This is a genomic window from Nonomuraea sp. NEAU-A123 (assembly GCF_018603905.1).
Taxonomy (GTDB): Bacteria; Actinomycetota; Actinomycetes; order Streptosporangiales; family Streptosporangiaceae; genus Nonomuraea.
Genome location: NZ_JAHFZZ010000045.1, coordinates 1 through 40,941, shown reverse-complemented (window position 1 = coordinate 40,941; position 40,941 = coordinate 1). Strand labels below are relative to the sequence as shown.

The 40,941-nt window shown below is 64.8% G+C and carries 35 protein-coding genes, 1 pseudogene and 1 CRISPR repeat array; of the genes and pseudogenes, 31 read left to right on the top strand and 5 right to left on the bottom strand.

Going from position 1 to position 40,941, the window contains the following annotated elements:
* Positions 1–139 precede the first annotated feature (139 nt).
* The 16 genes from KLK06_RS58130 (at position 140) to KLK06_RS58055 (ending at position 18,182) form a co-directional block, all read left to right on the top strand.
* A complete protein-coding gene (locus tag KLK06_RS58130) occupies positions 140–952 on the top strand; it encodes a hypothetical protein (protein ID WP_214644507.1) in 813 nt (270 codons plus the stop codon).
* A complete protein-coding gene (gene cas4 / locus KLK06_RS58125) occupies positions 949–1,440 on the top strand; it encodes a CRISPR-associated protein Cas4 (RefSeq protein ID WP_308169038.1) in 492 nt (163 codons plus the stop codon). Before KLK06_RS58130 ends, cas4 begins: the two co-directional genes overlap by 4 nt.
* Positions 1,437–2,417, top strand: coding sequence for a type I-B CRISPR-associated endonuclease Cas1b (gene cas1b, locus KLK06_RS58120; protein ID WP_214644505.1), 981 nt, complete (start codon positions 1,437–1,439; stop codon positions 2,415–2,417). Before cas4 ends, cas1b begins: the two co-directional genes overlap by 4 nt.
* A gap of 2 nt (positions 2,418–2,419) precedes the next feature.
* Positions 2,420–2,683 carry a CRISPR-associated endonuclease Cas2 gene (gene cas2 / locus KLK06_RS58115; protein ID WP_214644504.1) on the top strand — a complete coding sequence of 88 codons (264 nt, stop codon included), beginning with the start codon at positions 2,420–2,422 and terminating at the stop codon, positions 2,681–2,683.
* Between the two features lie 104 nt (positions 2,684–2,787).
* Positions 2,788–4,803: direct repeats of the CRISPR family, unit length 30 nt; unit sequence GCTCCGTCATCACCCTGGAGGGATCGCAAC.
* 1,086 nt (positions 4,804–5,889) lie between these two features.
* The gene (locus tag KLK06_RS58110) at positions 5,890–6,681 is read left to right on the top strand and encodes a hypothetical protein (protein ID WP_214644503.1); all 792 of its coding nucleotides are present in this window, start codon (positions 5,890–5,892) and stop codon (positions 6,679–6,681) included.
* Positions 6,682–7,365, top strand: coding sequence for an SAF domain-containing protein (locus tag KLK06_RS58105; protein WP_214644502.1), 684 nt, complete (start codon positions 6,682–6,684; stop codon positions 7,363–7,365). It abuts the gene before it with no gap.
* 149 nt (positions 7,366–7,514) lie between these two features.
* A complete protein-coding gene (locus KLK06_RS58100; RefSeq protein WP_214644501.1) occupies positions 7,515–8,123 on the top strand; it encodes a hypothetical protein in 609 nt (202 codons plus the stop codon).
* Positions 8,120–9,493: a CpaF family protein gene (locus KLK06_RS58095; RefSeq protein WP_214644500.1), complete on the top strand. Its 1,374-nt coding sequence runs from the start codon at positions 8,120–8,122 to the stop codon at positions 9,491–9,493. Before KLK06_RS58100 ends, KLK06_RS58095 begins: the two co-directional genes overlap by 4 nt.
* Before the next feature lie 131 nt (positions 9,494–9,624).
* A complete protein-coding gene (locus KLK06_RS58090) occupies positions 9,625–10,350 on the top strand; it encodes a type II secretion system F family protein (RefSeq protein WP_214644499.1) in 726 nt (241 codons plus the stop codon).
* Entirely contained in the window at positions 10,350–11,189 is an 840-nt protein-coding gene (locus KLK06_RS58085) for a hypothetical protein (protein ID WP_214644498.1), read from the top strand. Before KLK06_RS58090 ends, KLK06_RS58085 begins: the two co-directional genes overlap by 1 nt.
* Before the next feature lie 11 nt (positions 11,190–11,200).
* Complete coding sequence (locus KLK06_RS58080; protein ID WP_214644497.1) at positions 11,201–11,413, top strand: hypothetical protein; 213 nt, start codon at positions 11,201–11,203, stop codon at positions 11,411–11,413.
* Between the two features lie 11 nt (positions 11,414–11,424).
* Complete coding sequence (locus tag KLK06_RS58075; RefSeq protein ID WP_308169036.1) at positions 11,425–11,820, top strand: pilus assembly protein; 396 nt, start codon at positions 11,425–11,427, stop codon at positions 11,818–11,820.
* Positions 11,817–12,236, top strand: coding sequence for a TadE/TadG family type IV pilus assembly protein (locus KLK06_RS58070; protein ID WP_214644495.1), 420 nt, complete (start codon positions 11,817–11,819; stop codon positions 12,234–12,236). The genes KLK06_RS58075 and KLK06_RS58070 overlap by 4 nt, the downstream gene beginning before the upstream one ends.
* A gap of 3 nt (positions 12,237–12,239) precedes the next feature.
* Entirely contained in the window at positions 12,240–12,671 is a 432-nt protein-coding gene (locus KLK06_RS58065; RefSeq protein WP_214644494.1) for a pilus assembly protein TadG-related protein, read from the top strand.
* Positions 12,668–15,139 carry a tetratricopeptide repeat protein gene (locus KLK06_RS58060; RefSeq protein WP_214644493.1) on the top strand — a complete coding sequence of 824 codons (2,472 nt, stop codon included), beginning with the start codon at positions 12,668–12,670 and terminating at the stop codon, positions 15,137–15,139. The genes KLK06_RS58065 and KLK06_RS58060 overlap by 4 nt, the downstream gene beginning before the upstream one ends.
* Before the next feature lie 1,051 nt (positions 15,140–16,190).
* Entirely contained in the window at positions 16,191–18,182 is a 1,992-nt protein-coding gene (locus KLK06_RS58055) for a DUF6571 family protein (protein ID WP_214644492.1), read from the top strand.
* Here KLK06_RS58055 and KLK06_RS58050 read toward each other — a convergent pair.
* The gene (locus KLK06_RS58050) at positions 18,145–18,600 is read right to left on the bottom strand and encodes a hypothetical protein (protein ID WP_214644491.1); all 456 of its coding nucleotides are present in this window, start codon (positions 18,598–18,600) and stop codon (positions 18,145–18,147) included. The genes KLK06_RS58055 and KLK06_RS58050 overlap by 38 nt on opposite strands.
* Before the next feature lie 93 nt (positions 18,601–18,693).
* Between KLK06_RS58050 and KLK06_RS58045 the strand changes: the two genes are divergently transcribed.
* The 11 genes and pseudogenes from KLK06_RS58045 (at position 18,694) to KLK06_RS58005 (ending at position 28,874) form a co-directional block, all read left to right on the top strand.
* A complete protein-coding gene (locus tag KLK06_RS58045; protein ID WP_214644490.1) occupies positions 18,694–18,972 on the top strand; it encodes a hypothetical protein in 279 nt (92 codons plus the stop codon).
* A 297-nt stretch (positions 18,973–19,269) separates the two neighbouring features.
* Positions 19,270–19,509 (top strand): DUF6457 domain-containing protein, encoded by a 240-nt coding sequence (locus KLK06_RS63430; protein WP_374197213.1) that lies wholly within the window; start codon positions 19,270–19,272, stop codon positions 19,507–19,509.
* 107 nt (positions 19,510–19,616) lie between these two features.
* Positions 19,617–20,018, top strand: coding sequence for an RICIN domain-containing protein (locus KLK06_RS58040; RefSeq protein WP_284735445.1), 402 nt, complete (start codon positions 19,617–19,619; stop codon positions 20,016–20,018).
* Between the two features lie 9 nt (positions 20,019–20,027).
* Positions 20,028–20,270 carry a hypothetical protein gene (locus tag KLK06_RS58035; RefSeq protein ID WP_250907688.1) on the top strand — a complete coding sequence of 81 codons (243 nt, stop codon included), beginning with the start codon at positions 20,028–20,030 and terminating at the stop codon, positions 20,268–20,270.
* 83 nt (positions 20,271–20,353) lie between these two features.
* Positions 20,354–21,565, top strand: a complete 1,212-nt coding sequence (locus tag KLK06_RS58030) for an ABC-three component system protein (protein WP_214644488.1) — start codon at positions 20,354–20,356, stop codon at positions 21,563–21,565.
* Positions 21,562–22,047, top strand: coding sequence for a three component ABC system middle component (locus tag KLK06_RS58025; RefSeq protein WP_308169035.1), 486 nt, complete (start codon positions 21,562–21,564; stop codon positions 22,045–22,047). The genes KLK06_RS58030 and KLK06_RS58025 overlap by 4 nt, the downstream gene beginning before the upstream one ends.
* Before the next feature lie 4 nt (positions 22,048–22,051).
* Entirely contained in the window at positions 22,052–24,001 is a 1,950-nt protein-coding gene (locus KLK06_RS58020) for a DUF3732 domain-containing protein (RefSeq protein ID WP_214644486.1), read from the top strand.
* A 2,065-nt stretch (positions 24,002–26,066) separates the two neighbouring features.
* A complete protein-coding gene (locus KLK06_RS58015; protein ID WP_214644485.1) occupies positions 26,067–26,423 on the top strand; it encodes a hypothetical protein in 357 nt (118 codons plus the stop codon).
* 53 nt (positions 26,424–26,476) lie between these two features.
* A complete protein-coding gene (locus KLK06_RS58010) occupies positions 26,477–26,740 on the top strand; it encodes a helix-turn-helix domain-containing protein (RefSeq protein WP_214644484.1) in 264 nt (87 codons plus the stop codon).
* A pseudogene (locus KLK06_RS63425) lies at positions 26,727–26,924 on the top strand (helix-turn-helix domain-containing protein); the annotation flags it as partial. The gene KLK06_RS58010 and the pseudogene KLK06_RS63425, both read left to right, overlap by 14 nt.
* A 336-nt stretch (positions 26,925–27,260) precedes the next feature.
* Positions 27,261–28,874: a hypothetical protein gene (locus tag KLK06_RS58005; protein WP_250907687.1), complete on the top strand. Its 1,614-nt coding sequence runs from the start codon at positions 27,261–27,263 to the stop codon at positions 28,872–28,874.
* Between the two features lie 1,018 nt (positions 28,875–29,892).
* On the opposite strand, the gene KLK06_RS58000 is transcribed toward KLK06_RS58005, so the two are convergent.
* Positions 29,893–32,943, bottom strand: a complete 3,051-nt coding sequence (locus KLK06_RS58000) for an NACHT domain-containing NTPase (RefSeq protein ID WP_214644482.1) — start codon at positions 32,941–32,943, stop codon at positions 29,893–29,895.
* Positions 32,944–32,994: 51 nt separating this feature from the next.
* Here KLK06_RS58000 and KLK06_RS57995 point away from each other — a divergent pair, with 51 nt between their 5' ends.
* Positions 32,995–33,132 carry a hypothetical protein gene (locus KLK06_RS57995; protein WP_214644481.1) on the top strand — a complete coding sequence of 46 codons (138 nt, stop codon included), beginning with the start codon at positions 32,995–32,997 and terminating at the stop codon, positions 33,130–33,132.
* Between the two features lie 874 nt (positions 33,133–34,006).
* Positions 34,007–34,228: a hypothetical protein gene (locus tag KLK06_RS57990; protein WP_214644480.1), complete on the top strand. Its 222-nt coding sequence runs from the start codon at positions 34,007–34,009 to the stop codon at positions 34,226–34,228.
* Between the two features lie 1,026 nt (positions 34,229–35,254).
* Here KLK06_RS57990 and dcd read toward each other — a convergent pair.
* From dcd to KLK06_RS57975, 3 genes are all read right to left on the bottom strand, one after another.
* Positions 35,255–35,785, bottom strand: a complete 531-nt coding sequence (gene dcd, locus KLK06_RS57985; RefSeq protein ID WP_214644479.1) for a dCTP deaminase — start codon at positions 35,783–35,785, stop codon at positions 35,255–35,257.
* 1,040 nt (positions 35,786–36,825) lie between these two features.
* A complete protein-coding gene (locus KLK06_RS57980; RefSeq protein ID WP_214644478.1) occupies positions 36,826–37,338 on the bottom strand; it encodes a hypothetical protein in 513 nt (170 codons plus the stop codon).
* Positions 37,339–37,644: 306 nt separating this feature from the next.
* Positions 37,645–38,835 (bottom strand): helix-turn-helix domain-containing protein, encoded by a 1,191-nt coding sequence (locus KLK06_RS57975; protein WP_214644477.1) that lies wholly within the window; start codon positions 38,833–38,835, stop codon positions 37,645–37,647.
* Positions 38,836–39,544: 709 nt separating this feature from the next.
* Between KLK06_RS57975 and KLK06_RS57970 the strand changes: the two genes are divergently transcribed.
* Together KLK06_RS57970 and KLK06_RS57965 are read left to right on the top strand one after the other, a co-directional pair.
* Entirely contained in the window at positions 39,545–40,366 is an 822-nt protein-coding gene (locus KLK06_RS57970; protein WP_214644476.1) for a hypothetical protein, read from the top strand.
* 325 nt (positions 40,367–40,691) lie between these two features.
* Positions 40,692–40,841 carry a hypothetical protein gene (locus KLK06_RS57965; protein ID WP_214644475.1) on the top strand — a complete coding sequence of 50 codons (150 nt, stop codon included), beginning with the start codon at positions 40,692–40,694 and terminating at the stop codon, positions 40,839–40,841.
* Positions 40,842–40,941 lie beyond the last annotated feature (100 nt).

Genomic DNA, 40,941 nt, shown 5'->3' with positions numbered 1-40,941 from the left:
ATCGAGAACATCAACAGCTTCCGCGTCCAGCTGTCCCAATGGTCTCACCAGGGCTACCTCAACAAGATCGGACCAGCCCTCTACGGCCCCCTGCCCACCAGCACTTAAGCCTTTGTCAGCAGGCTCTAATACAGTCGCCATGGCGCAGAAGCTGTACACAGGGCTCGATCATCCCGACTCGATGCTGCTGCACTCGCGCTTCCGTTCCCGGGATCGCGCCGAGATAGAACGTCGGATAATCGAGCGGTATCCGGAAAGGGAGCCGGGGGAGACAGCGCCGCGCGGCGGGCTGGTCGTGGCCACGCAAGCTGTAGAGGTTTCGCTCTGCCTGGACTTCGATCGAGGGGTCACCGAACTGGCGCCGATCGAAGCCATCGCCCAACGAGCCGGTCGGATCAACCGGCGCGGCTGGCACCCCGACGGTCTGGTCGAGTTCCGTGTCCACACCAAGGTCATCCCCAACCGGCCGTACGACGAGGGCGCACTGAACGCCTCGCTGACCGCATTGACTACCGCGCCAGGACCTGAGATCTCCGAAGAGACCATCGAAACCTGGCTCGACATCGCCTACACCACCGAGTGGGGCCGGCGCTGGGCAGCCGAGGCCGAACACCACCGCGACGAATTCAGCCGAGCATTCCTCACCTTTCCCGACCCCTTTCACGACCGCAGCGAGTTCGCCGACAGCCTCGATGAGGCCTTCGACACCGTCGAGGTGCTGCGCCGGGCGGACATGGACGAATACCAGATCGAAGCCGAGAAGGATCCCCTCCTGGCAGCGGGCTTGCTCATCCCGATCCGCTACACCCAACTCGCCGCGCTGAAATCCGCCAGTCGGGCAGAGTTCATCAAACGCGATCTCCGTCTATGGGTCATCGACGCCGAATACAGTCCCGTCCTCGGACTGGATCTGAGCCTTCAACCCGCGCCCGTCCCGGAGACCGTTCTGTGAGCGACATCGGCGGGGTCCACATCAAATATCTGCTGCACTGCCCCCGCCAGCTCTGGCTCTACATGCGCGGCTACCGCCCTGAACAACGCAGCGACACGGTCGCCTATGGCGAAGCCGTCGACGAGACCACCTACACCCGCCGACGAGACATCGATCTCGGCGAAGCCAAGATCGACTGGGTCACTACCGGAGCAGTCATCCACGAGACCAAGTCCTCGCGCGCCCCCTCCGAACAGCACGATGCCCAGGTTCGCCACTACTGCCTGTTGTTGGAACGGCGAGGGGTGAACGTACGGCACGGCGTCATCCACTACCCCCTCATCCGCCGCACGGTCACCGTCACCTGGAACCAGCACGCCCGCGCCCTCGCCGAAGACACCGAACGCCACGCTCGCACAACGATCAACCAGCCCGAACCTCCCCCTCGGCTGGACCGGCCACGCTGCCGCGGCTGCTCATACACCGACTACTGCTGGGGAGATTCATGACAGCCGCCTCCCGCACTTACTGGCTCACCCAGCCCTGCCGTATCCGCCGCGAAGACAACAGCGTCCGTATCGAGCGCCCCGACCAGACTCCTGTACGCGTGCCCATCACGGACATCCGCGATCTGATCGCCTTCGATCATCTGGACATCAACACCTCAGCGATATCACTGCTGAGCCGTCACGGCGTCATGGTCCACATCCTCGACCACTATGGCAATTACGCCGGCGCCATCGCCCCCGCCGAAGACACCAGCTCAGCCCACGTCCTGCGCCACCAAGCCACCCTCACCAGCGCCAACGACACGCGTCAGACCATCGGACGCGCTCTCATCGCCGCCACAGCTGCCAACATCCGCTGGGCCCTGGACACCGACCTCCTCGACGCTCCGCTAGCTCGGCTGACAGAACAGCTCGCCGGCTGTCAGAGCAGCGAGGAACTGATGGGCGCCGAAGGTAACTTCCGCCGCACCGCCTGGGGTGTGCTGGACACCTTGCTCCCGGCCTGGCTCCGTCTGGAAGGCCGCAGCCGCCGCCCACCCGCCAACGCAGGAAACGCCTTCATCAGCTACGTCAACTCCATCACCTATGCTCGCGTTCTGACCGCGCTGCGCTGCACTCCCCTGCACCCAGCCCTGGGGTTCCTCCACGCCGACAGCGACCGCCGCCGCAACACCCTCGCCCTCGACCTGGCCGAACCCTTCAAACCGCTCTTCGCCGAACGCCTACTCAAACGGGCCGCCGCCCAGAAAACCCTCCGCCCAAGCGACTTCGAAATCGACGTCGGTAACGCCTCTCTCAGCAAGGACGGCCGCAAGAAAGTCTCCGAACTCATCCGCGCCGAACTTGCTATGACCGTCTACCACCGAGCGCTGCGTCGGAAAGTCTCTTACGAAGAACTCATCCACCTCGAAGCCCTCAAACTCGTCCGGCTCTGCCTCGAAGACGTCCCCTACAAGCCCTTCCGCCCCTGGTGGTAGCCGTGTTCGTCATCGTCGTCTACGACACCCTCGCCGAACGCAACCCCGGCATCCTCAGAACCTGCCGTCAATACCTTCACTGGGTCCAACGCAGCGTCTTCCAAGGTGAACTTTCCACCGCCCAACACCGCAAACTCCTTGCCGCCATCAAAGAGCACATCGACCCCACCTATGACAGCGTCCTCATCTACCGAACCCAAGGCCCCCACAACATCCAAACCGAAGTCATCGGCCAAACCCTCGGCAACACCGACCCCATCTTGTAGCCGCATCTATCCTGACCTGGGCTTCTGCACTACCGCCGGATCGCTGCAAAACACCACACCAAACGATGCTCAAATACGCCTCGGACCTGGGACTTTACCCTCGGGGCTCCGTCATCACCCTGGAGGGATCGCAACCCGGTAACCCCGCATAGAAGGGCGACCGCGCTGGTGGCTCCGTCATCACCCTGGAGGGATCGCAACCCAGCCACTGGCTCCAACTCATGGCGGTGGCAGAAGGCTCCGTCATCACCCTGGAGGGATCGCAACGCATCCGGGGTGACGTCCGGCAGCGCGTTCCTGTCGGCTCCGTCATCACCCTGGAGGGATCGCAACGCGTGCAGGAAAACCCGGGCTTTCAGCGATGGGGCAGGGCTCCGTCATCACCCTGGAGGGATCGCAACACGAGGAGAAAACCCTGCAGATGTGGGAAGCCAACCCGGGCTCCGTCATCACCCTGGAGGGATCGCAACCGTGGATCGGGTAGACACGAGGGTGATGTACGGTCGGCTCCGTCATCACCCTGGAGGGATCGCAACAAGGTCAGCGACCGGCGGCAGCCTGGCGTGCCTGGCTCCGTCATCACCCTGGAGGGATCGCAACATGGCTGCGGCGAGGTAGCCGCGGGTGATCTCGCGGGCTCCGTCATCACCCTGGAGGGATCGCAACAGGCGTGGCCTCTCCGCCCAGACCCGGTCTCGACGCGGGCTCCGTCATCACCCTGGAGGGATCGCAACACGGACACGACGGCCCGCTGTGGGTGGCGGCCGACCGGCTCCGTCATCACCCTGGAGGGATCGCAACCTGTGTTCCGCGAGCCTGGCATGGATGAGCATCTCCCGCTCCGTCATCACCCTGGAGGGATCGCAACCGGAACGACGTGGCGTCCTTGTCCTCCAGCTCGACCGGCTCCGTCATCACCCTGGAGGGATCGCAACACCACCGGGAAACCCGTACGGCGAGCCACTTTGGCGAGCTCCGTCATCACCCTGGAGGGATCGCAACCGTGGCACCTCCGCCCAAGCGTCACCGACCCTCAGGCTCCGTCATCACCCTGGAGGGATCGCAACGCGGAGGTGGACTTCTGTCGGGAGTGCGACGATGGCTCCGTCATCACCCTGGAGGGATCGCAACAGGATCACCAGGACGCCGACCGTCAGCACCACGACGAGCTCCGTCATCACCCTGGAGGGATCGCAACATGAACGGCATCCCGGCCACAACGGGTGAGGTCGGTTCGGGCTCCGTCATCACCCTGGAGGGATCGCAACACGCGAACCTTGCTGGTCTCGTTCATTGATCGTCTCGCTCCGTCATCACCCTGGAGGGATCGCAACACGCGAACCTTGCTGGTCTCGTTCATTGATCGTCTCGCTCCGTCATCACCCTGGAGGGATCGCAACAGGCGCCCTTGCCTGGCGCGAACGGCTGCGTTAGCTCCGTCATCACCCTGGAGGGATCGCAACGCGTGGGGCTCGCCCAGGGTGGCGTTCCCCAGGCCGGCTCCGTCATCACCCTGGAGGGATCGCAACCTAGAGAACGTGCGGATCAACTCGGAGCTGTCCTGCTCCGTCATCACCCTGGAGGGATCGCAACCCCGTCTGAACGAGGTATTTGGCGACCGCGTAGTAGCTCCGTCATCACCCTGGAGGGATCGCAACGACGAGTCCGAGGGCCTGCTGGTAGGGCGGTCAGCCGCTCCGTCATCACCCTGGAGGGATCGCAACAGGCTCGGCGGAGGCTCGCCAGTGGACACGGACGGGCTCCGTCATCACCCTGGAGGGATCGCAACAAAGCCTCACCGCCATCCGGCGAGCGGGCGCCACCCGGCTCCGTCATCACCCTGGAGGGATCGCAACTTGGCCTGGCGCCAGCGGGCGTACGCCTCGACGGCCATCTGCTCCGTCATCACCCTGGAGGGATCGCAACAGCGTCCGCAGGGCGATGCCCAGTTCGCCGGCGAGCTCCGTCATCACCCTGGAGGGATCGCAACATGCCCCTCGACATGACGGCAGCGGCAAGGTCTGGCTCCGTCATCACCCTGGAGGGATCGCAACTTGTAGATACGGAACGTGCCGGTGCCCGTGGCCAGCGCTCCGTCATCACCCTGGAGGGATCGCAACAAGGTGGATGACCTCGCCCTGCGCCGGGGCCATCCCTAGGCAGCATCTTGGTCGACATCAATGCTCGGCGGCCCATCGACGTGCTGGATGAACGCTCCGCCGACGCACTGGCCGCCTGTCTGGCCGATCACCCCGGTGTTCAGGCGGCGGCCCTCAGGCGTCGGGTCACGCTGTGTACGTCCCAGTCGCGCGCCTGGCGTTCGTGGCGGATACATGCCGGCCAGCCTGTAGCCATCACCTTACGAACACCTGGAGATACAAGGTGGTGTCCTCGTCCCCTACTGATTGTCCTCGTTCGCCGACTTATGCGCAGGGCCCCTTTGCGCAGGCTTACCTATCGCACACCTATCAAAAACAGGAAATTCGACTGCAGAAACCATCAATGTGGGCTGGTTGGGGCGAGCTCCCCAAGTCATTCCTGTAGCAGGTCGGCCTTGATTACATTCCGAAATACATGCTGCTCAGAGCCTTGATCAATGCTTGACACAACCCTACGCTACTCTTCTCGTTCGAATGATCACTTGGAGTCAAGATGCGAATGGTTGTGGTGATTCGCGGTTGTGCTGTAGCGATCCTGTTCGCGTCAACGGCGGTGACGGCCTGTCACACGGCAGCTCCCTCAACGCTGCCTCCTCGAATATCGCCTTCCCCATCCACTTCGACATCTGCGTCCCAATCGCCTCCGGCGAGCGCCCACGACCTAATCGTTAAGACATATGTCGCGTATTGGCCCGTCCTCGTCGAGGCAGGCAAATCATCACCTGACAGAGCGCGTGAGTTGTTGAGACCGTATGTAAAGGGTGCATATCTCGATCATCTTGTCGAAGGTGTCCGGAAGATGGCGGAGCGGAACCGCGAGCCTTACGGCCAGGTGCTTCCAGGTCTAAAAGAGGTGCGTGTGGGCGGCACGTACGCGGAGGTTGTCGACTGTCAGGACGTTTCGAAGACGGCCATGGCCGATCGCCGTACCCATCTCGTCATCCCTGGAACCTCTGCCAGCAGGGCGACGGCCAATATCAAGGCGTCTTTGGAACGTTCCGCTGATGGGCAGTGGCAACTAACGGGACTCAGCCTCAGGGAGGCGGCATGCAAACCGCCATCGCTGTAAGCCAGGTCCTAACGATGTTGCTGGCGGGCGTCTCCGTACCTTCGGACGATGACAAGGGCGCGGTCTACTGGGAGAGCGGTTGGCTCGCCTTCGCCACCAATCGGAAAGCCGAACCAGGCAGTCCTACGAGCCACGTCACCAACGGTCGAGGGTTCAGCAACTGCCGCAGCATCCCGGGGGTTGGCCAAATCTCCTATCTCCAGTGCGACGCCGGACCGAACGGTACGCGGAACGTCTTCAACGCGGTCACTCCCGGAGATCCGGGCGCCCCCGCGGTCACGCCGGAGATGCTCATGGAGCAGGCGTTGCGCCTGCTCAAGCCGCCAGTGCCCAAGATTGCCACCGCGCCGCCGCGAGGTAAGAACGGGTATGTGGGCCTGCGGCAGTTCTTCTGGGCCGAGCCCGCCCAGTGGCACACGATCAGCAAGAAGGTCACGGCGGGACCGGTCTGGGCTGAGGTGACCGCGACGCCGTCCCGGCTGACCATTCAGCCCGGCGCGGGCCAGGCAACGCTTACCTGCTCAGGTCCGGGCGTGCCCTATGACCAGGGCAAATCCCCAGACGATCAGAAGATCGATTGCACGCATCTGTATACCCAGTCCAGCGCTGGACTTTCTAGCTCGCAGTACCAGGTCAGGGTGTCGTTGGTCTGGTCGGCCAATTGGACCGGCTCAGGTGGAAGCGGTGGCCCGCTGGCCCCGATCACCACCACGACGATGTTCCCGCTGCGGATCGGAGAGGCCCCGGCGCTGGTTGGAAGGAGTTCGTGAATGGTTCGTAAGGCACTGTCCGCTGCGCCCGGCCAGTCGTCCAACGGAGAGGCACCCCCGGCCCAGGTACCCAAGCTTGTGCCGCAGCCGCGCCAGCGTCGCCGCAGTTCACTGGTGCTGGGGGTACTCGTGGTGGCAGGTGGCGCGGTCCTGGCTTTCCACGCGGTCAATCGGATGAGCGATCGTGAATCTGTTCTGGTCATGACCGGCGATGTCGCGCTTGGGCAACCCATAACCGCCCAGAACGTCGCAACAACCATGGTGGGCGGCGATCAGACGGTTGCCACGGTGCGCGGTCAGGACTTGCAGAGGGTGATCGGCATGCGCGCGGCCACCGACCTCATGCGAGGCATGCTGGTGCAACCCAGGATGGTCACCGACCAGGTCACGCCACTGAACGATCAGCAGCTCATTCCGATCGCGGTCAAGCCGAGTCGACTTCCGGCGCGCGGGCTGCGGGCAGGTGATCACATCTTGGTCGTGCCCATCCCGGAGGGCCAGGCCGGATCTGGCAACAAGATTTCGTCTGTCGGCATCGAGGCCGTGGTGGACCAGGTGAAGGGGCCGAACAACGACGGGCTGATGGTGGTGGATGTCCTCGTGCACAACAGCGCCGGCCCCAAGCTCGCGATGCTGGCCGCTGACGGCAGTGTGGCCTTGGCGCTCCATCCAAGGAGGCCGTGAATGTCGATGTACGCGCTGATGAGTCCCGGCGGGTCGCCGGGCGTCACCACCGCTGCCCTGGCACTCACCTATGCCTGGGAAGGCCGAGCGCTGCTGGCCGAGTGCGATCCCCGGGGGGCAGCGTCCTGCGAGGGTTTCTGGCCGGAAACATGGAAGACCACGAGTGCGGCCTGCTGGAACTGGCGCTGGCCGCCGCGCACGATACGGACCCGAACATCGTGTGGCAGCACGTCATCGCGCTCGATCACGACACGCGGAAGTGGCTGCTGCTTCCCGGTCTGCGCGATCCGCGGCATCTGATTCAGCTCGACGGCGCCTGGGACACCATTACGGAGATTCTCAAGGCAACCCAGGACACAGCGGATGTGGTGCTCGATGTCGGGCAGATCGGTGGATCCGACACCCCGATCAACCTGATCGCGGCGTCTGACATGGCGGTCATGCTGGTGCGTCCGACACTGCGGCATGTCGCTCAGGCGCGCCCACGTCTCGACGCGCTGGAGCGCCAGGTCGGCTCCGATCTCGCTGTCGGGCTCTGCGTCGTCGGCGACGGACCGTACACCCTCAAGGAGATCAGCAGAGCGCTCTTCGACCTGCCGGTGCTGGCGTGGATACCTCATGACCCGAAGTCGGCGGCGGTGCTCTCGGACGGCAAGCGTGCCAAGAAGTCCTTTCATCGATCCGCGCTGATGCGCGGCACTGTCCACCTGGGCTATGCCATGAGACACCACCATGCCAAGAAGGCGGTGCCGCGATGAGCAGCCCCTGGCCACCCCGGATAACGATCGATCCGATCGTTATCCCCGAGACTCAGGCAGTCCCGTACAACGACTTCGCGTTCCGCGATGCGGTCCTCGCCATCACGACCGCGGCCGCAGATGACCTCAAGGACACCGAAGATCGCGACGAGGCCCGAAAGGTCATCCAGGCGCAGGTACAGTACTGGGCGCAGGGCCAGCTCGCCGCAGGTGTCCCGGTCAGCTTCGCCACGCAGCGCCGGCTCGTGGACGCCGTGATCGACGAGCGCTTCGAGTTGGGAGTGCTCACGCCGTACGTCAAGGACTCTCGGGTGGAGAGCATCGACCTCAACGGATGCGACCAGGTCTGGATCACTTACAACGACGGCGCCTGCGCACGTGGACCCGCCGTCGCCACCAGCGACGACGATCTGATCAAGATGATCCAGATGTGGGCGCTGCATAAGAGCTACAATCCACGTGAGTTCTCCGCCGCCAGTCCGCTGCTGAACACCGCACTACGGCCTGGCGACGAGGACGATGGGGTAGGCGTACGGCTCAGCGCCACCATGGCCGTTACCCGCCGCCCTTGCGCAAGCATCCGGTGCCATCGCCTCGTCGACGTCACCCTCGACGACCTGCTCAAGCTCGGCACCATCAACCGCAGCCTGCACGCCTTCCTACGCGCCGCCGTTCTGGCCCGGTTGAACATCGTCATCACCGGCGGCACCGCGGCAGGCAAGACCACGCTGCTCCGTGCGTTGGCGTCCGTGATCGATCCGGCCGAGCGGCTGGCCACGCTGGAGTCGGACTACGAGCTCTTCCTCGACAGGCTCACGCATCGCCATCAGAACGTGATCGCCTTCCAGGCGCGCCAGGCCAACTCCGAGGGCGCCGGCGCTATCGGGCTGAACGATCTGATCCCGCACTCGCTGCGCAAGAACATCAAGCGGATCATCGTCGGGGAGGTGCGGGCGGATGAGATCGTGCCGATGTTCGAGGCCATGAACACCGGCCATCCCGGCTCCATGTGCACCGTCCACGCCGACGGCACCGAGGAGATCTTCAACCGGATCGTCATGCTGTGGACGCGCGGCGTCGGCGCTCAGACCCCGCCCGCTGTCATCCACCTCAACACCGGCGAAACCATTGACCTGGTTGTGCACCTGCGCCTGGACCCGGCGACCAACACGCGCTTCGTCTCTGAGGTACTCGAGGTGCTGCCACCGGCCGACAGCGAACTGCCCAGCCGTAACCACATCTACCGACCCACCGGACCAAACGGTCGAGCCGTACCCGACATCACCCCGCAATGCCTGCCCCAGCTCAAGGCGGTCGGCTTCGATCCCAGTCTGCTCGACCCCTTTGCCGCTCGCTGGGAGACCCGATGAACAGCATCGCTCTCCTAGCTGGGCTCAGCGCCGCCATGATCTCAGGTGGCGCACTAGGCATCGTCGCGACGCTACGAGGGTCCACCGACGCGCCCGTGCGTCCCCCTTCGCGTTGGGCCAGGGGTCGCAGGATGCTCGTCGCCCACTATCGGCTGATCGTCTTGTCCTTGTCCGTGTCGATCGCCGTGTTCGCGTTGACCGGATGGCCTGTAGCCGCCGTCGCCACCGGGGTCGCTGTGTTAACGCTGCCCAAGGCAATGACTGGCCGCGCTGCCACCGAGCGCATCCGCAAGCTAGAGGCCCTGGAGCTGTGGACCCGCCGACTGTCGGACCTGCTCATCGCGGGCCGGGCCCTGGAACAGGCTTTGGAGCAGAGCGCGGCTCGCAACATCCCGCCCGCTATCGCCGCCCCGCTCGCCGCACTGGCCCGGCGGCTTCGCGTCACCAGGATGCCGACCGAAGATGCGCTACGCCTGTTCGCCGACGAACTCGATGACCCGATCGGCGACCGCATCGCCGCCGCCCTCATCCTGGTCGCCCGCCGACGAGGTAAGGGCGCCAGCGCCGTGCTCCAGCAGCTCGCCGCACTGGTGGCCAAGGACGTCTCCGACCGTCGGGAGGTGGAAGCGGCCCGCGCCGAGCACCGCACCACGGTGCGTTGGATCATCGGCATTCTCGCCGGATTCAGTGCCCTGGCCATCTTCCAGAAGTCGTACGTCGCTCCCTTCAGCACCCCGCTCGGCCAAAGCATCCTGGCTATCGTGGCACTCTTCTACGCCGTCACGCTGGTCTGGCTGCATCGGCTCGGCACCGCCGCCCCTGGCCACCGCTTCCTCAACGATCCGGGGAAGAAGTGATGAACGTGCTGGCCATGGTGTCCGGCGCACTGATCAGCCTCGGCCTGTTGATCGTGATGAACGAACTGCGGCCGGGGCCGCCCCAACTCGATGCCGCGCTCGCCCGCCTCAACGGGGCCCCTGCCCACGCGCGCGGGGACTGGATCAGAGTGCGGCTGGCCCGGTTGCCGATCCCGCGCGACGACCTGGCGCTGCTGGGCATCAGCGTTGAACGCTTCAACCTCCAACGCGTCAGCTTCCTGCTCGTCGGGCTGCTGTTCCCGGTGCCGCTCAGCCTGCTATGCGCGCTTGTCGGGCTTCCCCTTCACTGGGCTATCCCTGCGGGCTCCGCCATCGTCCTCGCCGTGCTGTTCGCACTGATCCCCGACATCAGCACCCGCCGCCAGGCCCACGAACGCCGCCATGAGTTCCGGGCCGCCCTGGCGACCTACCTGGATATGGTGGCCTTGGAACGAGCCGCAGGCGCAGGTCCTCCACAGGCATTGCAGGCACCTGTGGATATCTGCACCGGATGGGTATTCGGTCAGATCGCCCAGGTACTCCAGCACGCCAAACGCGCTGGAGAACAGCCCTGGCGTGGCCTCGCAACCCTCGGAGAGCGGGTCGGCATTCCGCAACTGACGGAACTGGCCGACATCGCCGAAGACGCAGGATCCGAAGGCACCCGAGTGCTGTCCACACTGCTGGCCAAGGCTCAATCCATGCGCACCACCGCGCTGGCCGACACTCGCGCCAAAGCCAACAGCCGTACCAGCGAAATGCCTATCGCCATCGGCGTGTCGATCTTCGGCTTCCTGGTGCTCGTCTGCTTTCCCGCCATCTACCGCATCATGAGCTGAAAGGGAGCAGCATGCTCAAGCTCCTGTCGCTGGAGACCGCTTACTGGACCTCTGCCACGAGGTTTCTCAAGGACCGCCTCGAACACGCACGCAAGGATCCCGAGAAGGGCGCGATGTCCGCCGAAGCCATGATCATTATTGCTGGGCTAGTGCTCGTCGCGGTCACCGTTATGGGCATCGTCACCGCCAAGATCATCGACAAGGCGAACTCGATCAACCTTTAGGCAGGTGACCAGTGCAAACTTCCCGTGCCGATCGGGGCAGCGTAACTGCTGAGGCGGTGATAGCCCTGCCTGTTGTCATGTTCACCATCTTGGCCTGCATGCAGCTGTGCCTGCTGTTCTTCGCCCAGTCGGTCGCGCTGGCCGCCGCCCAAGAGGGTGTCCGTGCCGCGCGTCCGCATGGCGCCTCCCATGCCTCGGGGGCGGGCGTCGCCAAGCGGTACGCCGAGCAGACCGCCGGCGGTTTCCTGACGTCGATCAGTACGGCCAGCACGAGTGACGCTGCTACGGTCCGGGTCACCGTCCGGGGCCGATCCCTGTCCCTGGTGCCCTTCCTGCCGTCGGTCGAGATTTCTGAGGAGGCCGCCGGAGCTATCGAACGCTTCACCACGCCCAGGCGGACGACGTGAACGAGCGGGGCAGCGTCACCGTGGAAGCCATGCTCGCCATCACTGCCATCGTCCTGGTCATCCTGCTCGGCGTCGCAGCAGGCCGGATCACGATCGCCAGTGCCGCCGTTGAGGCCGCCGCCCGCGATGCCGCACGTCAGGCCTCCATCGCCCGCACCGCGACCGAAGCGAGCACCAATGCCGAAGCAAGTGCTCGTGATTCTCTGACGAGCCATGACGTGAGCTGTACAGCGGTCAGGGTGACGGTGAGCACGAAAGGCTTCAGCCGTCCGGTGGGCACCTCGGCCGACGTGGCAGCGACGGTTTCCTGCACCGTGCCCTTGGCGGATGTGGCCTTGCCTGGGCTACCAGGGAGCGTCGAGCGGCATGCCACTTCCACAAGTCCGATGGACCCCTATCGCGGAAGAGAGAGGTGAAGCATGTCAAGGTGGACGATCCGAGATCCCGAGCGAGGCTCGATCACGCCGTACGCTCTCATCTTCATCACGGTGCTCATGCTCTTCATCGGGCTTGTCGTGGACGTCGGCGCCAAGCTGCGAGCGGGATGGGAAGCGGTCGGTATCGCCGAAGAGGCCGCCCGAGCGGGAGCAGGACAAGTCGACCGCGCCGCAGCCTACCGCGGTGACGAACTCGTCATCGACCGAGGCGCCGCACTTCGCGCTGCCCAAGCTCACCTGACCAGCAGCGGTCATCAAGGCAATGTCACCATTTCCGGCCCGACTTCCGTTCGTGTCACCGTGACCGTGACCAGGCCGACTTGGGTGCTTTCTCTGGTGGGTTTGTCCTCGGTGTCGATGACTGCTCAGGCCAATGCTGACCTGGTAGCCGGTGTCGAAGGGCCGAATCGATGATGGTGCTCCGCCTGTTGCGCGCGCTGGCCGCATCCGCCGTCCTGCTCGCTGTCGTGGTCGGGTTCCCTGTCATGTTCTACAAGGTCGCGGGGCTTCCGCTTCCTGACCATCTACCCAGCCAGGAACAGATCGAGAGTACGCTGGCCGCTCCTGACGACGGCACTCTGTTCGTCGCTGCTCTGGAACTCGTGGCCTGGGGCGCTTGGGCCGCGTTCTCGTTCTCCGTCAGTTGCGAGATCATCGCCAATGTGCGAGGCCGACGACTCGTCCCGCAGCTTCCCGGTTTGCGCGGCATGCAACGCCTGGCCGCATACCTGGTCGCCTCCGCATCGTTGGCCGTCATCGCCCCGAGCGTGAGCAACGCCGCGGCAGCACCACCGGTCGTTTCCATGGCGCCCGTGCACCCCCTCGACCAACCGGTCACCACAGAGCCGCCCTCCAGAGAGCGCGTCTACCACGTGAAGGAGGGTGATTCACTCTGGAAGATCGCCGACAAGGAACTCGGCACCCCACGCCGCTGGCCAAAGATTTGGAAGCAGAACGCGGGCTCACGACAGCCGGAGGGACAGACCTTCAGGAACCCGGCTGTGATCCAGCCCGGCTGGAAACTCCGTCTTCCTTTTAAGGGCCACAAGCCTGCCCATATAGCGCCGGAGATCGAGCAGCCTCGCGCCACGAACCGCACCCCGGAACCGAACCAATCGAGTGCTCCACGACCTCAACCATCGACCACGCGGCTCTCACACGAGACCGGAACCAGGGACGCCATCCACCTACCGTCCGGCTCGTTCGTTGCCCTGGCGTATGTCTCCGGAATCAGTACCGCCTACGTCGCCAGCCGTCTCCATCGACGCCGCAGGCGCATCCCGCCCACACCCTCAGAAGCGGTGACCATAACCTCCGAACCGGACGCCCCAGCAGCCATTCGGGAACTTCACCGCGCCCATCGCCAGAGCTTCGCTGAGCGGGATGAGCCGATGCCTTCCGACGGGGAGTTGATCCGGCGGGACTACTGCATTGATGTACCTGAACAGGCTCACATCGGGCAGAGCCCAGACGGCTCGCCGATAGGTGTAGACCTTGAAGGTCCTGGGGTGGGCTTCATCGGTTCAGGCGCCCTGGATGTCATCCGCTACCTCGTTGTTGACCTGCTCCGCCAGTCGAGCAACTACCGCACCCAGGTCCTCGTGTGCACGGCCTTGGCGGAAAAGCTCTTCGGCATTCCCGAGGACGACCTTCAGCAGATCGCTGCGGCGCTGCCGGGGCTGGTGCTCGCTCCCTCGCACGAGAGCGCACTGCGACACTTCGAGGAAACGTTCTTCATGCGCAGGCGAATGGTGGTCGAACGCGAGTCGTCGGACATCGGGGAATTGCGCCAGCGAGACCCGGGCGAAGTACTGCCCGCCGTACTGCTCATCACCGAACTCGATGACGAGGTCTACGAGCATGTAACCCCGCCTCTCACCTGCGCCCAGAGCGCGGGAGTCGGCGCCATGTTCTTGGGGCCCTGGCCAGGTGGCACCACCTGCGACGTTAGCGAAGCGCACCGCGTGGAGACAGCCGAAGGTCGCAAGGCCGATCTCTTTGCCGGCGCGCAGCTGTTCCACATCACAAGGGAGGAGGCGGCGGCCCACGTACGGCAACTCACCTCTCTCCAGAGCGACCTTGATGAGGCAGAACCTCCCTCGAACGATGAGCAACCCGACTGGCCGAGCGATCACCTCGTTCGCCTAGCGATCCTTGGCCACCCCACGGTTCATGCTCGTAAGCAAGCAGAACCAGTGTCTCTGAGCTGGCTGCAGCTGAACACACTCACCTATCTCGCCCTGAATCCCAACGGTGTGACTCGTGATCAGCTGGCCACCGCACTCTGGCCTGACGATCTAGGCAAGGACATCCACAATGCCCTCCGCCACCTTCGAAATGCGCTTGTCGCCGCAAGCGGCTACGAGAATCCCGATCCGAAGAAAGCACCATTCATCAGCGCTTCAACCACGAAAGACTCGGCGGTCTATCGCCTTGATTCAAAACTGATCAGCGTCGACTTGTGGGATTACGAGGCGACGCTAGAGAAAACGAGAACTGCTTCCAACCCGGCGGATCGTCTCGCCGCTCTGTCGAAATCTGCCGAGCTATGTACTGGTGAACTCGCCCAAGGACTGACCGCCGAATGGATCGAAGACCAGCGCTATCCATTGACTCGATCTCAAGCAGATGTCCTCTCTCAGCTCGCAGAACTGCTCTCAGAGGACGACGCCGAACAAGCGCTGTCCGCGCTGGAGCGGGCACGAAAAATTGATCCGGATACTGAGGAGACCTACTTTCGGATCATACGCCTGCAACTACAGCTTGAAAGGCGTGATGACGCCTCTAGGACCGCCGAATTGCTTCGACAGCATCAACGTAGCCTTGGTCTGACAGGTGACTCGCGAACAGAAAGCCTCCTGGTTAAAATGCTTCAAACATAGGAGCGCAGTGGCGTTATCTCAACGACGCGCACAATGTCGCCGACGCTGCGGGGGCTGGCCGTGGTGTGGCGCAGAGTATGCCAGGGCCGGTGAGGATCGCAAGACCGTGTACACGGTGATCGAAGCAAGCTATTGCAAACGTGGTTGTCGACAGCGAGTCGCTGGCCGTCTGCCAGCTGTTTGACCGGGATGCATGAGGTTCAAGACCGGGCATTCTGGAGTGAGCCGATCGTCCTGTAGACCAAACTCTTTGATGAGGGCACTGATCTGGGCTTGTGACATCCCAAGGAACAAGGCGTTCCGATCGCTGCGCCGCTCGTCCGAGTGCCCACAGCAGGGTGAGTGGCTGATGACGCTTGGGACGGCCGTTCGAGACGGCGGTATCCAAGATTCTGATCTTCTCCAGGAAAGCCGCGGCAGGCGATGCGTCTTGGCCTGGACCAAGGAGGAATCCGAGGCGGCCAAGGACCCTGCCTACCGTTGCAGCACTTCCAGAGAACTCCGAAGCGCGAAGCGCGCCCGTCACACCTCGGTGTGCCACGCCGGCGATCGCCTTGGAGTCGTACCGGCGCCCGTTGTGGATGATGAAGTAGTCGCGTGCTTCGCGGTAGCCGTACCGCTCAAGAAAGGCGTCGCGGCCTAGTTGGTCGTACTCCTCGATGGCCATGAGGGCCATCTCGTGATCAAGGTCGGATAAAGCCATTGGGACACGATATGTCGGAGACTGCCAGAGCGCTGGAAGGCAGCCTGTGCGCCAGCTGGTTCGCCCTGTGCACCGCGCAGGGGCACAGGGGTGCGGCACGTCCACGCAAGCAGCGGGAGTATTCGCCTGTCTTCAGTACGACGGGTTGTCTTACGCGGTCACCCCCCCGTCTGGGGCGGCGGCTGGACAAGCGCGTCAGACTATGCCGAATCGGTCGATCGACCCCGGCGTGGCCGGTCCTGCCCCTACCCTGAGGGCGCTGCCAACAGGCGGGAGGCGATCGTGGGAATGACGCCGCCGGGCACCGGCCCACTGTCCCCTGACTACAGCGGGCTCGATCCCGAGCTCATGGACATGTTCATCACCACGTTCAAGAGGGGTGGGGACTGTGTCGGCGAGGAGGCCGGGGCGCTGCGCCGGCTGCTGGAGCAAGCGAGGCTGACCACGGTGGATCTGCAGCCGCTCGCCGCCACCTTGTCGTGGCTGGATGTGAAGCTGCCGGAGCTGCGCCGCCGTGCTCAGATCGCCAGGGCGGCGAACGCCTTGACTCCTTGGCGGATCGGGTTGCTGCCATTCGACGAGAGCCGGCTCATGTCACAGAGCGAGGCCAGGCAAAAAGGCTCGCAGCTGGCCGAGCGGTTTAGGGACGCGAGGTCGGGAGCCGGACCGTTCATGGAGCGGCCCCACGATGACGAACTCGGCGCGCTCATCGCCCAACTGGACACCCACCGCGACGACCCGGATTTCACCGCGGCGTTCTTCGCCGGCCTCGGGGTCGAGGGCACGCTCGACATTGTCGGCAAGTTGCGGGCGGGCATGCGTGACCCGGAGAAGGCGATCGATGTGGTGAGCCGTGCTTTCGGCACCGCGGTGCGTGGCGGGGGTGTCGTCTCGCGCGCGTACAGTGAGCGATCCGGTGTGTTCACGGGTACGGATGTGCCTGGTTTCGCCGAGCTCAAGAACGAGCTCGCACGGGGGCCCGGTAAGCCCGGTGATCGCGCGCTGGGCTGGCTGCTCCGGGCGGGGGACTTTCCGCCCGAGTGGCTCGCCAAGGTGGTGAGGGCGCACGCGCTGACGTCGGATAGCGGGCTCCAGGGAAAGGAAATGGCGGGATATCTAGACGCGCTGGGCAACAATCCCGCCGCTGCCCGGCTGGCCCTGGTCGCGGTACGGAAGGACGGAGTGCCGCTGTCGGCGCTGCTGCGAGACCTCAGCTGGAAGACCAGGAGGGATGTGTCCTCTGGCCCCGAGGCGGCGGACGCCTTTGGGCGGATGCTCGCGGCTGCGGCGGGAGCCTACGACGAGAAAGACGGGGCGCACTCTCCCGAATCGGCGAAATTCGCCTTCGATCTCATACGGGCGCTGCCCGAGCTTGACGAACCCACCCCAGCCGAGCAGCAGCTCGGGATCAGGCCCCGAGGCCTCGATGACGCGACCAGAAAACACCTGGCCGAGATCGCCGGCGCGTACGCCACTGAGATCACCGAGGGAGCCAACCTCGGCGATACGAACCGTACGCAGGGCAGCGCCTTCGGGCCGGTGGAGACGCTCGTGCCGGGACTGAAGCCCGCCTTCCGGCTGTCGCCCGAGGAGACTTACGCGTTCGTCAAGTTGTTCGCGAACTCCCCGGCCACCATCGCACCTTTCGAAGAGGGTATGGGCAAATTGACCGATCGGCTCATGGCCGCGGCGGCTCAGGCGGACGGCAACCGGGGGATCGACCACCTGGAACAGGTGATGAAAGCGCTCGGATACACGGCAGGCATGCAGTTCGCCGCGGAACGAGCGGTACAAGGCGCGCTCGACGAACAGGACAAGGAGTTCCGCGAACAGCAGACCGCCAAGCTCGGGTTCCTCATAAACGTGGCGGGGGTGCCCGTGGCATTGCAGGGGCAGCCGCTCTGGATCGCGGTGAGCACGATGGCGGGAGCCATGCTCAACGACCTGACCGAGGTCGACAAGACGCGGCTGGACGCTCTTGACGACAAGACCAGGCTGGCTGCGCTGGTGAGAGGAAGATGGCTGGTGGACACGTTGATGGCCGAAGGGTTCAGACCGCAGGTGTCGGCGGCGGACGAACGGTTCAACGTACCGCCGATCGTCGACGAGAACGGACAGCTGTTGCCCTTCGAGAAGCTAGCTCAGAGCAAGGAAACTCTCCGGAACCTGAACAACTGGCTGATCGCCAATGGATCCGGCTTGACCGACAAGAACCGCATCGGGGAGGCGACGAAGCAGCTGGACGTGCTGTTCCGCGGAACCAAGGACACGGCGGAGGACGAGTGGAAGCGATTCGATGAACTCAGCCAGGCAGAAGGCAGTCCGTCTCGCCGCGGATGACCATGACGTGCTCTGCCGGTGACGACAGCACGATATGTGTCCTGAACTTATTGTTGGCAAGATCCTGCTCTGTGGGCTGCGCGGGCGCTTTCAGATCGTATTCGGCGACGAGATCGAGTGCGCCGACCATGGCCAGCAGTGTCGTGTTCGGATCCCCTGATCCAATATCGTTCCTTGCCGTGGCCGCGTACGTGCGCTTGACCTTGCCCTCAATGCAGGGAACGTCCTTGCCACCCGGATCCGTGACTTTGACGTCCTTGGCTTGAGCTCCCTCAAAGGTTCGGGTGATGTGCTCTTTGAGCGTCGCGCCTGCTTCGGCGGCCGTGGGCGCGTCGGGAGTATCCGCTGCCCCGCATCCGGCCAGCACGAAAAGCGCGATTAGGGGCGCCGCAAGCACGCGCCATGCCGGATTTGTCATTGTTTTCCTCCGATGGCAGGCAAGCATCCGGACAAGTCTCATAATGTTCGATAGTTCACTGCAAGCCATTCAACGAATTCATCTAGGAAGCCGATGGCTCCGGTACCCAATCCGCGCCATGCGGAGTTACAGCGTCTCATTGCCCAGGCCAGGGCGCATGTGGACCGGCTGGAGACGGCGCTCGATCCCGCCTGTAACCAGTTCGGCGGCCAGGCTATCTGGGTCGGTCGCACCGCCCAAGGCTTCGCCAGGGAGCTGACCGGGCATCGTGCCCGCGTGCGAGCGGTGGCACGGGCCGTTCTCGAGACTCTCGAAGAGGAGATGCGCCGCACCCCATCCGAGGTGTCGCCAGGCGAGGCCAAGAACCCATAGCGGCCTCATCGGTGCGAGCCCCATCTCCCCAAGCGTGGGGACACGTCTGCGGGCTCGGGGTGCAACGAAACTTCCGGTCCTCCTCCCGCGCGGGAGAACCCAAGTTGATGTAGCCGGAAGCCGCCTGATGTTCGACGGAGTGCACTGCAGCAAGCAGGTCCTGTGGGACTGATACGTGAAGAACCGGCTCGAGGTGCCAATCAGCAAGCTGATCGCCGAAGGCGTGCGATCGTTATCTGGGGTTGATGGTACCTTCTCGCAGGTCAGAGCGTGATGATCTTTCCAGGCGCGTAAGGCATGTTGGCTGGCGCTCAAAGCGCCTTGCGGCGGCTGAAAGAACTCGGGATCGACCCGGACGTGGACCTCAGACTCCTGCTTGACATGGCTCGGGACGTCGCGCAGGCGGTGGAATCGTCAGCGGGGCCGCTGACCACGTTCCTGGTGGCGTCCAGCACCTCTCCACCAGGCCGACCTGGCCGGAAGCGATGCGGGAGCCGGTCGGCCGGTCCGCCTCAGGGCTCCAAGCCGCCTCAGTGATGACCGGGCAGACCCTAGCTTGATCAACTTGTCTCTGGCGTGGTTGGATTGCGGCCGATTGTGCTCGACTGCCTCGCCCCGACCTGTGGTTCGGAAAGGACATCTACATGCATGCAGGGGGTGTCTACGTGCTGGTGAACCAGAACACCGATACGTGCCTGGATGAGAACCAAGACAACCATTGGGTCAGAGCATGGGGGCGCAACGGCGGCGATAATCAGAAGTGGGAGGTGAATCGGGATGGCCCCCGCCGCCTGTGGTGGCTTCGAAACATCCAGTCTGGCCGTTACCTTAGTCACGACGGTGAAGGGTTGGGAAGCGCACTTCACACTTCGGAGGAGCAAGTCCTGTGGCATATCTCCGACGACGAAGGAGGGCACCGTGTGCAAATCCATCCCGACATCGATTTGCACGTCGACGTAAAAGATGCTTCTCGTGACGACGACACAGTAGTCCTGTTGTGGGAACGCAAGGGCAACAGCCAAGTCTGGATCTTGGAAGAGGCATAAAGAGGGCGTTTGGTCCTGTCTGATCCGCGGGGTTTAGGCGCCGCGCCAGGCTGCCAACTGACCGAGCGGGGTCACGACGGGCTCCTGGCCGGTCGTTGCGCACCGCCAAATACCCACACCCACCGCGCCTACGCCTCGGCCATCGACCGCGTCACCGCGCTGCTCGGCCGCGACCGTCCGCTCGCCGAGATCGGTACCGCGCTCGCCGAACTGTGGGGAGCGAGCGCGCCGGCCGTCTGGAACCGCACCTGAGCGCCGCTGGCATCCACCCCCTCAACCAGGCGCTCATCGGTCGCCACTGGACACGGGGTCCGGGACCGATAGAGACTCGATCTATGCCTGCCGGTCAGCACGACGCCTCCGCGAGTGCGATCGGGTATCTCTACCAGGTGAACTGGTGTTTGATCGAACTGCTCCAGCGGGCTCCCGACCGGCCGGACCAGGCGATCAGCATCGAGACTCATGATGATGTTGCCTGGGAACAGGCCGGTTCCCCGGTTGAACTATTGCAAGCCAAGCATCACATCGGCTCCGCCACCGCGCTGGGCGACAAGGACGTCGACCTGTGGAAGACGCTCACGGTGTGGATGAACACCGCGCAACCCACAGATCCTCAGGGTCCGGCGCTGATCCTGCTGACTACGGCCGTGGCAGCTGCCAATACCGCCGCCCATGCTCTGCGGCGAGACTCCCGCAACACCCAGGCGGCGGTCATCAAGCTCAACGACGCGGCACGCACGTCGATGAACAAGATCACCGAGAACGCGCGCCAGCGCTTCCTGGACTTCACCGAGGCCGAACAGCAGATCTTCTTGAACCGTGTGACCGTGGCCGATGGAGCCCTCGGCGTCGATGACCTGGACGAGAAACTTCGCAAGCTCCTGTGGGCCGCACTGCCGCACGCCAACCAGGACCTGTACCTGTCGATGGTGTGGAAGTGGTGGGCTGGAGTCGCTCTGGACATGCTGCAACGCCGCCGCCAGAGGGTGGGCGCCGGCGAGGCCCAGGCCATGCTCTCGCATCTACGTGATCAGTTCAGCGAAGACAATCTGCCCACCACAGTGGAGCTGGCCGATGTCGATGAGAGCCACGTCGTCGCCCTGCATACCGACAGTGTTTTCGTGCATCAGATGCGCTGGGTCGCTTGCAACGAAGTGAATCTCCGCAAAGCGATCGTCGACTACTACCGAGCTGTTACGCAGGCGACCAAATGGATCACCGAGGACCTGATCGGTCTGCATGAGCTCGGGAAGTTCGAGGACAACCTGCGCGACGAATGGGATCGGGCGTTCGCCGACATGGTCGAGGACCTCGGGCTCGACGCCGACGAGGACGCGAAGATCGCCGCGGGTAAGGCGCTGCTGCGCACGTTGCGGGATTCCACCTCGGTCAACGTGCGGCCACGCTATAACGACGCGTTCTTCGCCCGCGGCCGGCGTCACGTGCTGGCCGAGAACCAGGTGATCGGGTGGCACCCTGACTTTCAGTCCCGTCTTGAGGAACTCCTCAGCGTCTCCGCACCGACCGGGGCGTCGGAGGCCCCGTGAGAGCGTGGGCAGATCGACCTCGCGAGGCGGCGGCCCTTCTCAACCCCGCACTCATGGCCGTCATCTCCGCGAATGGGGCCATCCAGTACGAACGCCAGTCCAGCCAGGCGATGCCCTGGCACCTGGCGTTCCTGATTGCGCCCCTCGTTCTCCACAAAGGCACCCGGGAGGCGCTGCCACGCGACACCCGCACCCACCTGTCAACCTGGATCACCGATAACGCCGTGATCCGGGCGGGATTCCCGCAGCGCGCCCAAGCCCTCACCGAGCACGTCCGTGAAGGGCTACGGTTCGGCATGGCCAACCGCATGCTGACGGTGACCGGCGACGGCGGACTGCTTGGCACGCTCGCAGCCACCGCCAAGCCGATCAAGGCCGGTGACGCCGCCCAGATCGTCCGCGCGTCCGGGCTCGTCGGGAAGTGGTTCACCCGGGTAGATCAGCCGACAACCCTCTTCGCGCTCTTCGGTGTGGCACCCTAATTCGGTGCAGCTGCTGTCGGTAATCCTCTACAACGCTCAGGGCGCCATTCGCCGTGTCGACTTTCGGCCCGGACGTCTGAATATTGTCACCGGTGAGTCTCGGACAGGCAAAGGCGCGCTGCTGACCATCGTGGATTACTGCCTGGGGCGCAAGTCCATCCAGGTCCCCGAAGGGCCGATCACCGACACCGTCGTCTGGTATGCGACACTCTGGCAGCTGGATGAGGGGCAGGTCTTCATTGCCCGCCCCGCACCCGCCGCAGGGAAGGCGTCCTCCCAGCAAGCCATGCTGGAGTTCGGTAACGACCTCCGGCAGCCGCCGGCGCTGGAAGATCTCGTCGTCAACACCAACGCCGCCACTCTGCGCACCCAGATCGGCCGACGGATCGGCATCGAAGAGAACATCACCGACCCCGGAGCCGGCGGCCGCGCGCCGCTGGAGGCGACTCTCGCCCACGCCGTCCTGCTCTGCCTTCAGAGCCAGAACGAGATCGCCAGCTCCACCGCGTTGTTCCACCGTCAGGGCGAACGCGGCATCGCCGACAGCCTGCGCGACACCATCCCCTACTTCCTCGGGGCCGTCCCGCAGGACCAAGCGATCAAACGTGCCCAGCTCCGAGGCGCCAAACATGCTCTCCAACGCGCCGAAGCCGCGCTTCGCGGTGCGGAACTGGCAGCTCAAACCATCGATGTAGAGCTGCGCGCCCTGTACAGCGAGGCCCGCGCCGTCGGTTTGATCGCTGAGCAAGAGATCACCGACCGTCTTACGCTGGTCCGCGTCCTCCAGGGCGCCCGGGTCGCGCCGCCTCCGCAGCAGCCCCGTCCCGCGGTCGATGACATCGCCCAGCAGGACCAATACATCGCTCTCGAACGTCAGGCACAGACGTTACGGACCGACCTCGGCCGGGTCATGGCCGACCGGGCTCTACTACTGGACCACCGCGATGGGGAAACGGACTACGAGGAGGCATTGCAGCTTCAAGCCGGACGTCTGGCAAGCCTCGGCCTCATCGACGCCGCGCCCGAATCCGGGCCCTCGGTTTCCCCCACCTGCCCGGCTTGCGGGCACGAGACCGAACACGCCGACCCGACTCCGGCAGCCCTCCGCTCCAGCCTGACCCTGCTGCAAGCGCAACTAGAGAACCTCGCCGAGGCGAGGCCGTCCCAGCGCAGCGCCCTCATCGCCCTCGACGGCCAGGCAAGTTCCCTGCGCGACCAACTCGCCAGCACCGAAGCCGCCCTGACTGCGCTGCGCACCGCCAACCGGGTCACAGACCTTACCTCAGCCGACGGACGCGACTTCACCCGCGGACGCATCGACGCGATCCTGTCCCGAGTCGATTCCACCGACGACACTGAACTGCAGAGACTACGCGCGGCCGCCGAAAGCGCAGCCGCGACCGTTGCCGCCCTCGAAGCCGAACTCAATGACGACGAGGACCGCGAACAGCTCACCTCACGACTCCTCTTGGTCGGCCAAGACATGACCGCCTATGCCGACCAGCTCGAACTCGAACACAGCGAGGGCAGCGTCCGCCTCGACCTCGCCCGCCTCACAGTCGTCACCGACACCGAACGAGGTCCCATCCGACTGGAACGCATCGGCAGTGCCGCCAACTGGATCGGCTACCACCTGGCCACCCACCTGGCACTCCACCGCTACTTCACCAGGCAGAACAGGCCTGTACCCCGTTTCCTCATCCTCGACCAGCCAACCCAGGCCCATTACCCCTCCGACATGTCCCTACAGAGCGGCGTCCCCGAAGGCGACGCCGATCGCGGCGCCGTCCTGCGAACCTTCCGGCTGCTGTACGACGTCATCCAGGAACTTTCGCCCGGCCTGCAGATCATCGTCGGTGACCATGCCAATCTCCCCGAATCTTGGTTCCGCGACTCCGTCGAACACAATTGGCGAGGCGGGACCAAGCTCATCCCCGCTGATTGGCTGAGCTAGAGTAAAAATCGAGTCTCGCTCGGATGCCGCATCTGCGGTCAGGCGTCCGGGTCATCCGGCAGCGGCAACCCGTAATGGCGGCCCCGGTCAGCCTCTTCCACTCGGTCGGCCTGCTTCAGCGCATCGATCAGCAGTGAGGTGGCCATAGCGTCACCCCAGTCCACCCGGGTGCGCAGTTCACTGATGTGCCCGCGGTCAGCGAGCAAGACGGCCAGTTCACGGGCGGCATGGGGGTCACCGTCATCGTCGCCCGCCCGTAATTCGTCCGCCCGATCCTGCTCACGCAGGAGTTTAGCTAGTGCAATGCCGCAAAGATCTCTAATGGGTTCAGGTGGTCACGGTGAGTGATCTTCGAGGTCGGGAAGGTAGAGGGTGCAGGCGCAATCGAGCGCTTCGATGGGAGTGCCGGTCATGGAGCCGCTGGGCAGAACTGCGTCGCGGTAGCCCTCGGTGCCGGCCTGGTAGATCGCGAATCCCCACTCGTCGGTGAAGCCAAGATATTCGATCCGGGCCAGCGAGATCTGCTCGTCGTCATCAGGATCGTCGTTGGGGTGGCCGATCAGGTAGCCGTTGGGGGCGGATGGCTGGTTCGTCGGCGGTTCGCGCTCGGGCTCTCGCCTGCGCTAGCTGGGCTGTGGTCGCGCGCGGCGGTTCGGGGGTTTCGGGCGGCGTTGTTGCCGGGCTGGTTCACCAGCTGGCGTCCGGTTCGGGGGTTCGTGGTGCGGCTTTTCGCGCTTTCGCGACGGAAGGCCTCCCGCGCCAACAGGAGGCCTTCTGTTCTGACTGGGGCCGGGCTAGCAGACCGTGTCAGAGGTGCGGGCGGCGGCTGGGCCGCGGGCCCGTGGTGTTCAGGTTGAGTGGTGGGGGTGGTGTCCGGCCGGGGTTTCGGAGGAGGCCGAAGGCTTTCTGGGTTTTCGATAGTGCTGGCCTGGGGTTTTGGTGCTGGCCTGGGTTGTTCGGCGGGGGTTCGGCTGGTCGAGCCGGACAGCTGGTGCAGTTCGTCGGGTAGTGGTTGGTTCACCATGGCCGCATGCGTCCCCAGCCCTGGCAGGCGACGCGGGTGGCTCTCGTCCGGGGTTGGGGGTGTGGTTGGCTGCCGTGTGTCGACGGTGCTGGCGGCGGTCGCGGGGCTGCGTCTCCGGCGGGTGCGCTTGTTGATCAGCTGCGGCACGATGTCCGCTGGCGCCGCGGTCCTTGTCCGGAGATGGTCGTCGGAGAGATTGTGCTGCTTGACGTTCGGGTGGTGAGGGGGCGCGTGGTGATCGCCTCGGCCCGCGTCGTGTGTCATGCGGTGCCGGGGGGTTGTGTGCTTTGTCTGGTCTGTTGCTTGTGAGCTGATCTGTCGGTCAGTAGTGGCTGTTGTTTTGGCACGCGGGGGCGTTTGGCCGCCGGGGCCCGGGGTGGTGGCTGGCCGTGGTGCTGGGGCTGTGTGTCGTAGGGCGGCCGCGGGGGCCGGCGTCACCGGCGGGCCGGTCGCCGTCGGGTGCCTCGAGCGGTTGGGATTGGTGCGCGGGGGCGAGGTTGGTCATGGTGTGTTCGAACGGGCGGTGTGGCGTGAGCCGGGTCGGGGCCTCTTGGTAGTGGGGGTGGCGGGTTCGCTCTCGGTGCGTACGGCGCCGTGGCCGCCCTTCGGTTGCGGGCGGCGGCCGCAGCGCCAGGTCCACCGGCGGGCCGGCGCCGCGGGCTGGTCGTGGGTGCGGGGTTTGGTCGTGGTGTGGGGCGTTTTTTGGGGGTTTGGTGTTGCGAGTGGCATTTGTCGGGGGTGAATGGGCGTGTGGTGCTGGATACGTCTGGGTGGTGAGTGGGGTGGTGTTGTTTGGTGTTGGGGTTGTTTGGTGGACGGGGGGTGGGGGGTGGGGGGATGCTGCGGGTGTTGGGATCTGGATGGATTGTCGTGTGGCGCGCCAACTGCTTGATCGTGAGGTCGGCAGGCTACGCGGCGGGATCGGCCGGGTCTCACGGTTTCGTCGATAGCCGGGCGTCTATTCAGCAGACCGAGGAGAGCGCAATGTCCGCAGTATCATCCGAGTCCGTCGTCCCTGATCGTCGATGTCGGCCTGCCAGCGTGGGTCGCGTCGATGGTGTGCGGCCGGTCTATCGGGTCGTGGTGTTTTCCGCCACCCTGCTCATGGCCGGGGCGCTCTTGGGTCTCGGTCTAGAGCCGCTGGTCGCGACCGGGGTTGCCGGCGCGGTGATGGCGGGCTGTGTGGAGATCACGTGGCGGTTGACCGCTCCTGACCCGGCGCCTCGGGCCCGGATCGGGGTGATCGTGCTGGTGTGGGTGGTGGTCGTCGTCCTGCTCGGGCGGGGGTACTCGCCGCTGGTGGTGGTGCCGGCCGTGCTGGGGATGGCGGCGGTCGCGGCGGAGGTGGCACGGCGGTTCGCCGGGATGCCGTACCGGGTGCCTCGGTTGGTCTTCTGAGCGCGGGGATCATGAGCCGGACGGCATTCACGGTGGCACGACCTCAAAACTCCGTGGACCCGAATGGGCCGATCGCGGACTTCGCGATCGGCCTGCGGGCGTTGCGGGAGCACGCGGGCCTGACCTACAGCAAGATGCGGGTCACGGCGTATTACTGCGAGTCGGTGTTGTCGACCGCGGCCAACGGGCGCACACTGCCGAGCTGGAAGGTCACTGCGGCGTACGTGGAGGCGTGCGGCGGGTGTGTGATCGAGTGGCGGGGCCGGTGGGAGAGGGCCTGCCTGGCGTGGGAGAGCAGGAGTCGTGGCTCGACCTGAGATCCCCGTGGACCCGAACGGGCCGATCGCGGAGTTCGCGATCGGCTTGCGGGCGTTGCGGGAGCAGGCGGATCTGTCCATCGGCCAGATCGCCGCAATGGTCCATTGCTCGAAGTCGACGATATCCCGGGCGTTGAGCGGTCGGAGCCTCCCGAACTGGGAGGTCACCAGAGCGTTTGTGGGGGTCTGCAGGGGCGATATCGGGGAGTGGCACGCTCGGTGGATGCGCGCTCAGATGACCGTCTCCGATGCGATGTCAGTGCCACCCGAGCCGGATGAGGTGGATCTTGATGTCGTCCGTAGCCCGGAGGATCTGGCTGCGGCGCTGAAAGCGCTGGCGGTGGGCCGCTCGTATGCTCAACTGAACCGGGCGGCGCAGCCGGAGGGTCTCCCACCCAGCACGCTCAGCGACATGTTCCGACATGGGAGGCCTAGCGAGCGGACGCTGGAGGTGTTCGTACGCGCTTGTGGCGTCGACAGGCGGCAGCAGGTGGCGTGGCGAGCGGCGTGGCAACGTGCGATGACTTTCGAGCCGCCGAAGCCGGCCGGGATGGTGCGGGTGGCGGACGCTGATCCGCGGCGGCTGGGAGTGCACGCCGCGATCGACGTTCCCAAAACCTCTGGTGCCTCTGTCACGTCCCCGCGGGTCGACGCGGCCGAGGTGGTCGGTGAGTTGCCGGCGTATGTGGAACGGGACGCCGACTCCGGTCCGGGCGGGATGCGGGCGTTGCTGGCCCGGGCGGTCGAGCGTGGCGGGCTGGTGGTGCTGGTCGGCGGGTCATCGGTAGGGAAGACAAGAAGCGCTTATGAGGCGTTGCGGACGGTGATGCCGGAATGGAGGCTGCTGCATCCGGCCGATGTCGGGCAAATCGACCAGGCGGCGGCGACCTCGCCGTCGCGGCTGGTGGTGTGGCTGGATGAGTTGCAGCGCTACCTCGGTGACGGGGGCGGGGATGGGTTGCGGGTGGGAACCGTGCGTGCCCTGTTGGATGCCGGCAGCGTGCTGGTGGGCACGCTCTGGCCGGATCGTTACGCCGCCTACACCGCCCCGCCCGCGCCCGGCGAGCTGGACCGGTATGCCGAGGCGCGGCAGATCCTGGGCCTGGCCGACATCGTTCTCGTGGCCGCGGACTTCAGCCCGGCCGAGCAGGAGCGTGCTCACGCCGCCGCGCAGGCCGACGCGCGGATTGCGCTGGCGCTGGAGTCGGCCGACTACGGGCTGACCCAGACGATCGCCGCCGCCCCGCAGTTGGTAGCCCTCTGGCGTGGCGCCGCCCCGTACGCGGCAGCGGTGTTGGCTGCGGCCGTCGACGCCACCCGTCTCGGGGTGCATTCTCCGCTCAGCCCAGAGCTGCTGCGGGTGGCGGCCCCCGGCTACTGCGATGCGCGCCAGCGCGCCATCGCGCCGGCCAACTGGTTCGAGGCCGCCATGGCGTACGCCACCGCGAGCGTGCAGGGTGGTGCGGCGCTCCTGGCTCCCGTGGCCAGTCACGGGGGCATGGGCCAGGTCGACGGCTACCTGGTTGCCGACTACCTGCAGCAGGTCGTCGGACGGCAGCGCCGTACGGCTCGCGTGCCCAACACCACCTGGCAGGCTCTCCTCGACCACCTCACCGACCCTGCCGACCTGGCTCAGATCGAGCGCGCTGCCGTTTATCACGGCTTCCTGCACCAGGATGCCGACCCTTCGCACCATCGCGCTGATACCAGTGATGACGACGTCGACCGGGCCGCGTTGCTGGCCGTGCCGAGGTATGCGGACAAGCGGGAGCACGTTGATGGCGGGGTCAAGGACGATTGCGTAGCGGAGCAGGCGATGGCCGCGGATCCACCACCCGAGCTCATCTCGCCCGATCGTGCCGCTCGGCGCGATCGGGTGGCGGGGCTGCTCCAGGAGGCCAGGCAGGGACGCCGCGAGGCGTTCAACCTGATCGCCGCCGAGCTGACCCCGCTGCTGTGCCAGGTGATGCGGTGCCAGGGCCTGGACAAGGAGGCCGCCGAGGACGCCATCCAGACGATCTGGCTGACGCTCCTGCGGCACCTGGACGCCATCACCGCGCCCCGGGGCCCTGGTCGAGTGGCTGGTCGCGACCGCGATGCGCGAAGCATGGCAGGTACGGGCCACCCAACGTGACGCCCGGCCGGTGGGCCCGGGCGCGTTCGACGACGTACCGGACTCCGGCACGCTGCCGGAGGACCTCGTGCTGCGGGACGAGCGGCATCGCGCCCTGTGGAACGCCACGAGCTGCGATCCTGAGTTTGAGGGTGAGGCTGTCGTTCCCCCTGCAGGCGCCAGCACGACCATATTGGCTGGGACTGGCCGGACTTGACGCCCACGTGCGCGGGTGCTCAACGTGCTCGACTCTCCTGGCATCGTGTACGTCGCCTGTCACGCGCGCTCCGACCCATTTCTGAACGAGGTCCAGACGCCCGCGCCTTTATGATCCGGTTCCCCTCCAGCATCCGGAACGGGTTGGCTGCCTTATCTGGGGTGCCGAGCCAGCCCTCTGCTTCGGCGCGGGCTCGGCGGGCCAGAAGATCGAGTTCGATCTCGTCGAGTCGGGGCAGCATCTTCTGGTTAATGTTGATCATGGGACATCTCAGGCAGGCGTGTTCATGCTGGCAAGCGGCGCACCAAGGAACGCATTGACGACCGAATCCGCCGCCGCCAGCCCCTGCTGTCCACTCTCGTGGCACATCTGGAAGACCGCTACTATCACCTCCGCGACCTCCGGCAACGCGCAGCTTTCAGCAAGATGCTGAGTTGATCGAGCGTGTGACTGGGATCACCCCCTGGTTAATCGAGGCAAAGCGTTCTGGCGCGAGCTCTTCGTGACCCGGCTCAGCTCCGAACCAACCATCATCGTGCGGGGCGTCGTCGCCGAGGTCCTGGAACGCCAGCCCGCGAGCTCGGAGATGAACGCTGCTCGCAAGGCGAGTCATCACCTCGCCGAGGCCGGTCAGGCGGTGCTCATGTGTCTGTATCCGAGTCAGGCCAAGGGTGAGGATCGCACTGGGCCCGGCGAGCGATCGTGGCCGGTTTCCTGTGAGGTTCACATCCGGACCGTCCCAGCATCTCGTTCCCGGAAGCCTCCGACACGTTGATCAACGGCGCCTGAACTTGACGCGCGACAGGCGCGGGCGAGATTACGTCATGGACGGTCGTCTCCTGAAGAACACTGTCGTCGCTGCACTCCCCTACGCCTGGCGATCCAACTACCAACTCGCGTGCGCCATGAGCTTATTTCGCTCACAGGGCTCAGCCGCCTTATCACCTTGCCAACGTCGTCATTGTTCCGGCAGGGGTCGAAGATCCCCATGGTGAGCCAGCTGCGGCCCCGCGGACTATCGAGCAGCCTCAGCGTCGACGCAGCTCTGAAATGATCGGAATCGTTCAGGGCGGGGTCCACGGCCAGCGCGGCGAGTAGACCGCGGCCACGGGAATCATCCACCCGGGCCAGCGCCCACGCTGCGTGGATACGGCCAAGGGAGTGCAGGCCGGCGTTGGTGGCCAGCTCGGCGAGCAGGTCGCAACCCTGCCGATCACCGAGCTCGGCCAGCTCCTGCGCTGCCAAGATGCGGCCAGAGCCGCTCAGATCGGGGTTCAAGGCCAGCGCGGCGAGTAGACCACGCCACCGCTGATCACCGAGCATCGCTAATGCCCGCGCAGCTCGGATGCGGCCAACAAAGTGCAGGCCGGAGTCAGCGGCCAGCCCGGCGAGCAGGCCACGCGCCCGCCGATCACTCGCCTTCATCAGCAGCTGTGCCGCCTTGACACGACTAACGTCGTTCAGGCATGTGTCGCTGGCCAGGGCGGCGAGCAGGTCAACACCCTGGGGATCGCCCATCTCCACCATCAGCTGCGCCGCCTGGAACCTGAGATAGCCGCCTAGGCTGGGGTGGGTGGCCAGCATGGTTAAGAGCCCGACGCCTCGCGGATCACCCAACTCGGTCAACGTCCGCACGGCACCGAAAAGGTCGAGCTCGTCGAGGTGCATCGCTGCAAGCCCCCCGAGCCTCGGCAGATCTCTACGCTTCGTCGGCGCCTGCGCCGGTTCAACATCCCACCCGTCGGCCATGAGCTTGACGGCCAACGCGGCGAGTACGTCGCAGCCCCGCGGATCACCAAGCTTTGCCAGCGCCTGCGCCGCCTCGACACGCCTGTCCTCCTCCAAAGTGGGATCGTCGACCAACCTGATGAGAGTTGTGCTGGCTACGTCGAGAATCTGGGGGGCAAGCACGACTCCATCCACGGCCAGATCACTGATGACCCTGACACGGTCTCTCCTACCGGCCAAGGCGTTCAAAGTCGCCGTCAGCCGGGCCGGCACACCATGTGGCGGCGGGCACTGGTGCCAGGTCGCCATGAGGAATCGTTGATAGGACGAAAGCTCCCCGCTCAGCCCACCGCGTCCGTGGATGCTGCGCCAGCCGAACATCGTAATGAGGGCCAGATGGCTGAGCCGGACATCGGCGGCCACGTGCTGAGCAGCCAGGAAGTCACCGAGGGTCTGGTGGATGAAGGTGTAGTCGTCGCCGCGCGAGGCCACCAGGCCGGTCCGGCGCAACAAGTGGGTGCGCCGGGCGGCCCAATCGAGCGGCGGCATGTCCGGGGGACGCAGGTGCTCGGTGGCGCGCAGTACCTCTGCGAGCAGGTTGGCCTCGGCACCCCCGCTGCTGACGCTGCCGACTTGATGTTGCCGGGCGGCGACCTCTCGCAGGGCGGCGAGGATCGCATCCGGCAGGTTGCTGATGTGCTGATCGTGCAAGCGCTGCCGCAGCAGGTGCAGGAAGCTTTGGTAGATGCCGTACCGGTCGCGCGGCAGGGCCCGGTCCGGTCCGGCGGCGTGGATCTGGCACAAGAGGGTGGCCAGCAGCGGGACCTGGGCCAGCTCGGCCAGCGGCGGCCGGGCCACCTGAGCCAAGAACGCATGCACCGCCGCCTGCGGGTCAGGCAGACGCGCAGGGTCCAGATCGTGGCAGGCACGCATCCACCCCTCAGCGAAGACACGCAGTTGCCTCGAGTCAAAGGCCAGCAATTCATAGCCTTGCAGGTGCGGGTCCCGCTCCAACAGCCCCTGTTCCTCGCCCGGTAGCGGGCGGCTGGCCAGCACGAACCGATAGGGACCCCCTCGATGTTCCCGCAGCAACTGCGTCACTTGAAGGCGCTGCCGGACGTCGGTGATCTCATCGAGCCCATCGAGCAGAACCAGCCAGCGCGCCCCGGCGTAGGGTGCGCGATCGAAGACGTCCGCCGGTAACGCAGGCACCCGCCGCCCGGACAAGTCGTCACGGACGGCGGCGGCCAACTGCTCGGCAAATGACGAGCCGCGCGTGTTCAGGTAGGAGGCTGGCACGTACACCGGTATCTCTTCTATGCCGGTGGCCGGGCCGGTCCGCGCGCGGGTGGCCAGAGTCACTAGGGCGTGGCGCAGCAGACTCGTCTTTCCCGCACCAGGTCCACCCAGCAGCAGCACGTCATGTTCTGCCGACACGATGGCCTCGGCCGTGAGCTGGGCCGGTGCTAGGGAATCCGCGCAGGCACTCATCTCGCCAGAGCCATCCGCGCCGACGTCGCCGGGGATGTCGGCGATGCCGGGCATGAGCCGACTCCGCTGGGTCACATACACCTGCGACAGCGGCGGTAGGGGAGCGTCAGGCAGCACGCCGGGGTAGGGGTGGGCATCAGCGACTCGACGAGCGGCATCCAGATACGCCTCCAGCCACGGTTCGGTTCGGGGGGTGCCGCGGGCCGCCCGCCACCACGACAGCCACGCCTGCTCATCCAACAAGCCCGGTGTGAGCGTGCGCGCGTGCAGATTGCCTTGGTCCTGTTGCCGACGTAGGGCCTCCAGCACGGCCTTGACCACTGCCTCCAGGACGTGCTGGTCGTGCGGGACGTCCGCGCCGGTGGACCAGGCGCTGATCCGTTTCCGATCGAGGCCGGTGCTCCGGCCGCCGTCAGCCTTGCCATTAGAGGCGCCGCCCCCGGTGACGCTCATCCGACGCTCGAGGATGGTCGCGGCCCGCTGGGCGACCTGGGCGTTGCTTCGGCCACAAAGACGCAGCGCTTCCTCGAGCCGCTCGGCGAACCAGCGGCGCGGTACGCTCACCCGCCGCCGCCCGACGATGTCCGGTCGGGTCCGGTCCGGACACCTTTCCACACTCGATCGCACGGCCCAGACCTGCGGATTGTCTGGCATGCCGAAAAGGAACAGCCCAACAGCGCCGACTTATGGCCGGATGCTCGCGGCATGAACGTCATCGAAAACCTCACCGAACTGGTGCAGTTCCTCACCGCCCTGACCGCGCTGAGCACAGCCGTGCAAACGGGCCGCCGCCGCATGCGCCGCCGCTTCCGGGATCGGGAGGACATCCCGGAGGATGACTGATCTGGGCCAGGGCGGCCACGTCGTTCAGCGACGATGGCATCGAGATCTACGATTGCCCCCTCCAGCTGGCCAGAAATCGTCATGTCCGCCACGATAACTCGGAGTGCCGTTGAGGATCGATGCACCTGGGGCGAAGTAGCTGATCGTGGCCCGGTTCCTGCAAGGCATCGGCGAGTAGCCTGGAGCGGCTGGCCGAACAGTTGGGTGACGTCACCTGACTGCGAGCCCGGCGAACTCTCTGAACGAGCTGTTGATCTTCTTCGCGGACGGGTTGGGTAGGGTTGCCCTCAGGCCAGGATGCCGATCAAGTGCACGGGGCTATCGTCGCCTGTATGGTCTCCCCCGACGACGCCGACTCGCCGATTCTGGCCGCTGTCGTGGACGTCCTCGGCAGCGCCGTAGGAAGCAGAGGGTCTCGGTAGCGCTACCGGCCCGTTCGGCGTCCGATCAGCATTTTCCTATGTTGGTACTGGCGCATGGCGAGGGCCGCCCCAATGAAGCAGAATACTGGGATTCAACCCGAAGTTCGCTGTGGAAACTGTCGCCGTAACCGGGTCGCGGTTGGTGATGCGGCTGCTGAGGCGAACGGGTGGAGCCAGGTGATCTTCCGGCCTACCTGGAACGACGGCGGATAGATCTCATCACGATCACGATAGCTGTCTCGATCAAGCCCCTGGCGTGCTTCCGGGCCGTTACGTTACCTCACCTGGAATCCCAGATTTCAAGCCAGTTCTACCTACGCTTTAAGTCAAGGGCGATCACAATATGCATGGGCGCTGCCACTGTCGAACGCTTGTGATGCGCAACTTGTTAGGAATGCATGGTTTGGACATCTCATGAGCATTCCTGTTGCTTCGCGAGATTGGTGGAATTCGTGAACCATCCCTGGATCATTTATCTACGGGCATATATGTCCATTCGTGTTCATCGTGCGCGCACCGCTCCCACTCGCGGCGCCTCGGCCATCGAATGGGTGATCATCACTGCCATCATCGCTGGCGTTGCTCTGGGTCTGGCCACCCTGATTAAGACCGTGGTGGAACAGAAGCAAGGGGAAATCGAAAGCGGCGCCGGCATCGACGGAACTCATAGCTGAGCGGCGCCTATTAGCCAGGTAGCAACAGGTTGATACTCTCCCCGCCGCCATGGACGAGGCTGTCAAGCGCTCCCCTGCGAGTCGACTGCCACAGCCCGTTGGGGGCGAGCATCGAGGCGTCTCCACCCGCATCGCTCGTAGGCGACCGCGTTAGCAGAATGCGGGCCAGCCGATGCTGTCTGTCCGAGGCCTTCGGGCCCTTCACGCATGGCGTGAATCACACTTGCGATGACCTCATTAATACGCTAACCAGCTCGAAGAACAGGCAGTCTGTAGGGTTTTGAGCGCGTCTTCTTGGTTGTGAAGTGTTGATCCCGCTACATCCTATTTCCGCGTCGACTTGCGGATACAGGGCCCCTCAACTCCCGCTGAGAACTTGACGTAGTCGTATGACTACTTAAAGTTAGTATCCTGGTTTCGCAAAGAGACGGAGGATGCGATGATGGTACGGGCAAGCGGAGCAATTGCACTATTGGTCGGCGGGTTGGCGTGGGGCATCGCAACGCCAACATCGGCGCAAGCGTCGGGCTGGCACGACAGCTATGCGGATGGTAGCGTTACTGTGCCCGCCGATCGATCGTCGATCAAGGTGTGCGATGGAAGGAACGACAACCGCGCATATAAGGCGGTTTGGCATAACGACAACCCTATCGACGCAAGACCGGTGTTCGAGGTAAGGGCTCCACAGGGCGGTTGCGCTGTCGATAAGTCGATCTGGGGATCAGTTAAGGCATTCAAGATCTGTTACGGGCATATAGGTCCGGACAGGCGCGTTGTCTGGGACGGCTGCAATGCGGGTGTGTGGCCAGGTGGCCGCTAGAAGTATGGTCAATGCGCTTTGAAATTGCGATGGCCTCGGCCTCGCCAACAAGAGGCCGAGGCCATCGCACAGTTCACCCGGAAGTTTGTCCGTTCCTCGACTGGTTTGTGGAACGGTAATCCCCGTCTCCATCTGCAGGTCTTTTGGCGGGGCTTTCGTCGTGATCGTGACGTCTCTGCGGGCGATGGATGGCTCGGTAATGATCATTACTTACCTGCTTTGATCTGGTCGCGCCAGCACCGCGACGCCTGCGGGCCGGTGGCGTTCTGGTACTTGCCGCGATACAGGTCGACGGCGCCGGTGGAGACGAAGAACATGATCTGCCCGATCTTCATTCCGGAGTAGACACGGAGAGGTCGTACTGGTGCGAGCATCAGGGTCCACTGGCCGTGGAAGCCGATGTCGCCGATCGGCGCGGTGATCTCGACGAACAGGCCCAGCCGTCCAACCGAGGAGCGGCCGAACAGCAGCGGCACGAACGTGTCGGACCCCACCTCCTCCAGGGTGTGGCTCAAATACAGCTCATCGGGCTGCAGGACATGGCCCTCTGCGCCGATCGTTATGGTCCGCGTGGGGTTGACGAGATGGGCGTCGATGATCGGTTCGGTGTAGGTCAGCAGGGTAGGCCCTAGGCGGACGTCGTAGCTGTTGGAGTTGACCTGCTCAGGGTTGAAGGGAGAGATCCGGATGCGCCCGTCGCCAGCGGCGGCGTTGATTTCGGATCCGGTGAGGATCACAGCCTGTCTCCGTTCTGTCCGGTCAGAAGAGCTCGCACGGTTTGGGCGAGCGATAGGTATGGGTCGTCCAGTCAGCCGCCCAGGAAGGTGCCGGCCAGGTATTGCGTCGTGAGGACTGATTCGGGCCGGCCCGGCTCGGGCCTATGCTGGGCCGGCTGCGTTGTGGTTGGGGCAGGACGGTGGGTTCGCAACCACGTCGGGGATGACTTACTTCGGTGTAGCCGCATTAAGGCTTTGCGCTTTAACGGTCCTGCTCCTCTTCACTGCTGGGAGGAGATTGGCCTAGGGGCAGGCCTGGCGCCGAGCTCGCGTCCAGCGGACTGTACGGCGGACGTGAGCGCCCGTTACTCAGCGTCGATGAGCCTCTTGACACAGGTCTACGAGGGAGTCGTACTCCGGCGTTTCTCCGCGGCGCAGATGATCTCTGCGGTGCTGGTTCACGAGAATGACGTAGGCAGCGACGGCCTTGCGATAGACGCCGCGGCCCGTCTCCTCGTAGCCGTTCTCTTCGGAGGGGCGGAGTACGAAAAATTGGCCGCCCAAGGACGCCAGTTCGTACAGGCCGCAGCACGAGGTGTGTCCGACTCGCAGGGTGCCGCCGCCGGGTGACTCGTACGGCTCCCACTCGAAAGTGGGCTGTAGCTTAACCGTCCGCGGTCGGCGGGCTCTGGCCATCGTCTGCTCTCTCCCCGTTGATCTGACTGTCTGGTGCGGTGGGGAGAGCAATAACTGGAAGGGCGGGCGACGCAGGGGCACGGGGCCCGCGTTCCTCGGCCTGGCTGCCCCGCCAGTGGGCAGGCAGGCTCGCGTGGTGGGAAGGTGGGTGGCTGGGAGGCGGTACTCGCAGCCACCGGCAGGGCTTGTTGCCGTTGTGGGCTGCGAGTCGAGTCGGCGCGGGCGCCTTGGATGTGATCGTGGATGATCCGCCCGCGCCGTAGCGAACGGCGGGGGAGGGTTCTTACCTCCGGCCGGCCGCGCCGGGACGTGGAGGGTTGCTGCGCGGCCTGCCAATAGGCGGAGCGCTGGGCCACGTCTCGTCTTCATCGCTCGATGCCTCCACCTGGAAGCGCCAGCAGCGTGCCTCGCACATCGACGGTGCTGGATGGCCGCGCTGGGGCGATGGGTGGAAGGTTGTCCATTTGCCAGTCGGTTGGCGCCAGGTGGTCCATGAGCTGCCACAACTCGTCGGGCTTGGCTGCTTGGAGGATGATGCCGTGATCGGATTCGCCCAGGTAGATGGCAATGAAGCGGCGCCAGTAGCGGGAGTACATCAACAGGAACAAGCCGCGGGCGCGTTGCTGAAGGTCCGCCACAGCCTTCTTCGCTGCGGCGTCAGCGGCGGCATCGGCCTCGGGTACCAGCACGGCTTCTCCCTGGGGAGCATGGACGGTGGGTGACGCATGCCGGGCGTTCGCGGTGAGGCTGCGAACGCCCGGCATGCGCCGGGTGCGGTGCGGCGGGGATAGTTCGACCGGGCCGCCCGCGTACGGCATGGCAGAGAAGCGCGCGTCAATGCGCTGCTCCGAGACCAACGGTTGCCACGCCACGATCATGAGTCTGTGGTTCGTTCGGACCGGCCGGTCAGAGCGTGGTCAGTCGGTAGGCCAATGTCAGCGTCGAGTTGATCATCGAGCGCGTGCAGACTCGGATCGATCAGGGCCATCTCACCTACCACCCGAATAGAAGGTCCCAACGGTGCAAGGGATGCCGTCGGAAACGGCAGCATGCTCGGAGGTTATGGCGATCTGCTGTTACAGCCCACGGACGCGGTGTCCGGGCTGACGACGTCTTTCCCAGGCCAGTAGGACATCCCGTCCTACACGAGGCGTGCGCGCGCTCTTACTGTCGGACAGGGCGTCCTAGTCGAGGTTCACCGCACGCGCGAGCCGCCGAATTGTCGGCGACGGCCGGGTCTGCTGCTCCCGGATGTCAGCCACGATGGACTGTGCGGTCACCTGATGCCGGAACCACACCGGAGACAAGGCGCTGGCCTCCTCAAGACGCGCCTCGGCAGTGTGGAGATGGTGAGCATCAGTGTGCGCCTGGGCGAGATCGATCAGGTGATGCCCGTAGGCGATGCGTGGCAGTTCCTCAACACGAACGCGCCTGGCGGTCTTCAGCGCCTCACCCGGATTCTTCTGCATGGTGTAGGCGTGCACGGCGTTCGCCGCGACCTTCGACGCCCCGAACGTCGTCTGGTAAGCACTGACCAGCCCGCCAAGCCGCTCGGCGCCGGCAGCCGCCATGCTCACGTACTCGGACACGTCCCGACCCGCGATCGCTGCAGTGTCGATCGCAGCGATGAGTAGATTTCCCCAGGACGCCAGATGTGGCGCCGGCGACGAGAAGGACGGCTCGATCCGTGCGGCGACATCGGCCGCAAGGTTCTCCGATTCCGTCAGCCGCCCCTGGTACATCAGGACCCAGGCCAAGGTGGACACCACGCTGGCCCATTGCCACTCGTCGGTGCCTTGGGATGCCGCCTGGAGCCCGCGCTCTGCGCTGATCGCTGCGAGGTCAGTCTTCCCGAGATGCAGCAGGAGGCAGGCTGCGAGCTGGTAGGACTGCGCCATCGCGGTTGTGGCTGCGGGCCCCTCGGATCGGTGGGTGAGCCGGGCCTCGGTGATGAGTCCCGGCATCGCCGCGACCAGGGGGCCGAAGTCGCCGGCCCAGTAGTCCTTCCAGGAGCGTGAGACGGCGGCCGACAGCTCCGGCAAGGGGGTGGGGTTGCCGTCGTCGTCGGCGTCGAGGCCGGATAGGCCGGGCATCAGTGATGGTGCGAGGATCGCGTCGCGTATCGCGAGTACGGAGCCGCCGTCTCGGTCGGTTCCGAGGCGCTCCCGCTTGCCGGTCAGGTCCGCCAGGTCAACGTCTAGGGCATTCGCCAGTTTCATGAGGGAGGTCATGCGGCACGACGTACGGCGGCCTTGTTCGAGCTTCCCTATCAGGTCCTTGGACAGTTGTGCCTTGTCCGCTAGCCCTTCCTGGCTCAATCCTCGATCATTTCGCGCTCGCTTGAGGTTGGCGCCGATGGTGCTAACTTCTTTCATAGCCCTGCACCCTCCCCTGACAGCTCGCAAACTTCAGGCTACGGTGCTGGGCCTTTACCGTGCTACGGGATAGCCAGATCTCCCGCACCTGCGACGGCTGCCCGACATGTCGATCGTTCAGCACGTTGTGACCATTACGGCGCCAACACAGGACTGAACCACGGAATCTCTGGGCCCTGGCCGCCCTGGTGGCCTGCCAGCCAACTGGATCGGGAAGCGCCGTGATGTGAATCGGCCCGCTCGGCAGGATCTGGCGCCTGGCTGCTCCCAGCGAGCCGAGCAATGGTGATCTTATATCTAAGGATCCCGCCCTTCTGTTGGTCTTCCAAGTAGGTATCCGGATAACCATGCGAACACTTCCCCCAATTAAGTGGGAGGGGTTCATCGTGAATACTCCAAGGCCGGTGGCACGCCTCATGCCCGTCGAGTACCCCGACTCGTGATCCCTAAGTGCGACCACAGAATTGCCGCCGATGCAGCTATATACTCCACGACCTTTCCTGAAGGATGCCGAATTTAACTATATCGACTATTCTTCTTGGAAAATTGACCGCACCCCGCGCCATTCAAATATGTACTCTGACCTGCGGAAACGCTGCCAATTTTACCTTTTCAACGATTGATTCGATCTCCATTTTAAGGTGTAATTGAATTGGCCAAAAGGTGAGGTGCCTGCGATAGGTCGGGCGCAAAGGATCGGAGAGCGGTCATGGCAAACAATTCATTCGGCAAGTGCGTACCGGCCAGCGTTCCGGGCGCGAGTCTCACGGCGGAGGACATGGCGCGCGTCACGTCGGAGGACTGGGCGGAGATCCGCAAGCTGGCACGCGGTTACTGCCGCACGGTCGACGGCACGCGATCCCGCAAGCGCATGGACGGGAGCGCCACGATCGTCAAGAGCGGCCATGCTCCATACGGCACCGACGACGTGTCCGACGACGTCAATCAGGACGCCGTCTTCCTGTTCGCGCAACGGCTCCGCGACGTGCTCAACAAGTGCCAGAACGCGCCCGAGAGCGGTCCGTCCCGCGAAGCTCAGGCGTGGATCTATGTACGCCGCGACGGCGCGGAAATGACCATCACGCGTACCACGCTCCAGCGCTGGGCGGTTCGTGATGCCGCTGCTCGCAACGGCTACCGCGTGGATGTTCCTCCGGCCGAGGTGGACGCGACACCAGGCGCCCAGCTCATGCGAGGCCTCCCGCATGCCGAGAACGTGACGCGGGCGGCGGTCGCGTTCTCCGCAGCGCAGCACAGCGCCGAGATCTTCCGTCAGGCGTTCGGAGACGGGCAGGAGTTCCCCGTCCTGCGAGAGATCATCACCAAGGCAGAGCAGGCGGAGGACCTTGGCCGCGCGGGCATCCTGGCCACTGTCGCGCAAGAGCGGGCCGGCGGGGCCTATGGCTCTCGCCGTGCCGTCATCCGCGTCAGGGACGCTGCCCGCGCGGAGCTCAGGGAGCTCTCGGAGCGCCTTGACGACGCGAGAGGCGCCATGGTCTACACGGGAAGCGAGTCCGACGCGAGCGACTGATACGGCAGCGTATAGGGGCCCTGGGGTTTCTAACTCCGGGGCCTTTTGCGTGCCAGATTAAATGGCATGAGGGCGGACGGTTGGGCCGGTTCGACGACCGTATTTAAGTGAGAGCAAAAACGCTCGACCGTGCTCGCGCGCCACCACGAGACGACATTTTCCGCTGAAAGGATTACGCGGCGCACGGACGGTTGAGCGGTTCTCGCTGCCGTATTTAAGTGAGAGCAAGACGCGGTGCTGATGAACCTCTGTCCGGTCTTCTGGCACGCCATTCCGACGTGGCTCGGGCACTAGGTCCGGGCCATGACCGGACAGGGAGTTCCGTATGGACATCTGCCAATCTCTGGTGGATCTGATCAAGGCCGAGCTGGATCCCAAGGAGTTCTCCACGGGCTCCAGAGGCTTCTACGTCAGCGGCAAGATCACCGTTGATGGGGTGCGCTATCAGGGCTCTTCGAACTTGAACGGGGTTTGAGGTTCCGCGGAGTGCAGGGGGCTTGAGAGAGCTCGTGGCTCTCGGTGATCCTTCTTGTTGTCGAAGCAAGAAGATCACAGCAGAGAAGCCACGAGCATGG

What these genes read in the sequence shown, in the direction of transcription:
- KLK06_RS57995 (WP_214644481.1), top strand. Translation starts at nt 32,995, where the DNA reads ATGAACGTCATCGAAAACCTCACCGAACTGGTGCAGTTCCTCACCGCC.
- KLK06_RS58050 (WP_214644491.1), bottom strand. Translation starts at nt 18,600, where the DNA reads ATGACAAATCCGGCATGGCGCGTGCTTGCGGCGCCCCTAATCGCGCTT.
- KLK06_RS58085 (WP_214644498.1), top strand. Translation starts at nt 10,350, where the DNA reads ATGAACGTGCTGGCCATGGTGTCCGGCGCACTGATCAGCCTCGGCCTG.
- KLK06_RS58030 (WP_214644488.1), top strand. Translation starts at nt 20,354, where the DNA reads ATGCCTGCCGGTCAGCACGACGCCTCCGCGAGTGCGATCGGGTATCTC.
- KLK06_RS57970 (WP_214644476.1), top strand. Translation starts at nt 39,545, where the DNA reads ATGGCAAACAATTCATTCGGCAAGTGCGTACCGGCCAGCGTTCCGGGC.
- KLK06_RS58090 (WP_214644499.1), top strand. Translation starts at nt 9,625, where the DNA reads ATGCTCGTCGCCCACTATCGGCTGATCGTCTTGTCCTTGTCCGTGTCG.
- KLK06_RS57975 (WP_214644477.1), bottom strand. Translation starts at nt 38,835, where the DNA reads ATGAAAGAAGTTAGCACCATCGGCGCCAACCTCAAGCGAGCGCGAAAT.
- KLK06_RS58080 (WP_214644497.1), top strand. Translation starts at nt 11,201, where the DNA reads ATGCTCAAGCTCCTGTCGCTGGAGACCGCTTACTGGACCTCTGCCACG.
- KLK06_RS58105 (WP_214644502.1), top strand. Translation starts at nt 6,682, where the DNA reads ATGGTTCGTAAGGCACTGTCCGCTGCGCCCGGCCAGTCGTCCAACGGA.
- cas1b (WP_214644505.1), top strand. Translation starts at nt 1,437, where the DNA reads ATGACAGCCGCCTCCCGCACTTACTGGCTCACCCAGCCCTGCCGTATC.
- KLK06_RS58040 (WP_284735445.1), top strand. Translation starts at nt 19,617, where the DNA reads ATGCATGCAGGGGGTGTCTACGTGCTGGTGAACCAGAACACCGATACG.
- KLK06_RS58000 (WP_214644482.1), bottom strand. Translation starts at nt 32,943, where the DNA reads ATGCCAGACAATCCGCAGGTCTGGGCCGTGCGATCGAGTGTGGAAAGG.
- KLK06_RS57965 (WP_214644475.1), top strand. Translation starts at nt 40,692, where the DNA reads ATGGACATCTGCCAATCTCTGGTGGATCTGATCAAGGCCGAGCTGGAT.
- KLK06_RS58095 (WP_214644500.1), top strand. Translation starts at nt 8,120, where the DNA reads ATGAGCAGCCCCTGGCCACCCCGGATAACGATCGATCCGATCGTTATC.
- KLK06_RS58100 (WP_214644501.1), top strand. Translation starts at nt 7,515, where the DNA reads ATGGAAGACCACGAGTGCGGCCTGCTGGAACTGGCGCTGGCCGCCGCG.
- KLK06_RS58045 (WP_214644490.1), top strand. Translation starts at nt 18,694, where the DNA reads ATGGCTCCGGTACCCAATCCGCGCCATGCGGAGTTACAGCGTCTCATT.
- KLK06_RS58110 (WP_214644503.1), top strand. Translation starts at nt 5,890, where the DNA reads ATGCAAACCGCCATCGCTGTAAGCCAGGTCCTAACGATGTTGCTGGCG.
- KLK06_RS63430 (WP_374197213.1), top strand. Translation starts at nt 19,270, where the DNA reads ATGTTGGCTGGCGCTCAAAGCGCCTTGCGGCGGCTGAAAGAACTCGGG.
- KLK06_RS58005 (WP_250907687.1), top strand. Translation starts at nt 27,261, where the DNA reads ATGACTTTCGAGCCGCCGAAGCCGGCCGGGATGGTGCGGGTGGCGGAC.
- KLK06_RS58060 (WP_214644493.1), top strand. Translation starts at nt 12,668, where the DNA reads ATGATGGTGCTCCGCCTGTTGCGCGCGCTGGCCGCATCCGCCGTCCTG.
- KLK06_RS58055 (WP_214644492.1), top strand. Translation starts at nt 16,191, where the DNA reads ATGGACATGTTCATCACCACGTTCAAGAGGGGTGGGGACTGTGTCGGC.
- KLK06_RS57980 (WP_214644478.1), bottom strand. Translation starts at nt 37,338, where the DNA reads ATGATCGTGGCGTGGCAACCGTTGGTCTCGGAGCAGCGCATTGACGCG.
- KLK06_RS58065 (WP_214644494.1), top strand. Translation starts at nt 12,240, where the DNA reads ATGTCAAGGTGGACGATCCGAGATCCCGAGCGAGGCTCGATCACGCCG.
- KLK06_RS58130 (WP_214644507.1), top strand. Translation starts at nt 140, where the DNA reads ATGGCGCAGAAGCTGTACACAGGGCTCGATCATCCCGACTCGATGCTG.